Annotated in this window: 58 protein-coding genes (2 of these 58 cut by a window edge); 28 read left to right on the top strand and 30 right to left on the bottom strand. The window is 66.1% G+C overall.

The window, feature by feature from the left end:
- Positions 1-867, top strand: the 3' portion of a protein-coding gene (locus tag ACY9XZ_RS05665; RefSeq protein ID WP_463456089.1) for a hypothetical protein. It extends 57 nt beyond the left edge of the window; the window shows 867 of its 924 coding nt (coding positions 58-924); its start codon lies off the left edge, out of view; its stop codon occupies positions 865-867.
- Positions 868-911: 44 nt separating this feature from the next.
- Entirely contained in the window at positions 912-2,189 is a 1,278-nt protein-coding gene (locus ACY9XZ_RS05660) for an adenosylhomocysteinase (RefSeq protein WP_463456088.1), read from the top strand.
- 269 nt (positions 2,190-2,458) lie between these two features.
- Here ACY9XZ_RS05660 and ACY9XZ_RS05655 read toward each other — a convergent pair whose 3' ends face one another.
- On the bottom strand, positions 2,459-2,611 hold the full coding sequence (locus ACY9XZ_RS05655) for a hypothetical protein (RefSeq protein WP_463456087.1): 153 nt from the start codon (positions 2,609-2,611) through the stop codon (positions 2,459-2,461).
- A gap of 293 nt (positions 2,612-2,904) precedes the next feature.
- Between ACY9XZ_RS05655 and priL the strand changes: the two genes are divergently transcribed.
- On the top strand, positions 2,905-3,981 hold the full coding sequence (priL, locus tag ACY9XZ_RS05650; protein WP_463456086.1) for a DNA primase regulatory subunit PriL: 1,077 nt from the start codon (positions 2,905-2,907) through the stop codon (positions 3,979-3,981).
- Here priL and ACY9XZ_RS05645 read toward each other — a convergent pair.
- Positions 3,978-4,187: a DUF7472 family protein gene (locus ACY9XZ_RS05645; RefSeq protein ID WP_463456085.1), complete on the bottom strand. Its 210-nt coding sequence runs from the start codon at positions 4,185-4,187 to the stop codon at positions 3,978-3,980. The genes priL and ACY9XZ_RS05645 overlap by 4 nt on opposite strands.
- A gap of 129 nt (positions 4,188-4,316) precedes the next feature.
- Between ACY9XZ_RS05645 and ACY9XZ_RS05640 the strand changes: the two genes are divergently transcribed.
- On the top strand, positions 4,317-4,964 hold the full coding sequence (locus ACY9XZ_RS05640) for an SWIM zinc finger family protein (RefSeq protein WP_463456084.1): 648 nt from the start codon (positions 4,317-4,319) through the stop codon (positions 4,962-4,964).
- 18 nt (positions 4,965-4,982) lie between these two features.
- On the opposite strand, the gene hjc is transcribed toward ACY9XZ_RS05640, so the two are convergent.
- Positions 4,983-5,501 carry a Holliday junction resolvase Hjc gene (gene hjc, locus ACY9XZ_RS05635; protein WP_336358688.1) on the bottom strand — a complete coding sequence of 173 codons (519 nt, stop codon included), beginning with the start codon at positions 5,499-5,501 and terminating at the stop codon, positions 4,983-4,985.
- Positions 5,502-5,693: 192 nt separating this feature from the next.
- Between hjc and ACY9XZ_RS05630 the strand changes: the two genes are divergently transcribed.
- A complete protein-coding gene (locus ACY9XZ_RS05630; RefSeq protein WP_463456083.1) occupies positions 5,694-6,644 on the top strand; it encodes a DUF4382 domain-containing protein in 951 nt (316 codons plus the stop codon).
- An 8-nt stretch (positions 6,645-6,652) separates the two neighbouring features.
- Here the strand turns inward: ACY9XZ_RS05630 and ACY9XZ_RS05625 are convergent, their stop codons facing one another.
- From ACY9XZ_RS05625 to nirK, 4 genes are all read right to left on the bottom strand, one after another.
- Positions 6,653-7,264 carry a cell division protein CdpA domain-containing protein gene (locus ACY9XZ_RS05625; protein WP_463456082.1) on the bottom strand — a complete coding sequence of 204 codons (612 nt, stop codon included), beginning with the start codon at positions 7,262-7,264 and terminating at the stop codon, positions 6,653-6,655.
- Between the two features lie 36 nt (positions 7,265-7,300).
- A complete protein-coding gene (locus tag ACY9XZ_RS05620) occupies positions 7,301-8,197 on the bottom strand; it encodes an alpha/beta fold hydrolase (protein WP_463456081.1) in 897 nt (298 codons plus the stop codon).
- A 6-nt stretch (positions 8,198-8,203) separates the two neighbouring features.
- Complete coding sequence (locus ACY9XZ_RS05615; protein WP_312617364.1) at positions 8,204-8,947, bottom strand: DNA polymerase sliding clamp; 744 nt, start codon at positions 8,945-8,947, stop codon at positions 8,204-8,206.
- Between the two features lie 151 nt (positions 8,948-9,098).
- The gene (gene nirK, locus ACY9XZ_RS05610; RefSeq protein ID WP_463456080.1) at positions 9,099-10,184 is read right to left on the bottom strand and encodes a copper-containing nitrite reductase; all 1,086 of its coding nucleotides are present in this window, start codon (positions 10,182-10,184) and stop codon (positions 9,099-9,101) included.
- 314 nt (positions 10,185-10,498) lie between these two features.
- Between nirK and ACY9XZ_RS05605 the strand changes: the two genes are divergently transcribed.
- Positions 10,499-11,290 carry a 23S rRNA (uridine(2552)-2'-O)-methyltransferase gene (locus ACY9XZ_RS05605; protein ID WP_463456079.1) on the top strand — a complete coding sequence of 264 codons (792 nt, stop codon included), beginning with the start codon at positions 10,499-10,501 and terminating at the stop codon, positions 11,288-11,290.
- Positions 11,291-11,307: 17 nt separating this feature from the next.
- Here ACY9XZ_RS05605 and ACY9XZ_RS05600 read toward each other — a convergent pair whose 3' ends face one another.
- The 3 genes from ACY9XZ_RS05600 to ACY9XZ_RS05590 all read right to left on the bottom strand — a co-directional run bounded on the left by ACY9XZ_RS05600 (position 11,308) and on the right by ACY9XZ_RS05590 (position 14,599).
- A complete protein-coding gene (locus ACY9XZ_RS05600; RefSeq protein WP_463456078.1) occupies positions 11,308-12,006 on the bottom strand; it encodes a queuosine precursor transporter in 699 nt (232 codons plus the stop codon).
- Complete coding sequence (locus tag ACY9XZ_RS05595) at positions 11,996-12,172, bottom strand: ribbon-helix-helix domain-containing protein (protein ID WP_463456077.1); 177 nt, start codon at positions 12,170-12,172, stop codon at positions 11,996-11,998. The genes ACY9XZ_RS05600 and ACY9XZ_RS05595 overlap by 11 nt, the downstream gene beginning before the upstream one ends.
- Positions 12,173-12,409: 237 nt before the next feature.
- Complete coding sequence (locus tag ACY9XZ_RS05590; RefSeq protein WP_463456076.1) at positions 12,410-14,599, bottom strand: twin-arginine translocase subunit TatC; 2,190 nt, start codon at positions 14,597-14,599, stop codon at positions 12,410-12,412.
- Between the two features lie 104 nt (positions 14,600-14,703).
- Here ACY9XZ_RS05590 and tatC point away from each other — a divergent pair, with 104 nt between their 5' ends.
- Both tatC and ACY9XZ_RS05580 read left to right on the top strand, forming a co-directional pair.
- The gene (gene tatC, locus ACY9XZ_RS05585; protein WP_463456075.1) at positions 14,704-16,320 is read left to right on the top strand and encodes a twin-arginine translocase subunit TatC; all 1,617 of its coding nucleotides are present in this window, start codon (positions 14,704-14,706) and stop codon (positions 16,318-16,320) included.
- A 3-nt stretch (positions 16,321-16,323) separates the two neighbouring features.
- The gene (locus ACY9XZ_RS05580) at positions 16,324-16,953 is read left to right on the top strand and encodes a histidine phosphatase family protein (protein WP_463456074.1); all 630 of its coding nucleotides are present in this window, start codon (positions 16,324-16,326) and stop codon (positions 16,951-16,953) included.
- 4 nt (positions 16,954-16,957) lie between these two features.
- Here the strand turns inward: ACY9XZ_RS05580 and larE are convergent, their stop codons facing one another.
- Positions 16,958-17,839, bottom strand: a complete 882-nt coding sequence (gene larE, locus ACY9XZ_RS05575; protein WP_463456073.1) for an ATP-dependent sacrificial sulfur transferase LarE — start codon at positions 17,837-17,839, stop codon at positions 16,958-16,960.
- A gap of 140 nt (positions 17,840-17,979) precedes the next feature.
- On the opposite strand from larE, the gene ACY9XZ_RS05570 reads away from it, so the two are divergent.
- Positions 17,980-20,025: a helix-hairpin-helix domain-containing protein gene (locus ACY9XZ_RS05570; protein ID WP_463456072.1), complete on the top strand. Its 2,046-nt coding sequence runs from the start codon at positions 17,980-17,982 to the stop codon at positions 20,023-20,025.
- A gap of 85 nt (positions 20,026-20,110) precedes the next feature.
- Entirely contained in the window at positions 20,111-21,238 is a 1,128-nt protein-coding gene (locus ACY9XZ_RS05565; RefSeq protein ID WP_463456071.1) for an ORC1-type DNA replication protein, read from the top strand.
- Positions 21,239-21,286: 48 nt separating this feature from the next.
- Here ACY9XZ_RS05565 and ACY9XZ_RS05560 read toward each other — a convergent pair whose 3' ends face one another.
- The 3 genes from ACY9XZ_RS05560 to ACY9XZ_RS05550 form a co-directional block, all read right to left on the bottom strand.
- Positions 21,287-21,784 carry a hypothetical protein gene (locus tag ACY9XZ_RS05560; RefSeq protein WP_463456070.1) on the bottom strand — a complete coding sequence of 166 codons (498 nt, stop codon included), beginning with the start codon at positions 21,782-21,784 and terminating at the stop codon, positions 21,287-21,289.
- A 119-nt stretch (positions 21,785-21,903) separates the two neighbouring features.
- Positions 21,904-22,689, bottom strand: coding sequence for a DUF7089 family protein (locus tag ACY9XZ_RS05555; RefSeq protein WP_463456069.1), 786 nt, complete (start codon positions 22,687-22,689; stop codon positions 21,904-21,906).
- The gene (locus ACY9XZ_RS05550; RefSeq protein ID WP_008306998.1) at positions 22,690-22,785 is read right to left on the bottom strand and encodes a hypothetical protein; all 96 of its coding nucleotides are present in this window, start codon (positions 22,783-22,785) and stop codon (positions 22,690-22,692) included.
- Positions 22,786-22,856: 71 nt separating this feature from the next.
- On the opposite strand from ACY9XZ_RS05550, the gene ACY9XZ_RS05545 reads away from it, so the two are divergent.
- Positions 22,857-23,243, top strand: a complete 387-nt coding sequence (locus ACY9XZ_RS05545; RefSeq protein ID WP_463456068.1) for a RidA family protein — start codon at positions 22,857-22,859, stop codon at positions 23,241-23,243.
- Positions 23,244-23,268: 25 nt separating this feature from the next.
- On the opposite strand, the gene ACY9XZ_RS05540 is transcribed toward ACY9XZ_RS05545, so the two are convergent.
- Positions 23,269-24,738 (bottom strand): MATE family efflux transporter, encoded by a 1,470-nt coding sequence (locus tag ACY9XZ_RS05540; RefSeq protein WP_463456067.1) that lies wholly within the window; start codon positions 24,736-24,738, stop codon positions 23,269-23,271.
- Positions 24,739-24,821: 83 nt separating this feature from the next.
- Between ACY9XZ_RS05540 and ACY9XZ_RS05535 the strand changes: the two genes are divergently transcribed.
- A complete protein-coding gene (locus ACY9XZ_RS05535) occupies positions 24,822-25,244 on the top strand; it encodes a hotdog family protein (protein WP_463456066.1) in 423 nt (140 codons plus the stop codon).
- Here ACY9XZ_RS05535 and ACY9XZ_RS05530 read toward each other — a convergent pair.
- Positions 25,234-25,479, bottom strand: a complete 246-nt coding sequence (locus tag ACY9XZ_RS05530; RefSeq protein WP_463456065.1) for a ferredoxin — start codon at positions 25,477-25,479, stop codon at positions 25,234-25,236. The two genes, ACY9XZ_RS05535 and ACY9XZ_RS05530, sit on opposite strands and share 11 nt — an antisense overlap.
- Before the next feature lie 111 nt (positions 25,480-25,590).
- Between ACY9XZ_RS05530 and ACY9XZ_RS05525 the strand changes: the two genes are divergently transcribed.
- The 5 genes from ACY9XZ_RS05525 to ACY9XZ_RS05505 all read left to right on the top strand — a co-directional run bounded on the left by ACY9XZ_RS05525 (position 25,591) and on the right by ACY9XZ_RS05505 (position 31,068).
- The gene (locus ACY9XZ_RS05525; protein WP_463456064.1) at positions 25,591-27,996 is read left to right on the top strand and encodes an ATP-dependent DNA helicase; all 2,406 of its coding nucleotides are present in this window, start codon (positions 25,591-25,593) and stop codon (positions 27,994-27,996) included.
- A complete protein-coding gene (gene cgi121 / locus ACY9XZ_RS05520) occupies positions 27,996-28,523 on the top strand; it encodes a KEOPS complex subunit Cgi121 (protein ID WP_463456063.1) in 528 nt (175 codons plus the stop codon). The genes ACY9XZ_RS05525 and cgi121 overlap by 1 nt, the downstream gene beginning before the upstream one ends.
- 37 nt (positions 28,524-28,560) lie before the next feature.
- Positions 28,561-28,848: a hypothetical protein gene (locus tag ACY9XZ_RS05515; protein ID WP_463456062.1), complete on the top strand. Its 288-nt coding sequence runs from the start codon at positions 28,561-28,563 to the stop codon at positions 28,846-28,848.
- Complete coding sequence (locus tag ACY9XZ_RS05510) at positions 28,845-30,149, top strand: oxidoreductase (protein WP_463456061.1); 1,305 nt, start codon at positions 28,845-28,847, stop codon at positions 30,147-30,149. The genes ACY9XZ_RS05515 and ACY9XZ_RS05510 overlap by 4 nt, the downstream gene beginning before the upstream one ends.
- 76 nt (positions 30,150-30,225) lie before the next feature.
- Complete coding sequence (locus ACY9XZ_RS05505; protein WP_463456060.1) at positions 30,226-31,068, top strand: alpha/beta fold hydrolase; 843 nt, start codon at positions 30,226-30,228, stop codon at positions 31,066-31,068.
- On the opposite strand, the gene ACY9XZ_RS05500 is transcribed toward ACY9XZ_RS05505, so the two are convergent.
- Positions 31,069-31,614 (bottom strand): MaoC family dehydratase, encoded by a 546-nt coding sequence (locus ACY9XZ_RS05500; protein WP_424327582.1) that lies wholly within the window; start codon positions 31,612-31,614, stop codon positions 31,069-31,071.
- 300 nt (positions 31,615-31,914) lie between these two features.
- Between ACY9XZ_RS05500 and ACY9XZ_RS05495 the strand changes: the two genes are divergently transcribed.
- The 5 genes from ACY9XZ_RS05495 to ACY9XZ_RS05475 are packed head-to-tail and all read left to right on the top strand — an operon-like array spanning position 31,915 to position 35,288.
- A complete protein-coding gene (locus ACY9XZ_RS05495) occupies positions 31,915-32,211 on the top strand; it encodes an AbrB/MazE/SpoVT family DNA-binding domain-containing protein (protein WP_188975973.1) in 297 nt (98 codons plus the stop codon).
- Positions 32,212-32,218: 7 nt separating this feature from the next.
- Positions 32,219-32,776 (top strand): hypothetical protein, encoded by a 558-nt coding sequence (locus tag ACY9XZ_RS05490; RefSeq protein ID WP_463456059.1) that lies wholly within the window; start codon positions 32,219-32,221, stop codon positions 32,774-32,776.
- Between the two features lie 45 nt (positions 32,777-32,821).
- A complete protein-coding gene (locus ACY9XZ_RS05485; RefSeq protein ID WP_463456058.1) occupies positions 32,822-33,367 on the top strand; it encodes a poly(R)-hydroxyalkanoic acid synthase subunit PhaE in 546 nt (181 codons plus the stop codon).
- Between the two features lie 2 nt (positions 33,368-33,369).
- Positions 33,370-34,788 (top strand): poly(3-hydroxyalkanoate) polymerase subunit PhaC, encoded by a 1,419-nt coding sequence (gene phaC / locus ACY9XZ_RS05480; protein WP_463456057.1) that lies wholly within the window; start codon positions 33,370-33,372, stop codon positions 34,786-34,788.
- A gap of 38 nt (positions 34,789-34,826) precedes the next feature.
- Positions 34,827-35,288, top strand: coding sequence for a TIGR00725 family protein (locus ACY9XZ_RS05475; protein ID WP_463456056.1), 462 nt, complete (start codon positions 34,827-34,829; stop codon positions 35,286-35,288).
- Positions 35,289-35,296: 8 nt separating this feature from the next.
- Here ACY9XZ_RS05475 and ACY9XZ_RS05470 read toward each other — a convergent pair whose 3' ends face one another.
- The 4 genes from ACY9XZ_RS05470 to ACY9XZ_RS05455 all read right to left on the bottom strand — a co-directional run bounded on the left by ACY9XZ_RS05470 (position 35,297) and on the right by ACY9XZ_RS05455 (position 39,733).
- A complete protein-coding gene (locus tag ACY9XZ_RS05470; protein WP_463456055.1) occupies positions 35,297-35,521 on the bottom strand; it encodes a hypothetical protein in 225 nt (74 codons plus the stop codon).
- Between the two features lie 276 nt (positions 35,522-35,797).
- Positions 35,798-37,480, bottom strand: a complete 1,683-nt coding sequence (thsA, locus tag ACY9XZ_RS05465; protein ID WP_463456826.1) for a thermosome subunit alpha — start codon at positions 37,478-37,480, stop codon at positions 35,798-35,800.
- 146 nt (positions 37,481-37,626) lie between these two features.
- The gene (locus tag ACY9XZ_RS05460) at positions 37,627-38,622 is read right to left on the bottom strand and encodes an AAA family ATPase (RefSeq protein ID WP_463456825.1); all 996 of its coding nucleotides are present in this window, start codon (positions 38,620-38,622) and stop codon (positions 37,627-37,629) included.
- A gap of 136 nt (positions 38,623-38,758) precedes the next feature.
- A complete protein-coding gene (locus ACY9XZ_RS05455; RefSeq protein WP_463456054.1) occupies positions 38,759-39,733 on the bottom strand; it encodes a DUF5784 family protein in 975 nt (324 codons plus the stop codon).
- A 155-nt stretch (positions 39,734-39,888) separates the two neighbouring features.
- Between ACY9XZ_RS05455 and ACY9XZ_RS05450 the strand changes: the two genes are divergently transcribed.
- Positions 39,889-40,062, top strand: coding sequence for a DUF5786 family protein (locus ACY9XZ_RS05450; protein ID WP_004516474.1), 174 nt, complete (start codon positions 39,889-39,891; stop codon positions 40,060-40,062).
- Here ACY9XZ_RS05450 and ACY9XZ_RS05445 read toward each other — a convergent pair.
- From ACY9XZ_RS05445 to ACY9XZ_RS05435, 3 genes are read right to left on the bottom strand one after another with little or no spacing between them, the layout of a single operon-like run.
- Positions 40,049-40,783, bottom strand: coding sequence for a DUF7530 family protein (locus ACY9XZ_RS05445; RefSeq protein WP_463456053.1), 735 nt, complete (start codon positions 40,781-40,783; stop codon positions 40,049-40,051). The two genes, ACY9XZ_RS05450 and ACY9XZ_RS05445, sit on opposite strands and share 14 nt — an antisense overlap.
- A complete protein-coding gene (locus ACY9XZ_RS05440; RefSeq protein WP_463456052.1) occupies positions 40,780-41,718 on the bottom strand; it encodes an NAD(P)H-binding protein in 939 nt (312 codons plus the stop codon). The genes ACY9XZ_RS05445 and ACY9XZ_RS05440 overlap by 4 nt, the downstream gene beginning before the upstream one ends.
- Before the next feature lie 54 nt (positions 41,719-41,772).
- Entirely contained in the window at positions 41,773-42,759 is a 987-nt protein-coding gene (locus tag ACY9XZ_RS05435) for an NAD-dependent epimerase/dehydratase family protein (RefSeq protein ID WP_463456051.1), read from the bottom strand.
- A 110-nt stretch (positions 42,760-42,869) separates the two neighbouring features.
- Here ACY9XZ_RS05435 and ACY9XZ_RS05430 point away from each other — a divergent pair, with 110 nt between their 5' ends.
- Complete coding sequence (locus tag ACY9XZ_RS05430; protein ID WP_463456050.1) at positions 42,870-43,091, top strand: DUF7561 family protein; 222 nt, start codon at positions 42,870-42,872, stop codon at positions 43,089-43,091.
- A gap of 108 nt (positions 43,092-43,199) precedes the next feature.
- Here ACY9XZ_RS05430 and ACY9XZ_RS05425 read toward each other — a convergent pair whose 3' ends face one another.
- Positions 43,200-43,394: a cold-shock protein gene (locus ACY9XZ_RS05425; protein ID WP_004516469.1), complete on the bottom strand. Its 195-nt coding sequence runs from the start codon at positions 43,392-43,394 to the stop codon at positions 43,200-43,202.
- 163 nt (positions 43,395-43,557) lie between these two features.
- On the opposite strand from ACY9XZ_RS05425, the gene ACY9XZ_RS05420 reads away from it, so the two are divergent.
- Positions 43,558-45,285, top strand: a complete 1,728-nt coding sequence (locus ACY9XZ_RS05420) for a helicase C-terminal domain-containing protein (protein WP_463456049.1) — start codon at positions 43,558-43,560, stop codon at positions 45,283-45,285.
- 184 nt (positions 45,286-45,469) lie between these two features.
- On the opposite strand, the gene ACY9XZ_RS05415 is transcribed toward ACY9XZ_RS05420, so the two are convergent.
- From ACY9XZ_RS05415 to ACY9XZ_RS05405, 3 genes are all read right to left on the bottom strand, one after another.
- Positions 45,470-46,579 (bottom strand): class I SAM-dependent methyltransferase, encoded by a 1,110-nt coding sequence (locus tag ACY9XZ_RS05415; protein ID WP_463456048.1) that lies wholly within the window; start codon positions 46,577-46,579, stop codon positions 45,470-45,472.
- Entirely contained in the window at positions 46,572-47,717 is a 1,146-nt protein-coding gene (locus ACY9XZ_RS05410) for a 60S ribosomal export protein NMD3 (RefSeq protein WP_463456047.1), read from the bottom strand. The genes ACY9XZ_RS05415 and ACY9XZ_RS05410 overlap by 8 nt, the downstream gene beginning before the upstream one ends.
- A gap of 88 nt (positions 47,718-47,805) precedes the next feature.
- Positions 47,806-48,699, bottom strand: a complete 894-nt coding sequence (locus tag ACY9XZ_RS05405; RefSeq protein WP_463456046.1) for an NAD-dependent epimerase/dehydratase family protein — start codon at positions 48,697-48,699, stop codon at positions 47,806-47,808.
- 129 nt (positions 48,700-48,828) lie between these two features.
- On the opposite strand from ACY9XZ_RS05405, the gene htpX reads away from it, so the two are divergent.
- The 3 genes from htpX (at position 48,829) to radA (ending at position 52,142) form a co-directional block, all read left to right on the top strand.
- Positions 48,829-49,707 carry a zinc metalloprotease HtpX gene (gene htpX, locus ACY9XZ_RS05400; protein ID WP_463456045.1) on the top strand — a complete coding sequence of 293 codons (879 nt, stop codon included), beginning with the start codon at positions 48,829-48,831 and terminating at the stop codon, positions 49,705-49,707.
- Between the two features lie 454 nt (positions 49,708-50,161).
- The gene (gene pspAB / locus ACY9XZ_RS05395) at positions 50,162-50,779 is read left to right on the top strand and encodes a PspA-associated protein PspAB (RefSeq protein ID WP_463456044.1); all 618 of its coding nucleotides are present in this window, start codon (positions 50,162-50,164) and stop codon (positions 50,777-50,779) included.
- A 313-nt stretch (positions 50,780-51,092) separates the two neighbouring features.
- Positions 51,093-52,142, top strand: coding sequence for a DNA repair and recombination protein RadA (gene radA, locus ACY9XZ_RS05390; RefSeq protein ID WP_463456043.1), 1,050 nt, complete (start codon positions 51,093-51,095; stop codon positions 52,140-52,142).
- A 471-nt stretch (positions 52,143-52,613) separates the two neighbouring features.
- Here radA and ACY9XZ_RS05385 read toward each other — a convergent pair whose 3' ends face one another.
- Complete coding sequence (locus ACY9XZ_RS05385; RefSeq protein ID WP_463456042.1) at positions 52,614-53,666, bottom strand: aldo/keto reductase; 1,053 nt, start codon at positions 53,664-53,666, stop codon at positions 52,614-52,616.
- A 24-nt stretch (positions 53,667-53,690) separates the two neighbouring features.
- Positions 53,691-53,770: the end of a lysostaphin resistance A-like protein gene (locus tag ACY9XZ_RS05380; protein ID WP_463456041.1), read on the bottom strand. It continues 937 nt past the right edge of the window; only the last 80 of its 1,017 coding nucleotides appear in the window; its start codon lies off the right edge, out of view — the gene reads right to left on this strand; it ends in the stop codon at positions 53,691-53,693.

The following is a 53,770-nucleotide window of genomic DNA, read 5'->3' as shown; positions in this document are numbered from 1 at the left end:
GGTCCGGGACTGGCGGCCGCGGCGGACTCGGCCGGCAACACCGACGCGGGGAACACGCTCGCGGTCGGTGTCTCGCAGGCCGACGACGGCAGCGCGACGGTATCGGTCACACAGAACGAGACGGGCGTCGGGAACGCCTCTGTCGTCGTGGAGACGGCCGATAACGCTTCCTACGCCGGAACCGGGAACTACACGACCGACGACGACGGGACGGTCGGACTGCCCGCGCCTGAACAGAACGTCACTGTCGACGTGACCGCGATGGCCGACAATCATACTGCGACGACGACGGCCGATCTGACCGTCGCCTCGGAGAACCTCACCGAGTTCGACACCTTCGGACTCGAAGTGTCGGCCTACGTCAGCGACCTGCTGGGCGACGAGAACCGGACCGGCGGCATCGGCCCGGCCGTCGCCGGCTTCGTGACGGCGAACAACCCCGGCAACGCGCCCGACCACGCCGGCCCGCCCGCACACGTCACCGGTGAGAACGAGTCCGACAACGAGACCCACCCCAGCGAGCGACAGGGTCCGCCGGCGGACATCTTCGGTGACGAGAACGAGACGGACGACCGACGCGGGCCGCCCGAGGACCGCGGTCCGGACCGCGATGCTGATGAAAACGAAACGGATGACGACGGGAATGAAACGGACGAGAAGCGTCGCGGCCCGCCCGAAAACGCTGGGCCACCCGAGGACGGCGATGACGACGCGGAGAATGAAACCGAGTACGACGAGAACGAAACCGAGGATGTCGAAGGGGAAGACGACAGTGACGAGGACGACGATGACGGCGGCAACGGCAACAACGGCGGCAATGGCGGGCCGCCGGACGACGCTGGCCCGCCGGACGAGCGCGGTAACTGAACGGCTTCGGTAGCGTTTTAGGAACTCTCTTCCTCTGTCGTGACATGACGACGCCTATTTCCGAGCGACTTGACGATCTCGACGAGGCTCGCGATTCCGGCCGCCGTAAGATGGACTGGGCCGTCCAGCACATGCCCATCTGCGGCGCGCTCCGCGAGCAGTTCGAAGCCGACCAGCCCTTCGCCGGCGAGCGGATCGGCATGGCGATGCACGTCGAAGCCAAGACTGCTGTCCTGGCCGAGATTCTCGCCGCCGGCGGCGCGGAGGTCGCAATCACCGGCTGTAATCCCCTCTCGACCCACGACGACGTGAGCGCCGCACTCGACGCCGTCGACGGCGTCACCTCCTACGCCGAGCGCGGCGTCGACGACGAGGAGTACTACGCGGCTATCGAGGCCGTCATCGGCCACAAGCCGACGATCACCGTCGACGACGGGATGGACCTCGTCGCGGCCATTCACGAGGACTACCCGGAACTCATCGACACCATCGTCGGCGGCGCGGAGGAGACGACCACCGGCGTCCACCGCCTGCGCGCGATGGACGAGGACGGCGAACTCGACTACCCCGTGTTCGCGGTCAACGACACGCCGATGAAGCGCCTGTTCGACAACGTCCACGGCACCGGCGAGTCCTCGCTGGCCTCCATCGCGATGACGACGAACCTCTCGTGGGCCGGCAAGACCGTCGTCGTCGCCGGCTACGGTTATTGCGGCAAGGGTGTCGCGAAGAAGGCTGCCGGTCAGAACGCCGACGTGATCGTCACCGAGGTCGAACCCCGCCGCGCGCTCGAAGCGCACATGGAGGGCTACGACGTGCAGCCGATGGCCGAGGCCGCCGCCGAGGGCGACGTGTTCATCACGACCACCGGCAACCGCGACGTCATCGTCGAGGAGCACTTCGAACGGATGCAGGACGGCGTCCTGCTCGCCAACGCCGGCCACTTCGACGTGGAGGTCGACCTCGACGCGCTGTCAGACCTCGCCGCCGACACCTACGAGGCCCGCGACGGCGTCCGGACCTACGAGATGGCCGACGGTCGCCGCCTGAACGTGCTGGCCGAGGGTCGCCTGGTCAACCTCGCGACACCGATTGCGCTGGGCCATCCGGTCGAAGTGATGGACCAGAGCTTCGGCATCCAGGCCGTTGTCGTCCGGGAACTGGTCGAGCGCGGGGAGGAGTACGAGGCCGGCGTCCACGCCGTCCCGGATCGCCTGGATAAGGAAGTTGCGGAGATTAAACTGGAGGCTGAGGGCGTCGACTTCGATTCGCTGACCGATGCTCAGGCCGAGTATATGGATTCCTGGCAGCACGGGACGTAGGGCGATTTGAGGGAGCTTCGCGACCGAAAATCGCCAGGTAGCGAGCGGGGAGGAACGACCCGCGAGCAGAGCGGAGCGAAGACCGCCTTTCAGTCGAGCGGCAAAGCCGCGAAACGTAGGGCGGGGCGCGACCATAAGGAGCGGCCCGCCAGACGCGCAGCGGTGACCGAAGGGAACCGCGAGCAGTAGGAGATTCTGACACAGCAGAGCCGAAACTCCAGCAAAAAGTACCGCTCAGAACCAACAGCGAGCGAAAACCGACACGGAACTCACTCCCGCACGTTGACGAAGACCGTTGACTGAATCCAGGCGGAGGGGTTCTCGGGGTCGCCGATGTGGGCGACTGTATCTACGCCGACGTCGTACTCTTCGAACGTCGCTCTGATGCCCTCTTGTGAATCGGTGTCGTGCTCGTGTGTCATCGGTGTGCTCCGTGTCTCCTCTGGCAGTTACCTCGTCGGGGATGACCGCACTGGTCCGGTTTGTCGGCCGAACCGGGTACAGTCGCCGACCCGCGTGTCCTTACCACACTCTGTCAATAGAGAGTGGCGGCCATCCGTTTGTCTACTAGCTGTATTCACCCGCCGCCGGCTCGGCTCTATATGTATAGCCCGACGGATCAGTCACACCGGCTCACGGACCGGATGTCGGGTATCCGACACTGTCCGTCCCGGTGACGGCAATTTTATTCGCTCCCGTCCGAAAGGTGGTGGCAATGGAACCGCTCCACGCACGCTACCCCTTTCTGGCGCGGTCGCGGGAGGCTGTCGAAGCTGCGGCGGTGGACCTGGGCGAGATCGTCGCCACGGACGAGGCGGTCACGGCGCGCGCACTGGAGCGGGTCGAATCGGCAATCACGGACGGCACCGTCGGGGAGCCACACCGACGGACCCGCGTCGAACTGCTGTCGTACCCGGTTGCCCGCGTGCTGGTGTCGCTCGTCGACGTGCACATCTGTACCCGGAAGTACGCACAGGCGGAAGCCGAGGCGGCCTACGACCGCTTCACCGAGGAGTTCGCAACGACGACGGAGCTGAAATCGACCCAGCGGGAGACGCTCGACCGCGAGGAACTGCTCGCGGAGTTCGACCTCGGGAACGCTGTCAGGGACGCCGGCGACGGCTACCGCGTCGAGGTCGGGGCGTATCTCGACCTGGCCGCGGACCAGCGGGGCGATTCCTGGCGGCTGGTCAACCGGCCGCTGGCCGACGGCGAGGTCAGGGTCAGCGCCGAGGAACTGAACGTCCTGCTGAAACAGGCGATCCGCCACCGCGTCGCCGACGGTCTGCCCTTCGACGTCCCGGACGCCATCGCGGACGAACTGATCGAGGCGGTCGACCACCTGGAGGAAGTCCTCTCGGAACTGGAACTCACCCGCGAGATCGACACCGTCGTCCCCGAACTGTTCCCGCCCTGCATGAAGTCACTGCTCGACCGGGTGCAGAAGGGCGAGCATCTCGAACACCACTCCCGGTTCGCCATCGCGACCTTTCTCATCGGTATCGGGATGACGACGGACGAGATCGTCGACCTGTTCCAGGTCAACCCCGGCTTCGGCGAGGAGGCGACCCGCTATCAGGTCGACCACATCCGTGGGGAGACCAGCCCGACGGAGTACTCGACGCCGGCGTGTTCGACCATGCAGTCCTACGGCGACTGTGTCAACATGGACGACCTCTGTGAGACGATCTCACATCCGATGGGGTACTACGAGCAGAAACTGGACGACACCGACGAGGAAGAACTGGTCGACTGGCGCGAGGACGAGGCCGACGAGGAAGCCGACGCCTAGAACTGCTGGCGTTCGAGCCAGAGGCCGGCGGCGGTCATGAACACGACGAACAGTCCGATCGTGCCGACGAGCGCGTACCCGCCCGTTGCTGACAGGTGAGCCCCGTCCAGATACGTCTGTGAGACGGTAACAGCTGCACCGATGAACAGCACGACAGCTATTGCCGAGATGACTATTTGCAGGAGCGTCTCCCGCTCGATATCCATGCTCTGCGGTTTCACAGGGCCGGCAAAAAGGGTATCGAAGCGCCGGAGCGCGACGGCCGAGGCATTTACGCCCGTGTAGCACCTACGTTTCAACTGGACGCATTGGAAAATACAGCCGCGTCCGCACCTATGACGCTCATCGAGCCAGCAGCCGACCGGCAGCAGACCGCACTTGCACCGGACCTCCGTTCCCTCCCGGACCGGGCCGCCCGCGCCTGGACCGAGCGCATGGCCGTGCGCCCGCGAGCGGGCAGCACGTACGCCGTGACGACGGAAAGCGACAGCACGTACCTCGTCGACATCGCACAGCGATCCTGTTCCTGTCCCGACAACCGCATCCGCGGCGAGCGCTGCAAACACCTCCGGCGCGTCGCCATCGAAATCACTGCCAAACGGGTCGCGCCGCCCGGCAAGGAACGGGCGACCTGTGACGCCTGTGGCACCGTCACCTTCGTGGCCGCGGACGCACAGACGCCCCATCTCTGTGGGCACTGCCGGCTGGAGACCGGCGACATCGTGCGGGACCGCGAGACGGGCGACAGACTCGTCGTTACTCGCGTGGCCGACGACCGCGCTGACGAGTGGCCCATCGAGGCGACGGGCGGGACCGTTGCCGACTACGACACTAACGACGGCTATCCGCCCGACGACCTCGTCGTACTGGCGACGTATCTCTCGGACGCCGTCCGTGCGACCGAGCCGCGGGAGTACGCCTTTCCCCTTTCGCGGCTCCGCCGCATTGAGGACGCCGAACTCGTCAGCGGCCGGACCCAGTAATTACACGCGCTCGAACGCCTACTCCAGCATCGCCGCGGCTTCTTCCTTATCGAGGTCGCCGCGCTCGAAGGCCGACAGGACGTCCAGCACGCTCTGGTCCGGGCCGTCGTCGGCCACCTCCGCCAGCGTGACCTTCTCCGAGTGCCCGACGAACTCGTCGAAGTCAGTCCCGTCGGAGAGGGCCTTCTCCTTCTTGACGCGGTAGTTGCCGCCGTCGGTCGTGTGGAGATCTGCCGGGTGGAAGAAGTACCAGTCCTCGCGGTCGAACCGGACAGCGATCCGCGGTTTCGCGCCGAAGTTCCGGGCGAAGAAGAGTAGTGCCTCGACCTCCTCGCCGGTGAGATAGATCGGGTCGCCGGCGCTGGATTTCGCCTCGATAGCGTAGAACGTCTCGCCGTCGCCCGAGAGCACGTCCGGCAGTTCCCGCTCGGTCGCGCTGCCGCTCGCCGGCGCGCGCATCACCGCAAAGCCCGCCTCGTCGAGTGCGTTGACCAGTTCGCGCTCGCGGCGGTCGCCCTTCGCGTTCGAGTTTGCCATTATCAGGACGTGGAGCGACGGGGGTAAAACCGTTCAGATACGGCCAGACCGTTCATTCCGTTCAGAAGGCCGTACATCGACTTGACCTATCGCGGGGCATATACGCGTCACTACCATCCCCCACTACGGAATGATCTCGTACACAACCGCACAAATAGTTTCGACAGGGACACAACCGACGGAGCGGTGCCGATGAGACGACGACGGTTCATTGCGACGGGCGCTGGCGTCGGTGTCGGCCTCCTCGCCGGCTGTTCCGGATCCAACGATTCCGGTGGATCCGACGGGTCCAGCGGCGATGGGACCAGCACTGACGGCACCAGCGACGGCGACACCTCGATGGACGACGGCGGCGCTGTCGGGGCGTTCCGTCTCCTCATCAGCGACCAGCCCGCGGCTATCGGCGACTTCGACTCGCTCGACGTGTCGTTCTCGCGGGCTCGCATCTTCCGTGCCGGCGCGGACGGTGCCACAGCGACCGAGGGCGGCGACGAGACCGAGGGCACGGAGACGGCCACCGCTGACGCGACTGAGGCGGAGACGACTGAACCGGCCGATACCGAGACGGAGACGACTGAACCGGCCGATACCGAGACGGAGACGACTGAACCGACCGAGACGGAAACCACGGTCAATGAAGACGACGCGGAAGACGGCGACTTCGTCGTCCACGACCTTGACGGTGCGACCGTCGACCTCACCGAGGTCGTCGGCGACAAGGCCATCAGCGTCCTCGACGGCGAACTGGAGGCGGGCCAGTACAGCAAAATCGAACTGTACGCCGAATCGGTCGACGGGGTCGTCGACGGCGAGTCCGTCGACGTGAAGATCCCGAGCGGGAAGCTCCAGATCGTCAAGTCCTTCGAGGTCGTCGCCGGCGAATCGCTCGAGTTCGTCTTCGACATCAACGTCGTTAAGAAGGGCAACGGCGGCTACAACCTCCTGCCGGTCATCTCGAAAAGCGGGGTCGCCGGCAAGGACGTTGAGGTGGAGGAGGTCGGTGCGGAGGAGACAGATTCCGACGAGGATAGTGAGATTGCCGACGAGGAAACCGAAGTCCAGACGACGGAAATCGAGGCGACCGACCGCGACTCGATGACGGAATCCGACCAACGCGGTAACGAAACGACGGCTACCGAGTAACGCTCAGTTCACTTTTCGATCCGTGACTCAAGTTCCTGAATGACTTCGTCGGTCGTGCCGCCGTCGCCACGGACTGCCTGCGTGTAGCGCCTGTACTCCTGTGGGGACACCTGTACGGTCTTGGTTTCGCCCTTGTGTGAGATTTCAAGCTTGACGGTGCCGTGCGGGTTGTTGCGGCGGCGGAAGCTCGCCATCGCCGTGAACACGAACCAGAACGCCACGCAGGAGCCGATGAAGTACGCCATCGTCGTTTCGAACGCCAGCGTCTGCTCGCCGACCGTCCAGTTGTAGGGATAGGCCACCTGGAACAGTCCGATGCCGACCAGACAGAGGACCGCGCCGACGGCGACGCCGCCCTGCTCGCGGCGGCTTGAGGGCAACACGGCGACGACGCTCAGGAACATCGCGGGGATGCCCAACCCGCCAAGCGTCCCGCCGAGTTTCTCGGCGGCGTGGGGCGCTGTCGCGCCGACAACCACCGACAGTGGGGTCGTCACCAGAAGTATCGCCACGACCACCGCCAGCGCGCCGACGAACCCCAGGGTCGCACCGGCGACGACGCGGCGGGGGTCGCGCCCCTCCCAGCGCCGATTGCCGTACGCGTCCCCGAGGTTCTCCATACCGGCCCGTTGGCACCCGACCCACAAAACGATACGTCAGACGCGCGTGCGACGCTGTACGGCGGCCAGCGCGTCCTCGCCGGCGGTCGTCAGCGTGCCCAGGTGGTCGCTGTCGACGAGTTCGAGCGAGGCGTCCGGAAGCCGCCGAGCGAGAGCCTTGCCCGTCGATGGCGCGACGTTGCTGTCGCGCTGCCCCTGGAACACTGCGACCGGAACGGACACGTCTTCGAGGGCGAAGGGCCAGGGCTGTGAGAGGAGTCGCTGCTCGCGGATGATCGCGCTCGGGCCGCGTGCCATCGCAGTGAGCATGTCCGCACGGACGATCCGGGCCACTTCGTCGGCGGCCAGGGCGTCCGTTTCGGGCGTCTCCTCGGCGACGAACCCGATGGCGTAGGACGGGTCCCGGCGGACGGCGAACCACCGTTGCAGGCGGAACAGGCGACCGAGCGCCCACGGCGCGTGTCGGGACAGCGTCCCCACGAACTGCTGGACGCGCCCCGTCGCACCGACCGACGGCGGGCCGCTGCCGCCCAGCAGCGCGATGCGCTGTATCGCTGGCAGTCGGTGACAGGCCAGCGCGAACGGCCCGCCGCCGGAGAAGCCGATGGCTCCGGCTGTGTCGACATCGAGATGCGAGAGGAGGTGTGCGGCGTCGTCCGGCCAGTCTGCAAGCGTCACCGGGGCGTCCGCCGAGTTCCCGATGCCCGGCCGGTCCGGGGCGATGAGGGACACGCCGCGCTCGCGGGCCGGTGCGGCGAGTAGCCGTGCGATGTGGTGTGATCCCGGGGTGCCGTGGCAGAAAAGCACCGGATAGCCGTCGACGTCGCCGTACGCGGCGTAGGCCAACCGCCGGCCGTCGGGCAGCGAGAGCGTCTCAGTCTCGTAGTCGTCAGGCAGCCAGTCGGTGGCCGGAACCGGCGGCGCGGACCCCATCCGTCGCTATTCGCTCTGGATGCGCGGCGCGAGCATGTACGTGACCCGGCCCTGTCCCTCGGCGAAGCTAAAGTGCATTTTGACCGGGAACTCCTCGCCCAGTTCCATCTCGACCTCGGCGTCTTTGGGGATGGCCTTGTTCATGTTCTTCAGGTAATCCAGCGAGAACAGCGAGTGGGCGTCCCCGGGGGTCAGATCGATGAGGTCGTCGCGGGTGAGTTCGAGGTGGACGTCGTCCGTGTCGCCCTCGGCGTCGACGTAGAACAGCTCCTCTGTCGCGTCGACGCCCAGCGCGATGTGGTCGCTGACCATGTCCGCGGCGGTGACCGACCGGTCGATGTCCTTCCCCTCGATGACGATGTTCGCCGAGAGGTCCAGGTCCGGGAGGTCCGGTTCCTGGCGGATGGAGTCGGGGTCGATCAGCGCGAGCGTGTATTCGAGACCGTCGATAGAGATGTGGAGCTTCCGCGTCTCTTCGTCCAGATCGAGGTGGACGAGCTGGCCGGCGTCGGCCATACCGGCGATGTCTTCGAGGCGAGAGAGGTTGACGCCGATGAGTCCACCGTCAGTCTCGTAGGACTCGAACGCCGCCGCGTCGAGCCGCAGGTCGACCATTCCGACGTTTGCCGGGTCGACTGCCCGGATTTCCAGCCCGTCTTCTTCGAGGTGGATCTTGCACTCGTCCACCAGCACGCTCACAGAGTCGAGAGCCGCCTGGAGCGTATCTGCGCTCACGATGGCGTTGAACATCTTGAACCGAAGTATGCCCCCATCCATTAAAAAGTCCCTCATTGAAACCGCGTGCGCGCGAGCGACCGCGACGGGCGCGAGCGATTCCGGACACTGCGTAATCGAGCCCGAACGCGAAAACCAATACCAGCGCGTTACTTCGGCGAAGCTGTCAGACGTCCGGCTCGAACACGTCGGGGTTGGCGGCCCCTTCGCGGTTGATGACGGCCATCATGCCCTTGCGGGCGACCCGGGAGAGCGCGTGGTCGACCAGTTTGATCGGGCCGGGCACCTCGGCGTGGAGCGTCGCGATGGCACAGGACCCCGGCTTGACCGGCGTGGTCTGGACGTACTTGTTCGGCGGCCCGGCGATAGAGCCCTGCTGCCAGACCTCGTCCCAGACGGAGCCGATGGGGTGGAAGCTCGAATCGAGGTTCGGGCCGCCGGCCACGAAGTACACGCGGGCGGTGTCGCCGACCGACATGCTCGGTGCGCCGTACCGGTCCGGCGTGATGGCGTACTTCTCACCGTTCATCAGGACGTACGTCGGCTCTTCGGCCGCCATCGCCTCCATGTCGAAGTCGTGGTGGCCCTTCTCGCCGGCGTCGCCGGTGGTGTACAGCTCGTGCTGGCCGAAGTAGAACTCGTGGTCTACTTCGGGCAGCCCGTCTTTCGGCTCGACGAGTATCAGCCCGAACATCCCCGAGGAGATGTGCATGTCGAGGTTCGGGACGGCGCAGTGGTAGATGAACGCGCCGGGGTAGGTGGCCTTGAACCGGAACGTCTCGGTCTGGCCCGGCGTGACCATCGACGCCTCAGCACCGCCACCGGGACCGCGGACGGCGTGGAGGTCGATGTTGTGGGGCATCGAGTTTCCCTCCTCGTTCGTGATGGTGAGTTCGACGGTGTCGCCCCGGCGGACCCGGATCATCGGGCCGGGAATCTGGTCGCCGAAGGTCATGTAGGTGTAGGTGACGCCCGGCTCGATCTCAGCGACCTGCTCTTTGGTGGTCATCTCGACCGATACGGTCTTTGGCTCCGACCGGTCGATGGGGTCCGGGATCGCGGTCGGGTCCGCGGCGATACGGTCGACATCGGTCTGTTGTGCGGCGTTCATAGCTGGCTCCTGTGGGGTCGTCTCCGCTTCGGTCGATTGCCTGTTTGCGCCCGGTGCGCTGGCACAGCCCGCAAGCGCGGCCGTGCCGACGCCCAAGGCTTCTAACACCCGCCTCCGCGTCGCCGTCGGAATGGTTGACATTGGGAGGTCACTTCCTACAGATGGGCCTCAGCACGTGACAGGTATATACTAGACCGCAGAATCTCAGCGGCTGAGACGCGTTCTTGCTCGGTAAGAACGGGGCTGAACGTGTTCGGCGTGACGGTAATGCACGTAGTCACGCCCCCGATGCTTGCCCTGATTGTCCGTCGTGACTATCCACTGGTGACCGTCGTGCAGTGGCTTGCCCGAAAACCCCGAGTCGGCATCCATTTCAGCGCTGACCGCCTTCATGGTACTATGACTGCGATTTCGCCAGGTTTCGGCAGTGAAGACACACGCGGTGTGAGGTAACCATGTCGGGGAAAGACGACTACTACAACAGAGCGAAGCAGGAAGGGTACCGCGCGCGCTCGGCGTACAAACTCCAGCAACTGGACGACACGGCCGGCCTCCTCGGCGAGGGCCGGACCGTCGTCGACCTCGGGGCCGCCCCCGGCGGCTGGATGCAGGTCGCGGCAGAGCGAATCGGCGAGCGCGGGACGCTCGTCGGCGTCGACCGCCAGACCATCGACGAGCTGGAGGACCCCGAGCCGACCGTCGAGTACGTCCGCGGCGACATGACCGAGGACAGCACGAAAGACGAGATCCGCGAGATCGTCGGCGAGGGCGACGGCAGCGGCGGCCCCGTGGACGTGGTCATCTCCGACATGGCCCCGAACATGACCGGCCAGTACGACCTCGACCACGCCCGGTCGGTCCACCTGGTCCGGCAGGCCTTCGAGGTGGCGACGGACCTGCTCGACGCCGGCGGGGATTTCTGTGCGAAGGTGTTCGACGGCCAGGACCTCCAGGATCTCATCGCCGACATCGAACCGGAGTTCGAGTACGTTCGCGAGGTCCGCCCCGATGCCTCCCGTGATTCCTCCTCGGAGCTGTATCTGGTAGCCAAGCATCGCCTGACTGCACCGGTCCGCGAGGGCGACATCGTCGAGGTCACTATCGACGACATGGGCGAGGAGGGCGACGGCATCGCCAAGGTCGAGAACTTCACTGTGTTCGTTAGCGGCGTCGAAACGGGCGAAACAGTCGAGGTCCGCATCGACGACGTGAAGCCCCGGTATGCCTTCGCCGAACCGGTCGAGTAAACCGCTACGGTCCGTTTTCAGTCGGCCCGTGCCGGGGTCGGAGCGATGTCGTTCCGCCGAACGAAGCCGACGACGGCGTAGACAAAGGGCGTGTCGAGGACGGCGATAGCGAGCTTCAGCAGGTACTGGCCGACGATGAGCGCCAGCGCTTCGCCCGGCGGGACGCCCTGAAACAGGACGAAGCCGACGCCGACGAAGATGACCGTGTCGATGAGCTGGCTGGAGGCCGTCGATCCGATGTTACGGAGCCACAGCTTCTCGCCGTCCGTTCGGTCCCGCAGCCAGTGGAAGACGAACACGTCCCAGTTCTGGCTCACGACGTAGGCCGACAGGCTGGCGACGACGATGGCCGTGCTGGCCCCGAGCACGTTCCGGAAGGCCGCGAGGTCGACCGGCTGGGCCGCCTGTGGGAGTCCGGGCGCGAGAATCGTGCTCCAGACCAGCGCCAGCAGGACGAAGTTCATGGCGAAGCCGACGTTGACGACGACCGTCGCCGCCCGGCGGCCGTACAGTTCGGCGTAGCAGTCCGACGCGAAGAACGTCAGCGCGTACGCCAGCGCGGCACCGGGGAGCACGAGCGTCGACCCCGCAAGCGGGAGCGAGACCGGCAGCGAGAACGCGAGTAGCTTCGAGGCGGTGACCTGGGAGGTGACAAGCGCCGTTACGAACAGAGCGACGAGGCCGACCCGCACCGCTTCGGAGCGCTCACTGCTCATCGTCGAGTCGACCCTGGCGTTCGTCGATGTCATCGAGGATATCGAGCGTCTTCCGGACGGATGCACGGATAGCGTCGCTCCGGTTGACGAACTTCCCGTCTTCGCCGACGTGTTCGTCGAGGTCGTCCAGCAGTTCGGCCGGCATTTCGACGCTTATCTTGGGCATACGTGGCGAATATACTGAGCATAATCTTAGGCACTACGGTTCGACGCCCGTCCGGCTGTGCCTACACAGGATGTGTGATGTCCGCGAACTAGTCCCCGCTATTTGGTAGAGTAGAAGCTGGACTGTACGACGCGCGGCTATCGCAGCTACTGGCCGTTACGCCTGCGAGTGCCCGTTCGAGTCACCGGTGCGATAATCGTCGAATCGCCCCCGTGGAGTCGTGGCGACGATCAGCGTTCAGTCGGCCGGCTCGCCGCGGCGGTTCGTCGTCCGTCGGCCGCCGAGCGTGTACACCCAGAGGATGCCGAGGCCGAGCATGTACGCAAGCGCTGTCGGGATGCCGACGATGAACATCGTGAAGATGCCGCTGGGCGAGAGAATCGCCGAGAGGGCCACGATGGCGATGACGACCTCGCGCCAGCGCTCGTACATCAGACGGAACGGGACGATGCCGCCCTTGTGGAACAGGAACATCGTCACCGGGATCTCCGCGAGCAGGCCGATCCCGATGGTGAGGAAGAACACGAGCCAGCCGAAATTGCTCACCCGGTAGGCGATGACCATGTTCGAGTTCAACTGGTCGTAGGCGATCCAGGAGATTGTCATCGGGGCCACGTAGAGGAACCCGAGCAGGCTCCCGCCGATGAGCGCGCCGAACAGCGTCATCCCCCAGACGCCTAGGATGTTGCGGTTACCGATGACGAGACCGCGCTCGCGCATCGCCGGCCACGCAAAGTACAGCACCACGGGGATGACCGAGACGGCCCCGAGTATCGTCGAGAACTTGACGATGAACACCAGGTGTTCGACGGGGTGGAGCGTGACGATGCTCACGTCGGCGGCCATCTCCGGCGGGAGCCGGCTGACGAACGTCCGCTGTATCGACCCGATCCCGCCCTGGTAGAGGAACAGGAACGCGGCGGCCAGCACTGCGCCGAAGATGCCCAGAATCACGAACGCCCGGGAGGCCAGCGCGCTGAGGATGAACTGGATGTCGTAGTAGTAGCCGCCGATCTCGTCCTCGGTGGTCTCGTCCTCGGTGAAGGCGTCGACCATGCCGGCGGTCGTCGAAGTGAACACGCCACTCTCCTCCGCATCAGCTTCGGCGGTCCCGTCCGCGCCGTCGCCGGCCTCACCCTCCCCGTCCTCGTGGACCATGTCCCAGCGGTTGAGGACGGCCTGGGCTTTCTCCTTGTCGTCGTCGGCGAGCGCGCGGTCGGCGTGGGCCAGCGCCTCGTGTTCGGCCATCTCCTCGAACACTTCCGGCGGGGCGACTTCGACGGCGGAGGCGTTGAGTTCGCCGATATCGATGGCCGACGGGTCGCCGACCTGGCCGGGACCGGCCTTCTCCGAGAGCGCGGTCAGGACGTGGTAGTAGAGGACGACGACAGCGCCGATGACACCGAACACGGCGGCGATACCGATTGCCGTGCTCTCGACGGGGAGCCCGAACAGCGCCGGCGGCTGGATGTCACCGGTGAGCCGGTCGGAGGGGAACACCTCGGCGAAGCGCTGGATGTACTGGAACGCCGGCGTCGCCAGGAAGTAGTACACCACGCCGCCGCCCAGCACCGCGCCGCCGAGGATCGTGTTCCAGTGCCTGCGGGCGACGGCGCTGGTACTGACGAGGTCACCGGAGCGACGGACCAGCATCGCGAGTTTCGCCAGCGCGAGGCTGATGCCGTAGAGGCCACACAGCGGTGCGGCCCACATGATCTGGGTGAAGGGGTCCGGCGGCGAGAACAGCGCGCCGAAGCCGAAGATCCCCATCACCGCGTAGCGCCACTTGTCCCGGAACGTCTCGTAGGGGACGATCTCGGTGTAGGAAAGCACCGTCATCACGAGCGGCAACTGGGCGGCGAGCCCGAAGGAGACGGCAAGCAGGAAGACGAACTGGAACCACTTGACGATGGAGTACTGCGGCGTGAAGCCGGCTTTGAACGCGTCGCCGGCGAGGAAGTCGAACATCAGCGGGAAGAACAGCTCGTAGGCGTAGGCGACGCCGCCGAAAAACAGGCTCAGGCTTATCGTAACGAACAGCGCGCCTTTCCAGGTCGGGATGTGCTCGGCCGGCCACCAGCCGCGCTGGCGGAGGCCGTCGCGGCCGAAGTAGATCAGCAGCGGCAACGCCATCAGAATCCCGATGACCGCGCCGATTTTCACCTGCAGGAGGATGACGTCGAAGGGCGTGACCGCGACGATACTGGTGGCCTCCTGGGTAGTGAGGTCCATCTGGGAGTACAGCAGGTCCTGCCGTAGCGTATCCCAGACGCCGTACTGCAGCGCCATGATCGTCCCGATCATCCCGATGACGAAGACGATGAACACCTTCTGGAGGTGCACCTGCGCCGAGCGGAGCATCGCGCCGAGCGTGGCGCGCCCGCTCTGAACCGTCTGGACGGTGTCCTCGTCGATAGCACTCGCCATCTTCTCTGTGCCTAGCCCAGTGGGCGTTATCAATTTATTCATCCCGGTGACGGCCACTGCTCGAAAAGAAAGTTTACAACACCCACCGTCTAAGCCCGGGACAGATGGAGGACGGTGACGCGGACGACGAGCGTCGCAGGCCCGAAGAGCCGCCACTGCCGTCCGACGACGAGTCCGAGGAGTCGTCGATCCCCACCGACCCCGTGGCCGAGGCCGATGCCACCCGGGAGACGGACGAGGTGACAGGCCCGGGTCCCGCGCCGGCCGGCGGTGACGAGGACACTGTCGGCTCTCACGCTGCGCCGACCGAATCCGAGTCCAACGCCGGGCTGTTCGACCGGGACGCGTCGGATATCGCCGCCGCTGTCCCGGCGGACGTCCCGACCGACTGGGGCAAGTCGACGCCGTCACCGGCTGGTGGCAGTGCCACGCCGACGCACGGCGGCGGGAACGCACCGAGCTACGACCCGGACGCCGACATCGTCGACGAGGGCGCACCCGACGACGAGGAGATGCCCCTGGCCGACCACGTCGAGGAGATGGCCATGCGGCTGTTCGTCGTCGTCGGCGTGATGGCCGTCGTGGCCGTCATCGCCTTGCCGTACTCCGACGAACTCATCAACTTCCTCTGGTACTCCTTCCTCGATGGCCCCGCAGAGGCCTGCGGACAGGTCGCGACGGATGTCGAAGGCAGCGTCGTCGAAGGCGCGGACTGTCCGAACGTGTACAACCCGCTCGCGCTCATCCTGGCGCGTCTCAAGGTGTCCTCGCTAGTCGGCTTTATCGCTGCCTTACCGGTGTTCGTCTACCAGACGTACCTGTTCATGCGGCCGGGACTGTACCCCCGCGAGCGGCGCTACTACCTCGCCGCGGTGCCGACGAGCCTCGTGCTGGCGGCCGTCGGCGTCGGCTTCGCGTACTTCGCCGTGCTGCGGGCGATGTTCGACTACTTCATCACCTACTCCGACCGCGCGGCCGACCTGGCCTTCGGCCTGAGCGAGACGTTCAACCTCATCATCCTGATGCTCGGGCTGTTCGCGCTCATCTTCCAGATCCCGCTGTTCGTGATGCTCGCGGTGATGATGGGCGTCACCACTCGAAAGTGGCTCCAGGACCGGCGGCTGTACTTCTGGGGCGGGTTCGCCGCCGTGGCGTTCCTGTTCAGCCCGGACCCGACCGGGATGGCCCCGCTGATGGTCGCCGTGACGATGATCGGCCTGTTCGAGGGCACCCTGCTGCTCCTCCGGTGGACCGGCAGCACGTCGCCGGTCCCGACGGCCGACGACCTCGCTGCTCGCCGGCCCGCCGCGTGGCTGGTCTTCGGTATCGCCGGCTACGTCCTCAGCCCCGCCCCGGTGCCGACGGGCTACTACGAGCAACTGCCAGCCACCGTCACCGAGACGCTGGCTGCGGTCGGCCTCGGCAACGCCACGCCGATGCTCGTCGGCGGCGGGATGATCGTCCTGTTCGAGGCGCTGGCATACGCGAACAAGAACTACTACGGCTCGGTCAAACTCTGGCGTGGGTTCCGGGCCGCCCGTCTGCCGGTGTGGGCCGTCGCCATCGTCGTCGGCTATCTCGGCAGCCCGGACCCGACGCTGTTCCGCCTCGTGAACCAGTTCAGTCTCCCGCGAAACGCCGCCATCGCCGTCGCCGCCGGCCTCATCCTCCTGTATGAGGGGACTATCGCCGTCGCGCGCTGGCGCAGCAAGGAGGCGTAACGGATGGGGACGCTGCTCGTCGCCCGGCACGGCGAGACGACGTGGAACCGCGACGGACGCATCCAGGGATGGGCCCCGAGCCGGCTGACCGACCAGGGACAGACGCAGGCCAGGGCGTTCGGCGCGTGGCTCGACGACCGCTACGACGTGGACCGCGTCTTCGCCTCTGACCTCCGTCGGACTCGCGAGACGGCCGCTGCGGCCGCTGACGGCTACGACGGCCTCCCCGACCCCGAATTCGACACCGACTGGCGCGAGCGCGGCTTCGGGGTCGTGCAGGGTCTGTACGCCGAGGAACTGTTTGCGGAGTTCCCCGACCACGACCGGGACGCGAGCGTCATCTCGCTCGATGCAGCCCCCGAGGGTGGCGAAGGAATACCCACCTTCCGCGGGCGGGTCGAGTCGGCCTGGGACCGGGCGATCACGACCACCGAGGCCGGCGAGACGACGCTGGTGGTCACCCACGGCGGCGTCATCAAGGTCTTGCTGGCGAAACTCACGGACAGAGACCCGAACGCGGCGCTGGCCGAGCACTCACAGGACAATTGCGCCGTCAACGAGATCCGGCTCGACGGCGGCGACCCGGAACTGGTCGGCGAAGAACTGACCGGCTGGCGCAGTCTGCTGGACTGAGCCCTCAGTCGACGGAGGGATAGTCGGCGTCGAAGACGTTGCTGACCACGTCTTCAGTCTCCTCTTCGGCTGGTTCCTCCGTCTCGGGGCTCACACTCCCCGTCTCGTAGCCGTGGAGGTCGAGCGTCACGTGGTCGAAGCCACAGTCCTCGATGTGGTCGCGGGCGGTCCGGACGAAGTCGGGGTCGAGCGCCGTTTCGAGTTCTTCCTCCCCGACCTCGATGCGGGCGAGGCCGTCGTGGTCGCGCACGCGGAACTGCTCGAAGCCCCACGTCCGCAGGAGGCGCTCGGCCTTCTCGACGCGGGAGAGGCGCTCCTCGGTGACTTCGAGCCCGGTCGGGATGCGCGAGGAGAGGCAGGCCATCGAGGGCTTGTCGGCCACGGAGAGGTCGTACTCGCGGGCGATCTCCCGAACCTCCGACTTCTCGATGTCGTGTTCCAGCAGCGGCGAGTAGGCGTCCAGCTCCTCGACGGCGCGCAGCCCGGGACGATGGCCCTCGCCAACGTCGGAGGCGTTCGTGCCGTCACACACCACGTCGATGTCGAGTTCACGGGCGCGGTCGTACATCGCGCCCAGCCGCATCGACCGGCAGTGGTAACAGCGCATGTCGTCGTTCTGGATGAATTCATCACTACTGAGTTCGGAGAACTCCACGATTTCGTGGCGGATGCCGATCTCCTCGGCGACGCGGGTGGCGTCCTCCAGTTCGGCGGCGGGGAGCGTCTCGGACTTGGCGGTACAGGCGATGGCGTCGTCGCCGAGGGCGTCGTGGGCAAGGGCGGCGACGACACTCGAATCCACACCACCGGAGAAGGCGATGAGCACGCCGTCGCGCGATTCGAGGTCTTCGCGGGCGGCCGCTAGCTTCTCCGAAACAGCAGACATGGAACTCCCTTCTCGGTGGAGCGCAAAAACGCCTTCGCGTTCGGTGTTCGGCTGGCCGGGCTGACGGCGGTGTCACATCGCACCGCTGGAGCAGGCGCTGGCGACGGGTTTTTTCTCGCTGGCGTCGAATGAGCGGGCAGATGGAGCTCGAATCGGTTCCGGGCGTCGGGGCGAAGACAGCCGCGGCGCTCCGGGAACTGGACGACCCGGAGGCGGCACTCCGGGACGGCGACGTGGCGTCACTCGCCCGCGCACCGGGCATCAGCGAGGGGCGGGCCGCCCGCATCGCTCGCGGCGCGATCCGGGCCGAACACGACGACCCCGGCGGGTTCGCCGCGACGAAACGCGCCAGAGAGATCCACGAGGACGCGCTGGCCCTGCTGACCGACCGGACGGTGACCGACTACGCCGCGAAACGATTGGAAACGATCTACCCGAGCGGCGTCCGCAGCCGCATCGAGGAAGTCCGGGCGTTCGCCGAGTCGGCGATGGAGCGAGAACCCGAGGCGGCGGTTCTCGACGCGCTGTCGGCCGTCGAACCGCTTTCCGAGCCCGGCGACGTGCGGGTCCGGGACCGGTGTCTGGCGACCCGCGATGCCGAGCGCTACGCCGACGCGCAGGCCGCGATTCCGGAGGTCAGCGTCGAGGTCGTCGACGACGCCCGCCAGCTGGCCGAACTCGCCCGGTCGTACTCGACGGTCGTCGCGCTGGACGAGGCCTTCGCCGGTGTCGACATCGAGGGCGACGTGCGCGTGGAACCGAACGCGCTCGAAGAGCCCGAATCCGTCGTGCCCGAACGCGTACTCACCTTCTTCGCCCGCAACCGCGACCGGATACGGGCCGCCGCCGAGGTCCACCGCGTCGCCGACCTCGACGCGCCGTGTGACCTGGAGACGCTGCTGTCGGCGCTCGACCAGCTAGACGAGGACGGGAGCGTCACCGGCGACGAGGAACTCGACCGCCTCACCACCGCCGTCGACGACCTCGACGCAGCGGTGTCGACGGCCGAGAGCGTCGCGAACGACCACCTCCGTGAGGCCATCGAGGAGCAGGACGTGACCATCGAAGGGACGGACCTGCTGTCGCTGGTCGAGCGCGGCGCGGGCGTGGACTCGCTGCTCCAGCGGGAACTGGCTGACGAGTACGCCGCCGCCGTCGAGAAGGCCCGGGACCACCTCGTCGACGCGCTGGCGCTCCGGGACATGGAGGCGACGGCGCGCCGGGCGTTCCCCGACGAGCCGGCCTACCCGGTCGAACACAGCGAGGACGTCGTCGCCCGCCTCCGCGAGGAACTCACCGCCGCACGCGACCGACGCGCCACCCGCCGGAAGCGGGACCTGGCCGACGACCTCGCCGAGATGCGTGACGACGCCGCAGCGCTGGTCGACGCCGCGCTCGAACTCGACGTGGAGTTGGCGATTGCCCGCTTCGCCGACGACTTCGACTGTGCAATGCCGGAACTGACTGAATCCGAGGGCGTCGCCATCGAGGGCGGGCGCTCGCCGCTGCTCGACGTGCCTTTCGACGATGTCGAACCGGTCGACTACGCCGTCGAGGGCGTCACAGTCCTCTCTGGGGTCAACAGCGGCGGGAAGACCTCGACGCTTGACCTGGTGGCGCTGGTGACGACGCTTGCCCACATGGGCCTGCCAGTCCCGGCCGAGTCGGCCCGCGTCGGACGGATTTCCGAACTCCACTACCACGCAAAGACTCAGGGCACGCTGGACGCCGGCGCGTTCGAGGCCACGCTACGGGAGTTCGGGGACCTCGTTGCGGATGTCGATCATCGCAACCCGGACCCAGACGACGGTGCCGCTACCGACGGGCCAGCGGCCGGGACCGACGACCGACCGGTGATGGTGCTTGTCGACGAACTCGAATCGATCACCGAGCCCGGTGCGAGCGCGAAGATCATGGCCGGCATCCTCGAAGCGCTGGGCGAGCGCCAGGCCACGGCCATCTTCGTCTCCCACCTCGCGCGCGACATCCGCGCGGCCGCCGAGACCGACATCAGCATCGACGGCATCGAGGCAAAGGGGCTGGAGGACGGCGAACTGCGCGTCGAGCGCTCGCCGGTGAAGGGGAAACTCGCCCGCTCGACGCCGGAGCTCATCGTCGAGAAGCTCGCCGACGACGGGACCGACGACGACGGCTTCTACAGCGACCTGCTCGGGAAGTTCGAGTAGTGATCGACCCCAGACGTCGTGTATCTGTCACTGATTGTGAAACTGTGGCAAATGGTTAAGTGCGCCGCGAAGCTCGGTGAAAGTGATGAGCGACGACCCCGAGGACCGGATGCTCGGCTGGGACGAGTCCGTCTTTCGGGACGAACACGTCTTCGAGATCGACTGGCTCCCGGAGACGTTCAAACACCGGGACACCCAGATGGAGACGCTGAAGTACGCGCTCCGGCCGGCCGTTCGGGGGTCGCGCCCGCTCAACGTCATCGCCCGCGGGCCGCCCGGAACGGGGAAGACAACGGCCGTCCAGATTCTGTTCGATGAACTCACCGCCCAGACAGACGTGAAAACCGTCCGGGTGAACTGCCAGATGGACTCGACGCGCTATGCCGTCTTCTCCCGTCTCTTCGCCGAGATATTCGACTACGAGCCGCCGTCCTCGGGCATCTCCTTCAAGAAGCTGTTCTCACAGATCACCGACAAGCTGGTCGAGGAAGACGAGGTGCTCGTCGTCGCCCTGGACGACGTGAACTACCTGTTCTACGAGAGCGAGGCCAGCGACACGCTGTACTCGCTGTTGCGCGCCCACGAAGCCCACTCGGGCGCGAAAATCGGCGTCATCTGCGTCTCCTCGGACCTCGAACTGAACGTCATCGACGCGCTCGATACGCGTGTCCAGTCCGTGTTCCGCCCGGAGGAGGTGTACTTCAACCCCTACGGACAGGCCGAAATCGCGGACATCCTGGGCGAGCGCGCCGACCGGGGGTTCAACGAGGGTGTCGTCGGCCCCACAGTGTTAGACCGCGTCGCCGAACTGACCGAGGAACAGGGCGGGGACCTCCGGGTCGGCATCGACCTCCTGCGCCGGGCCGGAATGAACGCCGAGATGCGCGCCTCCCGCTCCGTCGAGACGCAGGACGTCGAGGCGGCCTACGACAAGTCCAAATACGTCCATCTCTCCCGCCGATTGCGGGAGCTGTCGGACTCGGAAACCGCGCTCGTGGAGGTCATCGCCGCCCACGACGGCCAGCAGGCCGGCGATATCTACGACGCTTTCTCCGAGCAGACGGACTTGGGCTACACCCGCTACTCCGAGATCATCAACAAGCTCGACCAGCTCGACATCATCGACGCCGACTACACCAACGTCGGGGGTCGCGGTCGGTCGCGGGAGCTGACGCTCAACTACGACGCCGACGCGGTGCTGGAGCGGCTGTAATACGATGTATTCTGGCGCAAACGCAGAGAACCGTAGGGCCGAACGGTCTCAGGCGCGACCGTTCAGCGGACAGACGAAGAAGTCCGGCGGGCCGAAGCCGGGCCGACCGAGACTCGTCTCGATGTAGTCGGCGTCGAGGACGGCCGTGTCGTTCGTGACCGGTGCGTCCTCGTTGAACGCCTCGATGTCCGTCACCTCGGCGCTGAAGTGGGTCCACTGGCCACCGTTCCAGTCACGGTCACCGGGGGCCGATTCAGAGACGAACGGGGACAGCTGGCCCGCGTTCGCGTCTTCGTTGGCCGTAATCGGGCCATTGCCGTCGTGGAGGAAGTATATCCTGTCCTCGGGGTCCGGTCGCTCGTCGAGGACGTGCACGACGTTCGTGCGCCACAACACGTCGTCGGCGTAGACGCGACCGAACTGTTTGCCGTTGTCGTTGCCTGCACCGGCGGCCGCGGTGCCGGTGGTACCCACGCCGACCGCGGCCATCGTGAGGGCCCCGGTCGCGCGGAGGAGTCGTCGTCGGGTCGGAGTGGGCTCGTCCATGTGATCTCGGGAGGGTGACCTCCCGACCGGGACGACGTGAGGCGGGTAAAAGGCCGTTTTTCGAAGTCTCGACTGAGTTCGTTCCGGGTTCGAACCGACTCTCTTCCAATTTCGGCCTCTCAGTCCATCTTCTCGAAGGTCGTCTCGGCCCACTGGACGGCGTAGTCGGCCCCGTACTCCAGATAGGCGTCGGTGTCCAGGGCCGCAAACGGCGCGGGCAGATCGAGCCCATGTTTGACGCCGCTACAGGCCAGCTCCGCGGCCGCGGGGAACTCCGTCTGGCCCTGTGCGATCTCGCTCGGGAGGTCTTCGAGGCGGGGCTGTAGCCGCTCGCCGGCGTCGTCCCACGCCGCGTACAGGTCGGGGTAGTCGCCGGCCCAGTCGGCGAATTCCGCCCGGGTCTGGAGCCCGAGATACGCCGTGTAAAGGGCTGCTGCGAGCTGGTACCGGGCGTTGGCGTCGAGGTGGTCCTCCGTGGCGGCCACGAACGCCGGGTACTGCTCGGCGAAGAAGCCAAGAAAATGCTCGGGCTCGTCGAGGCTGACCTCGACCAGCGCCTCGGCGACGAGAAACGAGACGAAGTCGTCCGGCGAGGTTTCCAGTCGTGGCTTGACGAACACGCAGGGGGGTTCGGTCTGGCGAGTCCAGGCGACGCCACCGTCGCCCGGCATCCCGATGGTGAGGTCGTTGCCGATGTACTCCTGTAGCACTTCCGGGGCCGTCGTCGGGAGCCACGCGCCGTCGTAGGAAATCTGGTCGAGGCTGTCCGTCACCAGCAGTAGCTCTTCCGCGACAGCGGGATCTAAGGTCTCGAAGTCGCGGTCGCAGTTCAGTACGAGCGTCTCCGGGGCGTAGGCCTCACGTACTGCCGGCAGTTCGCCGGTCAGTGAACGCTCGGTGAACATCTACGCCGAGAACAGGACGAGGTTGATGACGATGCCGATCGACAGCAGTGCTGACACGCCAATGGTTCCGAGGACAATTTTCGTGGCCTTGCTCATGCCAATGGGTATCTCGGGCCGGACATTAAAACTTGAGAAACGATTTTCGGGGTCCGCAGCGTCCACCGGGTATGCGACGCGAACGCACTTCGACGGGCACCGACTGGGAACAACAGGTCGGTTACTCGCGGGCGCTACGCGCAGGTGACACCGTCCGCGTCGCCGGCACCATCGCCACCGACGACGACGGCGAGGTCGTCGCGCCGGGTGACCCGTACGAACAGACGAAACACGCCTTCGGTATCGTCGCGGACGCGCTGTCAGCCCTCGATGCGTCCATCGAGGACGTGGTCCAGACCCGGATGTACGTCACCGATATCGACGACCAGGAACGGGTCGGCGAGGCCCACAGCGAGTTTTTCGATGACGTTCGCCCCGTGGCAACGATGGTGGAAGTGAGCGGGCTAGCCACATCTGAGGCCGTCGTCGAGGTTGAAGCCGTCGCGCAGGTCGAGTGACCAACGGCTGTACGGTCTACGCGGCTTAGTCGTCGGCCGCGCCCACGCCTGACCGCCTGGCCACCGCCCGCCATCCGCCTGACCAGAACCGGCCGGCGTTGACCGCGGCCTTCAGGTAGAAGTCACCGACGAGCGCGGCGAAGATAGCCGGCAGCCCGAGTCCGAGTCCCGGCGAGACGGCGATGCCGAGAACCGGAATTGTCACGACGAACGACGTCGGGAGGGCGAGGGCGGCCACCGGGAGCCGGTAGCAGTAGCCGCCGAGGATGGTGCCGTACAGCGGCCAGCGGGTGTCGCCAGCGCCCCGCAGACTGCCCCGCATCGTCCGGGAGATAGAGAAGCCGGCGACGAGCAGGCCGAACACGCGGACGAACGCCGCCGCCAGGTCGGGGTAGGCGGTCCCGAACAGGGCGACGATTGGGCGGGCGAACACCACGAGCAGGAGCGCCACGAACAGCTGGACGGCAAGAGCGACCCGGAGCGTCTGCCAGCCGTAGGCGGTCGCTTCCCGTTCGTCGCCGGCCCCGAGCGACTGCCCGACCAGCGTCGACGCGGCGGTCGCATAGCCCCACGCCGGCATCAGCGCGAGTAGCATCACCCGGCGGCCGATGGCGTAGGCCGCGAGCGTCGGCGTCCCCAGGACGCCGAGGATGAACAGGAACGGGAAGCGGGCGAACGTCTGGAGCAGCCGCATCCCGGTCAGCGGGAGCGCCACGCGGACGATTTCCCGCAGGAGATCGGCGCTGAACTGCGGGCCGCCGGGCCGGAGCGTGACGACGTAGCGCCCGGACAGCAGCAGTGCGAGGAAGATTACCGCCGCGAGCGTGTTGGCGATGGCTGTGCCCCACGCCGCACCGGCGATGCCGAGGTCGGGGAACGGGCCGACCCCGAAGATGAGGACGGCGTTGAGCGCGACGTTCGTCGGCAGCGTGAGCAGGCGGACGTACATCGGCGTTCGGGTGTCTGCGCTGCCGGCCAGCGCGCGAGCGGCGACCATGCTCCAGAACCGCGGGGCCAGCGAGAGCATCACGATAGCCAGATACGTCGCGCCGAAGCGGATGGTCGCCGCGTCGTCGGTGAGCACGCCCACCAGCAGCTCGGGATAGCGCCAGCACAGCGCCGACAGCGGGAGGGAGATGAGCAACGCGAGCCACAGCGACTGCTTGACGGCGAGGTTCGCCCGCTCGGGCTGGTCGGCCCCCTGCAGCCGCGAGACGACGCTGATCGTCCCGGAGGACACCGCCAGCGAGAGCCCGAACCCGACGAAGTAGTACTGGAAGCCGAGTTCGAGGCCGGCGATGGCCGCGTCCCCGAGCGCCAAGCCAACCATCAGGAAGTCGGCGAGACGCAGCAGGATGCGGAGGCCACCGGTGACCATCACCGGCGCGGCGAGGTCGGTCGCGGCCGTTGCCTTCTCGCGGTCGACGAGGCCTGCGCTGGCCAGCATCGCCGGGACCGCAGTCAGCAGGCGGCGGAGGGGCCCACCATTCGCCATCGCCCTGGTCTCGGGAGGCCAGCCCCCTGTGGGTTTCGGGACGCGGCCGGGGGTTTTTCCCGGAGAGCGCCGACAGCCAGCACATGCCTCCCGTCGAAGTCGGCGAGACGTTCACCGAGACGCGGACGTTCCGGCCCGAAGATGTCGACCAGTTCGCCGCCCTCTCCGGGGACGACCAGGCCCGCCATACTGAGCCTGATGGGGACGGGCGGCGGATGGTCCAGGGATTGCTCACCGCGTCACTGCTGACCAGCATCGGCGGCGACCTGGAAGTCCTGGCCTCGCGGATGGACCTGCAGTTCCAGCGCCCGGTGTACACCGGCGAACGGCTGGTCTGTACGATGGAAGTGGCGAGCGTCGACCCGCGTACGGATGGCGGCGTAAATCTGGTCGGTGACGTGACCGTCCGGCGGGTCAATCGGGGCGATGCGGCAGCTGAGACTCCCCCAGACGCCGCTGGAACTGTCGTGCTCGAAGCGACTGTCGAGGGAACAATCAGGGAATGAGTTGCTCGCCGTCGTCGTCGTAGATGGTGATGGCGTCGACCGGACAGGACCGGGCCGCGAGCTTCGCGTCCAGTTCGGCGTCGTCGGGCACGTCCCGGACGAACACGTCTTCCTCGCGTTCCTCGCTGTCCGCCAGTACCGCTTTGCCAGCGTCTTCGTCGCGCTCGAAGGCGTCCCACTCGGCGACACACTGGAACATGCCGATACAGGTGTCGTAGTCGTACTCGACTCGCATACCACGTCTTGGCCGCTCGCGGGCAAAGGCGTTCCCCTCGGCGCGTGGCCCGCGTGGCGAGGCGGTTGCAGTGCGACAGTTTAAATCGGGACAGGACCCAAGCGGGGTGTAATGGACGTTGCGGACCTGCCGGGCGTGCCCGAGTGGCTCCCGGACCACCTGCGCGACGACGGCATCGAGGAGCTGTACCCGCCCCAGGCCGAGGCTGTCGAGGCCGGCGTCACCGAAGGGGAGAACCTGGTCGCGTCGATCCCGACGGCGAGCGGGAAGACGCTCATCGCCGAGCTAGCGATGCTCTCATCGGTCGCTCGCGGCGGGAAGGCGTTGTACATCGTCCCGTTGCGGGCGCTGGCAAGCGAGAAGCAGGCCGACTTCGAGGAGTTCGAACAGTACGGCCTCGACATCGGCGTCTCGACGGGCAACTACGAATCCGAGGGCGGGTGGCTCGCCGACAAGGACATCGTCGTCGCTACCAGCGAGAAAGTGGACTCGCTCGTGCGCAACGACGCCCCCTGGATCGAGGACCTCACCTGCGTCGTCACCGACGAGGTCCACCTCGTCGACGACGGCGAGCGGGGGCCGACGCTTGAGGTGACGCTGGCGAAGCTCCGTCGGCTCAACCCCGACCTGCAGACCGTCGCGCTGTCGGCGACCATCGGCAACGCCGAGGCGCTGGCGACGTGGCTCGACGCGGGCCTCGTCGACTCCGACTGGCGGCCCATCGACCTCCAGAAGGGGGTTCACTACGGGCAGGCGCTACACCTCGAAGACGGGAGCCAGCAGCGGCTCTCGGTGCAGAACAACGAGAAACAGACGGCGGCTATCGTCCGCGATACGCTGGAAGACGACGGGTCGACGCTGGTGTTCGTCAACTCCCGACGCAACGCCGAGGCGGCGGCGGGCCGGCTGGCCAACACTGTCCGCCCACACCTCACCGACGAGGAGCGGACCCAACTGGCCGACATCGCCGAGGAGATCCGCGACGTGAGCGACACGGAGACGAGCGACGACCTGGCCGATGCTGTCGCCGACGGGGCGGCGTTTCACCACGCCGGCCTCTCGCGCGGCCATCGGGAACTCGTCGAGGACGCCTTCCGGGACCGGCTGGTGAAAGTCGTCTGTGCGACACCGACGCTCGCGGCCGGCGTCAACACGCCCTCCCGGCGCGTCGTCGTCCGCGACTGGCGACGCTACGACGGCTCGGCCGGCGGGATGGCCCCGCTGTCGGTGCTGGAAGTGCATCAGATGATGGGGCGGGCCGGCCGTCCGGGGCTCGACCCGTACGGCGAGGCAGTACTCATCGCGTCCAGTCACGACGAAGTGGACGAGCTGTTCGAGCGCTACGTCTGGGCCGACCCGGAGCCGGTCCGGTCGAAACTCGCCGCCGAACCGGCCCTGCGGACCCATATCCTCGCGACCGTCGCCTCCGGCTTCGCCCGCTCTCGAGACGGATTGCTGGAGTTCCTGGAACAGACGCTGTACGCCAGCCAGACCGACGACAGCGGCCAACTCGAACGGGTGGTCGACGACGTGCTCACCTACCTCCAGCGCAACGACTTCCTCGAAATCGAGGCCGGGGAACTGGATGCCACCTCTCTGGGCCACACCGTCTCGCGGCTCTACCTGGACCCGATGAGCGCCGCCGAAATCGTCGACGGCCTCCGGGACTGGGAGCGGGGCGCAAGTGACAGCACCTCCGCGAGCGGATCGCCGGCCGACGCGCCCGCGGACCCGCCGGCGGACAGCGGTTTTACTACTGCGAGCGAACTGGCTGCGGACGCTGACGGGGCCGATGGAGACGAGGACGCCGATCCGGACGACATCTCCGCGCTGGGCCTGTACCACCTCGTCTCGCGCACGCCGGACATGTACCAGCTGTATCTCCGTTCGGGCGACCGCGAGGAGTACGAGATGGAACTGTTCGAGCGCGAGGACGAACTGCTCGGCCCCACGCCGTCGGAGTTCGAGGAGGGCCGCTTCGAGGACTGGCTCTCGGCGCTGAAGACCGCCCGCCTGCTCGAAGATTGGGCCACGGAAGTCGACGAGGCGACCATCACGGACCGCTACGGCGTCGGCCCGGGCGACATCCGCGGGAAGGTCGAGACGGCCCAGTGGCTGCTCGGGGCCGCCGAATCGCTGGCAAGCGAAGTCGACTTAGACGCCGCACGGGCCATCAGCGAGGCTCGCATCCGTGTCGAACACGGCGTCCGCGAGGAACTGGTCGATTTGGCCGGCGTCCGCGGTGTCGGCCGCAAGCGCGCCCGGCGGCTGTTCCAGGCCGGCATCACCGACCGCGCACAGCTCCGGGACGCCGATAAGTCGGTCGTCCTGGCGGCGCTCCGTGGCCGTCGGAAGACGGCGGAGAACGTGCTGGAGAACGCCGGCCACCGCGACCCGTCGATGGAGGGCGTCGAGCCCGCACCCGATGTCTCCGTCGACCTCGATGACGGTTCCGGAATGGACCGGGAGAAGGAAGCGACGGCAAGCGACGACCAGTCGAGTCTGGGTGATTTCTGATGCGGGTTGTCGAGGGCACTGCAGATATCGACGACGTGGGCGCGTTCGTGGAGACGCTCGGCGCTATCGGCGACCGCCACGGCGTCACGGTCCAGGCCTTCGATGCCCGCTACGTCGTCGACCAGGCCCATCTGGAACTGGCCGTCGAACTCGCGGCTCGGGCCCACGACCGGGACGACGCCATTGCCGAGGATTTCGGCGTCGAGATACTGCTGTACGCGGCCGGCCGCCGCCAGATCAACCGCGCGTTGACGATGGGCGTCAGCGAGGGGGACTGCCCCGTGGTCGCCGTCGTCACGGGCCCTGAAACCCACAATTCCCACGTGAGAAACGGGGATGGAGACGGCATTGAAGCGGCCGCGAACGACGCTCGTGAGCGGCTTACGGCTACGTCCACGCTGGGCGAGTACGACGAAGACCGCGTCCGGGCGTTCTTTGATGTGACGGACACCGAACTCGCCGCGACGGCCGGTGGGCTTTCCGACGCTGTCCGGGAGCGCGTCGCGCTGTTGCCGGTCGAGAAGTAGCGATAGAATTTTGACGACTTCTGTGTTACTACTACACATGGACCCACAGCGGACGGCACGGCAGCGGGCCAGCGAGCGCGCCCGCCGGGTCGAGGCGACGGTCGACCGCACCACCGGCGGGGCCGCGTACCCGGTCCGCGTGGAGGAACTGGCAGACGAGTACGGCAGCGCCGACCCGCCCGCCGCGGACCTCTCGGCCGCAATCGAGCACGGTACCGACGGCGAGTTCGACTCGCCGACCGAGGTCCGGGCGGCCATTCGGCAGGTGACACCGCAGAACCGCACCCGCAACGAGGCGACGTTCGACGAGCGCGAGCAGTCGTGACCGACCTGGAGACGCCGCTGCAGATCGGCGGCGTCGAGGTCCTGAACCGGCTGTACCGCGCACCGGTACTGGAGTGTGCCGGCAACGGCGAGGGCGCCGTCGACACGCTTATCGACGAACTCGAACCGACGGCAGCCTCCGGTGTCGGCCTCCTCTTTCAGGGGGCGAGTATCGTCACCGACCGCGGCGGCTGTGCCGCGCCGAACATGACGCGGGTCCACGACCCGGCCTTCGTCGAGCGACTCGAACGGCTCACCGGTGCGATTCACGACCACGGGGGGCGGGTCTTCCTGCAACTAGCTCACGGCGGCCTCCGAAGCATGGCGACGTGGCACGCCGAGTATCGCCGACAGCATCCGAACCAGCGCCAGCTCGCCGTCAGCCGCCCGCCCTGGCAGCTCCGCGCGCTTGACCGGGCCGGACTGATTTCGCTGCAACCCGACGTGCTTTCGACGAGCGAGGTGTGGAAACTGACCGAGCAGTTCGGGCGGTGTGCCGGCTACGCCGTCGACGCGGGCTACGACGGGATTCACCTCTCGGCGGCCAACATGAGCCTGATACAGCAGTTCCTCTCGCCGTTTTACAACCGCCGTGACGACGAATTCGCCGACGGCGTCCGGTTCCTCGAAGCGGTCCACGACGCCGTCCGGGCACACGCCGGGGACGTACCGCTGGTCACGAAAGTCCCGGCTGAGACCGCTACACCGAATTTCGTTCGACGGCACCTCTCCCGGGCGGATGGTATCGCAATCGCCGAGCGAGCGGCGGCCATCGGCTACGACGGCCTGGTTCCGGTCGAGGTGTCGCCGTTCTGGGACATGAGCATCGTCCGCGGCGCGTTCCCGGATCGAGCCTGGGACGCGAGCGACCTGCAGGACGACTACGCGGCGGTCTTCGGCGGCCGGCTGCGAGCGCGTACCGTCCGATTACTCAACAGACTGCAGGCCCGCCGGTTCGGCCGCGACCCGGGCTGGAACGCCGACTTCTGTCGGGCGGTCCGCGAGCGCGTGGACGTCCCGGTCCTGCTGGAGGGCGGACTCCGGACGCGTGCCGACTGCGACCGGTATCTCGGCGCGGCCGGGGCCGCTCCCGCCGCCGACGCAGTCGGGCTGGCCCGCCCGTTCTACGCCGAACCGCGGCTCGGCGCGCGCCTGCTTGAGGGCGCGGACGCGCTGTGTGAGAGCTGTAACAACTGCACCGTGCCGCAGGTCACCGGCGAACCGGGCCGGTGTCGGACGCCGGCTATCGTCCGCGAGCAGGCCCGACTCCGGCGCGAGGGTGCGTACGAGCGCTCCGAGTGAGCGGCCCCGGTAACTGATGCCGCGACAACTGAGCGGATACAAAGGCTCATACGCTTTCAGTCCCGAACGAACGCCGATGACTACAGGGATTACGTCCGAACGCGTCGACCTGTCCGTCGACGGCGAGGACGTTGACATTCACTACCGGACCGGCGGCGAGGGGCCGCCGTTGGTGTTTCTCCACGGCATCGGGCTGGACGCCGCGACCGTCTCGTGGCGACACGCACTCCCCGCACTCGCGTCAGAGCGAACGGTGTATGCGCTCGATCTACCGGGTCACGGCGACAGCGACAAGCCCGACCGGGCATACACGACCGACTACTACCTGGAGACCGTGGCCGAGTTCATCGACGCGCTCGGCATCGAGGAACCCGCGCTGGCTGGCCTTTCGATGGGCGGCGCAATCGCGCTCGGCCACACGCTCGACGGGGGCCCCGTCGAACGCCTGGTGTTAGTCGATAGCTACGGGCTGGGAGCCGACGCCTACTGGCGGACAGCGGCCAGTAGCGTCTTGCAGACGCCGATACTCGGCAACATGCTCTGGCAGGGCGTGGGGTCGTCTCAAACGGCAATCCGGAACAGTCTCCGGAGTATGGGTCCCGGCGAGCCGCCACAGCAACTGGTCGAGGATCTCGACAGCGCCGTGGACCGACAGACCGTCCGGGCGATGCGGCGCTGGCAGCGCAGCGAGTTCCGGTGGTGTGGGTTCCGGACCGACTACTCCGACCGGTTAGACGAGATCGACGTGCCGACGATGTTGATCCACGGGGCCGCCGATCCGCTGCTTCCCCGTCGGTGGTCCGAACAGGCGGCTGGGACAGTCACTGATAGCACGCTGAAAATTTTCGACGACTGCGGACACTGTCCGCCGCGGGAACACCCCGACCGCTTCAACCGGGCCCTTCGAGCGTTCTGCTGATTATTCCGGCAGGTCGTCGATGAGGACGACCGCTTCACCGTCGATGACGACCTCGTCGTCAGCGAGGACGCGCGTGGTCAGCCGGTACTGTTCGTCGCCGAGGTCCTCGACGATCTCACACTCGGCGGTGAGACGGTCGCCGATGCGGACCGGGTTGTGGAACTCCAGGTCCTGTGAGAGATAGATCGTCAGCCCCGGCAGGCGCGCGAGCGCCGCGCTGATGAGGCTGCCGACGAGCGTCCCGTGGGCGATACGGCCGCGGAAACGGGTCTGCTCGGCGAACTCGTCGTCGAGGTGGAGCGGGTTCGTGTCGCCGCTCGCGGCGGCGAACTGGCGAACGTCGTTCTCCGAGATCGTCTTCGTGAAATCGACGTGGTCCCCGACGCCGAGGCGACCCGGGTGGTCTTCGGAGATCGAGACGTGCCATTCCGGGAGATCTTCGTCCGGTTCGATACGATCCGCTGGCGTTACGCCGTTTTCGTCCTCCTGCTGGACGCCGAACGCAGCGAACGCTGCCCGGTTAGCTGCGACGACGCTGTTGAACATATGTGACGATGTCTCAGTCCATGTGTCTAACAGCGGGTTTCGGGGCGATTCAGAACTCATCTGTTCTGGTAGTTTATTGGTCGGAGTATTAAACCTTGGTGTTGGTTTCGCCTCAGCTGGCGATAAACACCGTCTAACGGGCGTCAGACGCGCATTTGGGTTCTCAGTTATCGGTGCTGCAGGGCGCAACACTCCCCTCGCCGCCGCTTAGCCGCTAATACCATTCTCTACCATTCAATGGTACTCAGTGGTTTTTAGCGGAAGTTTTATATTGTTGAGGAGTGTACATGTAGTTGACCGATGGCCGACGAGGATGATGGCCTGATGTGGCCTCCGATGTTCAAGGGGATGCAACAGGCGAGCGAGAACGCGATGGAACAGCAACAGCAGCTGATGAAACAGATGTTTGCCAACGGTGGCATGCCGAGTTTCGATATGAATCAGCTCGGTGCCATGAGCCAGATGGCGACGTTCAAGACCCGCGTGCAAAGCGGGGGTCGAATCAGCATCCCCGATGCGGAGCGCGAGGCGCTTGGCATCGACGAAGGCGATATCGTTCAAGCCGTCGTCCTCCCGGTCACTAACAACAGCGAGTAATCCAACAATGGTAGACTACACAACCCCCGTCACGACAGCGTTCGAGATGCAGCGTACCACGATCGAGCAGAGCCAGAAGGCGCTCGAACAGAGCGTTTCCTTCCAGAAGAACGTCAACAACGCGGTCATCGACAGCCTCGACACGCAGGAGTCGGCTCAGCGCCGCGGCGTCGAGCTCCAGCAGACCGCCTTCCACAGCTACCTCGACGCGATGGCGTCGGCGATGCCCGGCATGACCGAGACTGTCGAGCAGATCCGCGAAACCGTCGACGAGCAGTTCGACTTCCTGCTCGAGAACCACGCCGAAATCTTCGACAACATGGAAGCGGAGCTCGAAGAGGGCGCCGACACCTACGACGAGATGACCGACGAGTACGTCAGTGCCGTCAACGAGCAGGTCGACATGCTCGTCGAGGCCCACGAGGAACTCGAAGACCAGTCCGTCGAAGCCGCCGAGCAGTTCGGCGAGCAGCTCGAAGAAGTGCAAGAGCAGGTCGAAGAGATTCAGGAGCAGGTCGAGGAAGTGCAGGCCGAAGCCGCCGACGCAGTCGACGTCGAAGCGTAAGTACGACAGTCGGTTTTTTTGTGCGCCCGCCGCCGAGGTACTATTATGAGTAACACAAACGACATCCAGGACGAATGGACGGAGATGGTTGAGGAGATGAACAACGCGGTCGCTGACTCGATGGAGCAGAACATGAAGGCCCAGGCGGCCTTCGTGGAGTCGTGGGCCGACGCTGTCGAGGATACGATCCCGGAGCAAGAGGACCTTGCCGACGGGATGGACGGCTACAATCGCGCCTACGAGGAGTGGATCGACGCCGCCGAGCAGATGGTCGAACGCTCGACCGACGCCGCACAGGGCGAGGACGTCGACCCCGCAGAGTTCCGCGATATCTGGCTGCAGTCCGCCAACGAGGCGTTCAAGCACGTCATGGGTACCTCGGCCTTTGCGGCTGCCAACGGCCAGCTCGTCGAGTCGATGATGGAGATGCAACAGGAGGCCGACGACCTGAGCCAGGACACGCTGGAACAGCTCGGCTTCCCGACGCGCAACGACGTCGACGAGATCGCGGAGCGACTCATCGAGCTGGAGCGCCGCCAGCACGCAGTCGAACAGAAGCTTGACCGCGTCCTCGAACACCTGGAAGAGTAACCATGTCCAGCAACCCGTTCAATCCGTTCGAAGCCGCGCTCAACTGGCAGCGCAAGACCCTGGAGAACATGACTGACGCCGCCGAGACCAGTCAGATCGCCGACGAGCGACTCGAACTGATGGAGTCCGTCGAAGTCGGTCAGACGCCAAGCAACGTCGTGTACGAGGAGAACAAGCTCGAACTCCTCCACTACGACGCCGAGGCCGCTGGCATCGAGGTCGCCGAGGAGGACAAAGAAGCCGTACCGATCCTCATCGTCTACGCGCTGATCAACCGGCCGTACATCCTCGACCTGCAGGAGGAGCGGTCGGTCGTCCGACGCCTGCTGGAGGCGGGCCACGACGTGTACCTCATCGACTGGAACGAGCCGTCGCGGCTCGACCAGCACCTCACCCTCGACGACTACGTCAACCGCTACATGGACAACTGCGTCGACGTGGTCCGCGAGCGCTCCGGCCAGGACGCCATCAACATCCTCGGCTACTGCATGGGGGGCACGATGTCGGTAATGTACACCGCCCTCCACAAGGAGAAAGTCAACACCCTGGGGCTGATGGCCGCCGGGCTGTGCTTCGACCACACGGGCGGCGTCCTCGAAGAGTGGGGCTCCGACGAGTACTACTCCCCGCGTGACGTCGTCGACACGTTCGGCAACGTCCCCGCGGACATGCTCGACATCGGCTTCGCGCTGATGGACCCCGTCGAGAACTACGTCACGAAGTACATCCGCTTCGCGGAGAACATGGAGAACGAGGGCTTTGTCGAGAACTTCGGTCGGATGGAGAAATGGCTCGGCGACGGTATCGACGTGGCCGGCGAGGCATACGTCCAGTTCCTCGAAGACGTGTACCAGGACAACAAACTCTACAAGAACGAACTGGAGCTCAACGGCAAGCACGTCGACCTGGACAACATCGACATGCCCGTCCTCCAGCTCATGGGCGAGTACGACCACCTCATCCCGCCGGAGGCCTCCAAGCCGTTCAACGATGTCATCGCCAGCGACGACACGCGAACCATCGAGTTCTCGACGGGCCACATCGGCCTCTCCGTCTCGTCGTCGACCCACGCCGACCTCTGGCCCGAGGTCGCCGAGTGGTACTCCGAGCGCAGCACGGGGAGCGAGGAAGTCGATATCGAGGTCGAGTCGCCGGCGAACGCATCGGACGACGAAACCGACCAGTCGGCGCTCGACGAAATCGACGTCGACGCGACCGGTGACACCGACGGCGATGCCGAGGCCGACGACAGTCCTGCCGACGTCGCTACCGTCTCCGGCATCGGCCCGACCTACGCCGACCGGCTGCACGACGCCGGTATCGAAACCGTTGCCGACCTTGCCGAGTACGACGCGGCCGAACTGGCCGACATCGCCGAAACCAGCGAGTCCCGCGCACAGGACTGGCTCGACCAGCTGTAACCTGAGACGTTTTTCCGTTTTCCGCTGCACGATCAGCCATGCGCGTCTCGGTCATCGGCGGCTCGACAGTTACCGACGAACAGTACCGACAGGCACGTGCGGTCGGGAAACTGCTCGGTGAGCAGGGCCACGATGTCGTCTGTGGCGGTCTCACCGGCGTGATGGAGGCAGTCTGCCGGGGCGCACACGAGGCCGGCGGTCACACTGTCGGTATCTTGCCGGGCGAACACACCGCAGCAGCCAACGACTACGTCCAGACAGCTATTGCGACGGGCATGGGCAACGCCCGGAACGTTCTCGTCGTGCTGAACGGTGCGGCCGTCATCGCCGTCGACGGCGGGACCGGGACGCTCTCGGAACTCGGCCACGCGCTCGACATGGACCGGCCAGTGGCCGGCCTCGGAACGCACCGCCTCGACAGCGTGGCCGGCGGCGACGCCATCGAACACGTCGAGACGCCGGCCGAGGCCGTCGAGTACGTCGAGTCAGCCGTGCAGTAACTCTCGTTTCAGTCGAGTATCCGTTTCAGCACCGCTGCAAAACCAAGGAACGCGACGCCGAGCAGCCGGACCCGCCGTCGTGACTCTGTCGTCGGTGCGAACTCCACCGCCAGCACCCAGCGGTAGCCCAACCGCGCCACCGACAGTAATAGCCCCGGAACGAGTAGGTGGAGCACGCCCGCCAGCGCCGTTCCGGTCCACAGCAGCCGCCGTTCGGTCCCTGTCAAGTCCATACCGACGCAAGGTGCTGTGTCGGCTTGACCGTGGCGTCCGCGTGCGGAATGCGCAGCTGTGAGAACCGAAACAGCGTCGTCACTCACGCAGATTGAAGACAGAAAATGTAGAACCGCAGCGATTCTTCGCGAGGTCGACAGGCGAGGCAGGCATCCGCGGCCGAAGACCGCGGTTCTCGGAATCGCCGCATCGCGGCGATTCCGCCTTTTTCGCCCACGTTTTTGCGCGGGGGTTGAGGGCGCGAAGCGCCCGAGGCCCCTGCGCAAAAAGGTGGCTTACATCATGCCGCCCATACCGCCGCCCATGCCGCCCATGCCGCCGCCCATGCCGCCGGGCGCGCCGCCTGGGCCGCCGGGTCCGCCTTCGTCCTCGTCGTCGTCGCCCTGGCCACCCTTGAGGTCGCCAGCAGCGATGACGTCGTCGATGCGGAGGATCATGACGGCTGCTTCGGTTGCGCTTTCGACGGCCTGGGTCTTGACACGGAGCGGCTCGACGACGCCGTCCTCTTCCATGTCGACGACCTCACCGGTGTACGCGTCAAGCCCGGACGTGACTGCGCCACCGTCGTGCTTGCTGCGGAGGTCGACCAGCGAGTCGATCGGGTCGAGACCGGCGTTCTCGGCGAGGGTGCGCGGGATGACGTCGATGGCGTCGGCGAAGGCCTCGACGGCGAGCTGCTCGCGCCCACCGACGGAGTCGGCGTGGTCTCGGAGACCGAGGGCGAGCTGCGTTTCGGGGGCACCGCCGCCGGGCAGGACCTTGCCGTCCTCCAGCGTGGCGGCGACGACGCCGAGCGAGTCCTCGATGGCGCGCTCGACTTCGTCGACGACGTGTTCGGTGCCGCCGCGGAGGATCATCGTGACAGCGCGGGCGTCCTCGACGTCCTCGACGAAGATGCGCTCGTCGCCGGCGATGTCCTTCTGGGCGACGGAGCCGGCGAAGCCGAGGTCGTCGGCCTCAATGTCGTCGATGTTCGAGATGATGCGCGCGCCGGTCGAGCGCGAGAGGGCCTCGATGTCGGACTTCTTGGCGCGGCGCACGGCCAGGATGCCTTCCTGGGCGAGGTAGTGCTGGGCCATGTCGTCGATGCCCTTCTGGCAGAAGACGACGTCAGCGCCGGCTTCGACGAGCTTGTCGACCATCTCCTTGAGCTGTTCCTCTTCCTGGTCGAGGAACTGCTGGAGCTGGTCGGGGTCCGTGACGTTGACTTCGGTGTCGAGTTCGGTCTCCGGAACTTCGATGGCCGTGTCAAGCAGCGCGACGTCGGCGTCCTCGACGGCGAACGGCATGTTGTCGTGGACGCGTTCCTTGTCGACGATGACGCCCTCGACGAGCTCGGACTCGTCGGTTGCGCCGCCGACGACGGTTTCGAGCTGGATGTTGTCGGTGTCGACGCTGCCGTCGTCGTCGACGACGGACTGTGCGGCCCGGACGACGAGTTCGGCGAGGATGTCCTTGGAGGACTCCGCGCCCTTGCCGGTCATCGCGGTCGCGGCGACCTTTTCGAGGGTATCCGTGTCGTCGGCGTCGACGTCGATGGCGTTGTCTTCGAGGATCTCTTTGGCTTTCTCGGCGGCCTGGCGGTACCCCTGGGCCAGGATGCTGGCGTGGATGTCCTGGTCGAGGAGTTCCTCGGCCTTCGAGAGGAGTTCGCCGGCCATGACGACCGCCGTCGTGGTGCCGTCGCCCACTTCGTCTTCCTGGGTCTGGGCGACCTCGACGATCATGTTGGCGGCGGGGTGCTCGATGTCCATCTCGTCGAGGATGGTGACGCCGTCGTTCGTGACGACGACGGACCCGGAGTTGTCGACGAGCATCTTGTCCATGCCCTTCGGACCCAGTGTCGTCCGAACGGCCTCGGCGACGGCCGTCCCGGCCGTGATGTTCATCGACTGCGCGTCCTTTCCGGATGTCCGCTGGGACTCCTCGGAAAGTACAATCATGGGCTGGTTGCCCATCTGCTGTTGAGCCATAGTCAAACGATGATTGAATGTGATTCTATATAAAAGCTGTGGTGCCGGCCGCCCTATCGCCCTACTGCACGCCACACGCGACGGTGTGATACCGTATCACGTGGGTGGTTTATATACCTATGCAGGGCCGCTCAGCGGCCCATTCCGAACCGACGGTGGCGCAGTTCGGGGGTGATCTGGATGCGGGAGACGTCCTGGCCGGTCCGGTACCAGACGAACGCTGCCCTGGTGAACAGTTCGCGACACTCGATGCGGACCTCCCGGGGGTTGCCCTCCGTCCGCTCGTGGATATCCTCGATCGCGGCCCGGGTGAACAGGTCCGGGGCCTGCCCTTCGTAGGGTTCGTCCCGGAAGTAGGCAAGCGAGCGGGCGGCGTACTCGGCCACATCATCCGGTGAAAAGGGGTCGATGCCCTCGTAGTAGCGCAGCCGGGAATCGAGCGTCCCGCGGATCTCGGCGACGCGGCGTTTCCCTTCCGGTGTCCCAGTGAGAAAGAGTCGGACGCCGGCGTCGCCGGCCACCTGCAGCGGCGACAGCAGGTCCGCCTCAAGCACCTCGATCTCGTCGACGACCAGCAGCAGTGTTTTGCCATCGTCGCGCACGCGACGGACGATCTCGTGGACGGCGTCTTTCGCTTCCGCGGTCGCCCACGGAATCCCGTCCCGGACCTGCGAGTAGTTGCGCTGGTCGATGGAGTAGCCCGCCGCGTAGGCGGCGGTCAGCACCGTCTGGTACAGCTTTCGTGGGGTCGTCTCCCGCGGATTGTCCAGATGCGTGATGACGAACCCTTCGTGTTTCGAGAGGTCCCGCAGGACGATCTCGCGGAAGGCCGTCTTTCCGGTGCCGTAGGGACTCACTAACCCGATGTGCTGGTCCTGCAGGAGCCAGGACGTGACCTGGTTCAGCATCTCGGTGTCGTGGCGGACGTACAGCGGCTCGGGCATGTGGTCCAGGCCGGCTTCCTCGGTGAACGGGAGGTCCGTCACGGTGTCGGACGTGCCGCCCAGCGCCTCGCCGAACGCCAGTAGCCGCCCTTCGACCTCCTGCAACTGGTCCAGTAACACGCCGGCGGTGGCGCTCTCGGCGCGGTCTTCCTCCTCGGACCGGAGCGATTCGAGTCGGTCCATTACCTCCGAGACCGACTGCCCCGCGCCGCTGGCACCTGATTGCTCTGTATCGTCCACCACGGCTATCTCTCTCAGCCTTGCCGGTCCGGCGCGTTATATGTTACGCCCCGAATTTCGGGGAAGATAACGCGACCGATTAAAACGGGAGCGGGAACGGAACTGAGCCGTAGGCGTACCCTTCCATGCTGCCGTCCGGGCGGGCGCGGAACACGATGGTCGGCGAGTAGCCCACGTCCGGCTGTTCGCCGTAGACCCGCTTCCAGTCGTCGTCCGGGAAGGAACTGCAGTCGACGACGAGGACGGCACCGGGGTGGGCCGCCAGTTGGTCGCGCGTCTTGGCATCGCCGGAGGCCTTGACCGCAGCGACGGCGGTGTCCACCTGCCGTCGGGACGGCGGCCGCGGGCGGGTGACCTCGACGAGCGTGTCCTCGACCCGGAAGTCGACGGAGTGGCCCGAGTCCAGTTCGACCTCGGGTCTGATGTCGTTGCCCGCGTCGACGAGCAGTTTGGCGACGTTGAACTCACCCATCGTCGCCCGCATCCGCGAGAGGTCAAACCCCTCGCTGGTCCCGAGCTTGCTCGCCATCGTGTAGCGGTAGTCGTCGAGTTCGCCGGTCGCGAGGAAGTCGTCATAGAACGCCAGTCCGTCCGCCCGGTCGGCGTCCGGGAAGCCGCCGGCGTGATCCCGGAAGAACGTTCGGGTCGACTCCCGACCGTCCTTCGAGAGGAACACGGGCAGGAAGAAGCGAGCCAGCGTCTCGTATTCGGTGAGCCACGAGTCTTCCACCTCTAGCTGGGCGAACAGTTCGCGTTGGACCCACTCGCTGATGTCGTCGGGGACTTCGTCGAACGTGTACTTCTCCGTCCGCCAGAGCGTCTCCGGGGTCTCTGTGTTCCCGACCCAGTACGCTCGCTGGCCGTTCCAGCAAAACAGCGCGAGGTCGCCGTTATCCATCTCCAGTCGGCGCGCGGCCCACCCCTCCGGCGGGGCGAACCACGGACCGCTCATCGTCGCTCCGAAAGTGTTCTGCAGCGGTGTCAGCAGGTCCGTCCGGACCCGCTTCTCGCTCCATCGCTCGTTCGACTGTCGCAGACGTAAGGGACCAGCCACAGGTCTGCGTAGACGGTCAGTGGTCTTGGGCGTTCCGCCCCGTCGAGACTCCGCTGTTCGGACCGCTCGCGCGCTTCCGTTAATCGTGTGGGACGGTTTCGGGGACCACCGTTACATTGATAGTTACTAACTGCCAAGCTTCACTGTGGTAACCTATGTCGATGGGAGCGTACGACGACGACGAACACGAACGCCGTGAGCGCAAGAACAGCGAGGTCGACCTGTCGGAAGACGACGACCGGAGCACGTACCACGGGAGTGTCGACTACGACGGTGACGAGTCGACAGAGGAACTGCTCGACCAGTTCAAGCAGATCAACTCTGACTGACACTGGCCGTTCTCGACCGGTAGCGCAACAGCCCGACAGAGACGGCCGTCACGGCTGTGACGGCAATCACGTGGCCGACCAGCGCCGCGAGTAACACCGGCTGGTCGAGCACAAACGGAACGAGCACGAGCTGAAGGACGCCAAAGCCCCATATCTCCAGATCGGCCCGGATGAACACCCGCGCCGTCTCGGGGTCGAACCGGTAGCGCGCAGACCGCCACAGACCTGTGACGCTGGCCCACCAGCCCGTACCGATGCGGTAGCTCACGTCCCAGAGGATGAGCAGCGTCAGGTACACGACCAGCACCGGCGGTTCTGATCCGAACAGCTGGTCCAGCAGCGGCATCGAACTGACCTGCGGGTCGAAGACGAACAGGTGGGTGAGCAACGCCACGTACGCGAGGACGGACAGCACGACCTCGACGTTAGAGGCGAACAACAGCGCGCGGTAGGTCGGCGGCACGTCGATCCGGCGGATGAGCGTGCTGATACGGAGCATCTCCGCGCTCCCGATAGTGGCGACGAACACGACGACTGTCCCGGCGATTGCGGCGCTCCAGACCCCGTAGTACCACGACAGGGCGACGATGGCGACCTCGAAGATGAGGAGCTGAATCGCCATCGCTGCCCACGTCGGCAGCCGAATCCCCGGCAACGCGCCGATGATGCTCTCGTACACCCACGTTTCGCCGTACTCGGGATGGGCGCTGTCGCCGCTCATCCCCCCGCACCACCCGCGGTCGCGGCCGCCTGGGCCGCCTCGTAACTCTGTGGCTCGCTGAGCGCCAGCCTGACCGCGTCCGCGAACGGCGTCAGGCCCACGGCGAACTGCTCCCGGGCCGCCTCGGTGTCGGCGACGACCGGCGTCTTCAGCCCGTGGATGAGCGGCCGGGCGACGCCCGACGGTACGTCGGTCAGCAGGCCGACCCAGTACGCCGATAGTTTCGGTGTCAACACCGGTATCGGCACGATTTTCGGCGCGCCGGTGCCCATGATTCGCCCGGTCCGCTGCAGTATCTCCGCGTAGGTCAGCACCTCCGGACCGCCGATTTCGTAGGTCTCGCCGGCCGTCTCTGGGGCGTCGAGCGCGCCGATCAGGTACGCGATGACGTCGTCGATAGCGATAGGGTGGCAGTCGGTCCGGACCCAGCGCGGCGTCACCAGCACCGGCAGCCGCGTCGCCAGTTCGCGTATCATCCGGAAGCTCGCCGAGCCCGCCCCGATGACGATGGCGGCCCGGAACGTCGTCAGGTCGTACTCCCCGTCCCTGAGAATGAACTCGACCTCCCGGCGCGACCGGAGGTGCTCGGACAGCGTCTCGTCTTCCTCGCCGAGGCCGCCGAGGTAGACGACCCGGTCGACGCCGGCCTCGTCGGCCGCCCGGCGGAAGTTCCGCGCCGCGCGCCGGTCCCGCTCGGCGTAGTCGTCGCCCGCGCGCATCGAATGGACGAGGTAGTACGCGACGTCGATGTCTGTGAGGGCGGTGTCGAAGCTCCCGGCGTCGAGCAGGTCCCCCGCCGTAACGTCGATGCCGTCGGGTGGGTCGTACTCGCTCGGGTCCCGAACGAGGGATCGGACGCTGTGGCCGGCCGCGAGCAGCGCCGGGACGAGATGGCTCCCGACGAACCCCGTCGCGCCGGTCACGAGCACGTGCATACCCTCTCTGCAGGACGGGACGGGGTTAAAACCGTGGCTTGTTCGTGTCGTCGGTCAGGACTGTCGAACGAGCGGCTCGTACCAGTCGCGGTTGTCGCGGTACCAGTCGATGAACTTCGAAACGCCCTCCCGGATGGTGTGGTCGGGGTCGTAGCCCAGCAGTTCCTCGGCGCGCTCGGTCGCGGCGTGGGTGTGTTCGGCGTCGGCGTCGTGGCGCTCTTCGTAAACGAGGTCGAGATCAGGGTCGATCTGGTCGCGGATCTCCGTCGCGAGCGTCTTGATCTCGATGTTGTCCGTCGAACCGATATTTACCGCCATGCCGTCGGCGGCGTCCTCGTGCAGCAGCGTCATGTTCGCGTCGACGACGTCCTCGATGTAGGTGAAATCACGCGTCTGCGTGCCGTCGCCGTAGATGACCGGCGGCTCGCCGTTGTGACACCGGGAGACGAAATTCGAGATGGCCATGTTCGGGCGCATCCGCGGGCCGTAGACGGTGAAATAGCGCAGCGCAACGGCGGGGAGGTCGTACACTTCGCTGTAGGCACAGGCGTAGCGCTCGGCGGCGAGCTTCGACGCGCCGTAGGGCGAGACGGGCGTCGTGGGGTGTTGCTCGTCGTAGGGCAAGTATTGGGGCACGCCGTAGACTGAGGAGGAGGAGGCCATCACGAACCGCTCGATGCCCTCGTCGCGGCAGGCATCCAGCAGATTCAGCGTCCCGTCGACGTTGACCTCGTCGTACTTGCGGGGGTTCTTGACGCTCGGTCGGACGCCGGCCTGGGCGGCCTGGTGGTAGACGTAGTCGGCGTCGGCGACGAGCTCGGTCACCAGCTCCGCGTCGCGGACGTCGCCCTCGATGAACTCGTAGCTCCCGTCGCTGTTCCGGGCGGCCTCCCGCCCCGCTTCGGCGTTGTGTCGCTTGATATCCAGATCGTAGAACGGGTCGCGGTTGTCCAACACGACCACGTCGTGGCTGTCGGCGGCGAACCGCTGTGCCAGGTGGCCGCCGATGAACCCGGCACCCCCTGTGACCAGTATTTGCATTATCTGGACGGTGCCCATCGGACGACAAAAGTATGTCGAGAGTTAACTGCGCTGAACTGTTCGAAGGGGCCAGCTACCTTGAAGTGTATACAGCGCATAAAAACCGGGTGATGGCCTCCAGAGCCTGCGACGGGTGCGATACGAACGTTTCGATAGCTGGCGGCATCGCCAACATCTGGTCGCAGGAGTCCAGACCGACCGAGGGCATCGTCCTCGAACTTGGCGACGACACGGAGCATTTCCTCTGTTATGACTGCATCGACCGGTTGCCCGACGACCGGGACGTGACTGCGGCGGACGTGGACGCACTCTCCGGACGGACTGACGACTGATCGTCGTTCCTTGCCTGCGTTACCCAGAACCGGACGCTGTTGCTTTTCGAGTAGTCTGATAAAACAAAGTGTCAGATGTGGTCGCCCGAAGGCGACCGGAAATCTGCCTTAGTTGCGGACGACGTTCGTCGCGCGGGGGCCTTTGTCGGCCTGTTCGATGTCGAATTCGATCTCCTCGCCTTCTTCGAGGTCAGGGCCGCCAACGTCTTCCATGTGGAAGAAAACGTCATCGTCCGCGTCCTCAGTCGAGATGAAACCGTAACCGCCTGTGTCGTTGAAGAAATCAACCTTACCGTTTGCCATTGCAAATATACGTACAGGGGGTATATGTATAAGAGTTCCGAGAGTATCAGTACCATGACCACGTGTGTGTGCACACGACCCACGCCGGTCAAACCGGACAGCAAGTCCGGCGTTCACCCGACGACAGGAAAGGTTTAGGCCGCCTCGTCCGTTGCCTTCTCGCGTGTACCCCGCGCGGATTACCGACGAGTTCCCGGCCCCGTCCTACCGGGGCAATCAGAAGCAGGCCCTGGCTGACATCCGTGCGGCCTTCGAGAGCGGCAAGGACGTGGTTCTCGTTCGCGCGCCGACCGGCAGCGGCAAATCGCTACTCGCTCGGGCCATCGCCGGCTGTGCCCGAACCGCCGGCGAGGCCGCCGCCGAGCAGGTCATCGACGCCTACTACACCACGCCGCAGGTCTCCCAACTCGACGACGTGGCCGAGGACGCCTTACTGGAGGATCTCTGTGTCATCCGCGGGAAGAACAACTACGACTGTATCCTCCCCGGCGAAACGGACACGCCGGTGAACCAGGCCCCGTGCGTGCGCGAACGGAAGTTCGACTGTCAGGTCAAACACCGCTGTCCGTACTTCTCGGACCGCGCTATCGCCTCGAACCGGCGCATCGCCGCGATGACGCTGGCGTATTTCATGCAGACCGCCGGCAGCGACGTGTTCGGGAAACGCGACGTGGTCGTCATCGACGAGGCCCACGGTCTCGGCGAGTGGGCGGAGATGTACGCGACCATCGACCTCTCGCCACAGACGATTCCGATGTGGAACGATATCGACGTGCCCGACATCGACGGGCTGGACGACGCCGTCGCGTTCACCGAACGCGTCGAACACCTCGCCGAGCGCCGCGTGAAGGAACTGCGACAGAAGGCGGAGTTGACCGGTGAGGAAGTTGCTGAACGGGACTCGCTGAACACGCTCCGACAGGACCTCGGGTGGTTCCGCGAGGACTACACCGACACCGAGAGCGCGACCACCTGGGTCGTCGACCAGGCCGACGGCGACCACGCGCCGGTGACGATCAAGCCGATGAACCCCGAACGCTACCTCAAACACACCGTCTGGGACCGGGGCAACCGCTTCGCCCTGCTGTCGGCGACCATCCTCAACAAGGAGGCGTTCTGTGCGAACGTCGGTCTGGATCCCAGTAACGTCGCGCTCGTCGAGGTCGGCCACACCTTCCCCGTCGAGAACCGGCCGCTGTACGACGTGGCCCAGGGGAAGATGACCTACGAGCACCGCGACGACACGCTGCCGGACATCGCCCGAACCATCGTCCGTATCATGGCCCGGCACACGGACGAGAAGGGGCTGGTCCACTGCCACTCGTATGCGATCCAGGACCAACTGAAGGAACTCCTCGACGATTTCGGCGTCGGCGCACGCGTCCGCACCCACGACAAGGAGGGCCGCGACGGGGCGCTGGCCGCCTGGAAGCGCAGCGACAACCCCGATGTCTTTCTCTCGGTGAAGATGGAGGAGGCACTCGATTTAGAGGGTGATCTCTGTCGCTGGCAGGTGCTGTGCAAGGCGCCCTACCCAAACACCCGCGATTCCCGCGTCGCCCGACGGCTCGAAGACGACCAGTGGGGCTGGTACTACCGAACGGCGCTGCGGACGGTCATCCAGGCCTGTGGCCGCGTCGTCCGCGCGCCCGACGACTACGGCGCGACGTACCTCGCGGACACGTCGTTGCTTGACCTGTTTGAGCGCGCCGAACACGACATGCCCGACTGGTTTCGCGCGCAGGTCGACCGCCTCTCAGCGCCCGACCTGCCGCGGTTCGCGCCGGACCAGGCGCTTGCGGGACTGAGTTCGGGGACGAAACGCCGGCACGACCGCTCGCGCTCGCGGTCCGGGGACGGAAACCACCCGCTTTCGGACGTGTGGGACTAGAAGAAGGCGAAGGCTAATCCGTACACTACCGACGACCCGACCATCAGGCCGACCAGTATGATGGCGATAATCTGTTGTCTATCCATGCTGTGCTCTTGACTACTCGCCTAATTAGGCGTTACGACCGTCTGTTCGGGGTCTGTCGTTCGTCCGCTCCGGCCCGGACTGTTCGAGTAAACACGCCCTACTGCACCCGAGCGTCGACGACGACGTGGGCGACTCCTTCGCTGTACTCCTTGACGCGTCGGGTGTCCAGCACCTCGACCGCTCGGTCGGCCTCAGAAGCGGCCGCCTCCAGTCGCTCGATGGGACGGTCGAACACCAGCGCGTCCGGCGTCGCCTCGTGCATGTGCAGGACACCGCCGGGCGCGAGTGCCTCAAGCGCGCTGTCGAGGTATTCGTGCGCTTCATAGTACCCCATCACGATACGGTCGGCCCGCCCCTCCTCGGCAAAGCCCGGGACCACGTCCCGGCAGTCCGCCCGATAGGGATGAACTCGCTCGTCTACGTCGTTTAGCACGACGTTCTCGACGAGAAATCGGAACGCTGTGGGGTTGCGCTCGACGGCAGTGACGTGTGCACCGGCGCGAGCCATCGGGAGGGTGAAGTAGCCGATGCCGGCGAACATATCCAGTACACGCTCGCCGTCCTCGCTCGCGGCTTCACCGCTCGCCCGTCTCGAGGGCCGGGTCCCCCGCCCCTCGCTGACGATATCGCCCATCCGTGCCCGCTCGGCCTTGTTCCCGGGCGAGAACATCACTTCCGCCAGGTCCATCGCGTAGCGCGTACCGTGTTCAGTGTGGACCGTCTCGGTGTCGCCGTCGCCGGCGATGACCTCGACGCTGGGTTCGCGGTGGTCGCCGGAGACGCCGTGGCGGGCCAGCACCGTCTCGGCCTCGCCGTGGAGGGCAAGCAGCGCCTCGCCGACCTCCGCTGGCCGGGGGCTGTCGCCGATGTCGACAAGCACGACGGAGCCGAGGACGGCCCACGAGCCGGGTGCCCGTTCGATCTCCTCGGCGGTCCAGCCCCGCTCCCGGAGGTGGTCATCGAGCGTTCGGAGACGGCGCTCGCCGACCTGCCGGACGATCTCCCGAAACTGCGTCTCCTGTGGCGGGGCGGTCACCGGGACGGCGACGCTGTCCTCGGTCCACTCTGTGACGCTTCTGGTGTCGTCGTAGAGCCCCTCGGCCCGCAGGGATTCGATGGCCGCCTGCGAACGGAGTTTGTCCACGACGGCGGCCAGCCGCTGGTCGTCCGCCTCGCTCGGCTCACGGCTGGCACCGTCCTCACTCATCGGTATCCGTGCCGTCTCCCTCGGACGGAAGCACGTGCAACCCCGCGTGGCTCTTCAACACTGGCACCTCGTCGGCGTCGGTGTCGAGGTAGTCCGGCCGCGGGACGGTCTTGCTCTCGAAGGTTTCGGGATCGAGCACCTGCACGGCGTTGTCGTCCTCGACGGCGACGAGCGTGGTCGTCTGGGCGTCCTCGCGGAACCCCAGCCGGCGAGCATCGGGCGTCTCACCCTCCTCGAAGCTGGCCTCGTAGTCCTCGCCGGTCGCCAGGCGAACCCCTTTGAGGTTCCCCTGGACCGAGCGGACCAGCACCGGCCCGTCGCCGTCCTCCGGGTCGATGACCTCGCTCTGCTGGTACCGGGGCAGTCGGACGGCGTAGGTCATTCGGTACAGTTCCTGGCCGTCCTCGTCCTCGGAGATGAGACGCCGCGAGTCGGAGTAGGAGCCACCCAACTGGGCGGTGATGCGCTTGGCGATGCCAAGCCCCATCTGGTTCGTCGAGATCTTCATGTCCAGCCCGTCGTCGACGGTCTTGGTCTCGGTGATGAAGGCGTTGCGGTCGCCGGTCTCCTCGCGGGCGGCGATGTACTCCTCTGCGATCTCTTCGGCCCGCTCGCGCTCCTCGTCGGTCGGGTCGCGGCCGTCGGCCCGCACCTGGACGATGCTGGCGAAGGACCCACCGGCGATCTTCCCGCAGCGCTTGCACGTCTGCCGGGAGATGCGGACGGGGACGGTCACCTCCTCGGTGACCGGTGTCCCTCGGATAACGCCGGAGAACTCCGCGTGCATCCGGATGTTGTTCTTGTCGAGTTGCTCGGGGGCGACCTGCCAGGCGACCGACTGGGCGTCGACGTGGACCCCGAGCGCCTCGCTGACCTGCTCGACGGCGATGTCGGTGTAGTCCTCCGCGCCGATGTCGACCCAGCGGTTCCCCTTGTGGACCGCGCCACACCGCGAACAGACCCGGACCTGGATGGTGTCGGGGGCGTCCACCAGGTCGAATTCCTCGAAGTAGCAGGCGTCACAGAGGACGTGCTCGGAGTTGCGTTGACCGCCGGCCCCCGCAAGCTCCGGGCGCTCGTCAGTGCCCTCCGGTATCTCGTCGCCGCAGCGTGGACAGAACTCTCCCGACCGGCTCATTACCGGTCCTACTGTACTGAACTGTTTAAGCCGTGTGTTCCACCACCGCACCGGGCCTGCCGGTAGGCCCGGCACTGCTCCCACACGCTCACTCGCCGGTGAGCGTCGGCGCTGGGACGTGGGCGTCGGCGGCCTCGCGCCAGGTGTACTGGGGTTCCCAGTCCAACAGCCCCCGCGCTTTCGCCGTCGAGAGCGCCGACTGGTCACCGTCCAGCTCACACTCCGCGGGGAGTTCGCCCCACTGCTCCTCTACGAGGGCAGCCGTCGGCCGGCCGACGTAGTTCTCGGCGGCGACGACGTTGAACGCCTCGTGACCGCCGAGGTCGGCATCCAGCGCGGCCCCGACTGCTGTCGCCACATCGCGCACGTCGACGTAGGACCAGCAGTTGCCGGTGCCGCCGGCGAGGTCGCCCGTGGCCACGTCCCGGCAGTTGTACTCGCCGGGGTACTGAATCCACGACGGCCGTATCGAGGCCACGTCGACGCCGTCGCGCCGGACGACCATCTTCGCCACCTCTTCGCCGGCGACCTTCGACGTGCCGTAGGGGTCCTCCGGTGCCGTCGGGTGGGCCTCGTCTATCGGGAGATAGGCCGGCAGCGGCGTCTCCTCGGCGAAGGCCAGGCCGTAGGCGCTCTCGGAGGACGCCCAGACGACGTCTGCACCGGTGCGACCTGCAGCGTCGATGACGTTGTACGTCGCCGAAACGTTGGTGTCGAACACCCGCGTACCCGCGTGGCGCTCCGGCGCTGGCAGCGCAGCCCAGTGGACGACTGCATCGGGTTCGACCTCGCTGAAAAGGTCCCGGACCTCCACCCCCTCAGTCACGTCGACGGCTTTGAAATCGATGTGCTCCCGCGTCGGGATCTCCCAGCCCGGGTGGTCGAGGTCCACGCAGACGACGTGATACTCGCCAGCGAGGTGGTCGCAGATCCAGCGCCCGGAGCGCCCGCGTCCGCCAGTGACGACGACTGTGTCGGTCATGCGTCCGGTTGTCGCTCCGGGAGTAAATGCGTGTGGCTCATCGGCTCGTCCGCCGTCCCTCGCTGCTCTGCTGTGTGTCGCTTTCCCACGATAGCGAGGTTTTAGAGTGTCGGCCGTCTATCAGTGGGTATGGAGTGGCAAACAGACTGGGGGCTCCGCGGCCGCATGGCCCTGACGATGTTCCTGCTGTTCGCGCTGTACATCGTCTTCCTCGGAGCGCTCACGCTGTATTTCAGCAACCTCGCGCTCATCGTGGTCGTCATGGGACTGTTCCTGGGCGCGCAGTTCTTCTTCAGCGACAAGCTCGCCCTGTACTCGATGGGGGCTCGAACGGTCGAGCCGGAGGAGTACCCCGAACTTCACCGGACCGTCGACCGCCTGGCCCAGCAGGCCGACCTCCCGAAGCCGAAGGTCGCTGTCGCCGACTCGCGGGTGCCCAACGCTTTCGCCACCGGCCGGTCGAAGAGCAGTTCGGCGGTCTGCGTGACGACGGGCATCATGAACACGCTGGATCAGGAGGAACTGGAGGGCGTCATCGCCCACGAACTGGCCCACATCAAGAACCGCGACGTGATGGTGATGACCATCGCGTCCTTTCTCTCGACCATCGCCTTCCTCATCGTCCGCTGGGGCTGGCTGTTCAGCGGCGGCCGCGAACGCGGCGGCCAGCAGGTCCCCGTCATCGTCGCTATCCTCATCTCGCTGGTCGTCTGGATCGTCTCGTTCCTCCTGATCCGGACGCTCAGCCGCTACCGCGAGTACGCCGCCGACCGCGGCGGCGCGATGATCACCGGCAAGCCCGCCGCCCTTGCGAACGCGCTGATGAAAATCGACGGTCGGATGGACAAAGTTCCCAAAGAGGACATGCGCGACCAGGCGGAGATGAACGCCTTCTTCATCATCCCCATCAAGGTCGGCTGGATCGGCCGTCTGGCCAGCACGCATCCCTCGACCGAGAAGCGCATCGACCGCCTGCAGGACCTCGAACGCGAACTCGAAGGTCGCTAGCCTCGGTCGGTTTTCTGACTGGCGTCACTGGAGTTGTGCTCATCTCGCAGTAACTACTGTACAGAGCCAGAAAGCCCCGAGACGCTGGGCTCTTGCGACTCGTTGCGCTCCTCACTACGTTGCGGTGCTTACGTCGTGGTCCGAGAGAGCAGAGCTCTCTCGTCATCCCGAAAATCGAAGATTTTCGGACGATCTCGTACGCCCAGCGTCTCGCCCCTTTCAGTCCACCCGATTCGGCTGCTCAATCAGCTACAGGGTGGGATCGAAAGGGGCGGCCGGCTGACCTCGGGAGACTCGCTGCGCCCTTCGCTCACTTCGCTCGCTCCAGTGCTTGCGTCGTCTGCCGTCGTTCGGCCGGTCGAGGATTTCCGGCTGTTGAACGTCTCAATCACACAATCCGATTCACCAACTGAGACACAAACCACCTTGGTCTCCGGCCCGTAGTGACTCGCATATGGGATTGCTCGACGGACTCAAGAGCGTTCTCGGGGTGAAAGCCGAGGCCGACGCGACGCGCGACGCCGACCCCGACGACCTGTTCGGGATGAGTACCGCCTACATCACGATGGAGGCCGATCTGGGGTACGAGTCGACCGGCGAGGCGGCGCTGTGTTTCGCCGACGTCGACAGCACGGATTTCCAAGACGCCGTCGACGAGGTCGAATCCATCCTCGACGCCGGGATGGTCGAGACGGGCACGCGGGCGACCTTCGAGACCGACGACCACGGCTACCAGTGGGTCGTGCTCCACGACAATGACTTCGAGGATCTGCTCACGTCGATCCACTTCGCCGCGGACACGCTCGTCGAGCGCCGGTACGGGTCGCGCCTGCTCGCGGCGCTGTTCGCGTTCGAGAACGCGCGCGACAACCAAACCGTCTACTGGGTGTACTCCTTCCGCCGGGGTGCGTACTACCCGTTCGCACCGGACCCCCACGACAGCCACGAGCGCAACACCTCAGCGGAGTTCAAACTGGACAGCAACCTCAGCGACGAGATCACCGTCGAGGGCGACAAGGAGTACTGGTACCCGCTGTGGCCGGACCGCCCCGGCTACCACCCCTGGGAGTAAGCGACCCTACCTTACTTCGCTCGGGGGCAATACTCCGCTCGCTCCTTGCGGGTGAGGCCTCCGTCTTGCATCAGATGAGTCGGTGACGGGGTCGTCCCGCTCCCCGGGACGGTGCTGTTCGGGCTGTCTCTCGCTGGACTGGGTGCGATAGTCTACACTCCGCCAGTTCCCGGTACACCCGCGACCCGACGACTCGCCCCTTCCCATCTAAAACTCCCGATTCCGTCTCGAACTACACCGCTGCCGTCCCACACTTTCACTTTCACTCTGGTGTTAACGAGGCTTTATACCCCCGGACGCACAAGGCACGTCCATGTCCGCAAGTGAGGACCTCGAAGAGCTGCCGGGTGTCGGTCCGGCGACAGCAGAGAAACTCGAAGACAACGGCTACGACTCCTATCAGGGGATTGCGGTCGCCTCCCCCGGGGAACTGTCGAACACGGCCGACATCGGCGAGTCGTCGGCGGCCGACATCATCCAGGCTGCCCGCGAAGCGGCCGACATCGGCGGCTTCGAAACCGGATCGACGGTGCTCGAACGCCGCGAGCAGATCGGGAAGCTCTCCTGGGGCGTCGACGAGGTCGACGACCTGCTGGGCGGCGGCGTCGAGACCCAGTCCATCACCGAGGTGTACGGCGAGTTCGGGGCCGGCAAGTCCCAGGTAACCCACCAGCTCGCGGTCAACGTCCAGCTCCCGGCCGAACACGGCGGGCTGGAAGGCAGCGCCATCTTCGTCGACTCCGAGGACACGTTCCGACCCGAGCGGATCGAACAGATGGTCAAGGGCCTCGACGACGAGGTACTGGCAGACACGCTGGTCCTCCACGGGATCGTCGAGGAAGCAGACGACGCGGACCCGACCGACGAGGCCCAGCTCGATGACCTCGTCGCCTCCGTGCTGGAGAAGATCCACGTCGCGAAGGCGTTCAACTCCAACCACCAGATCCTCCTGGCCGAGAAGGCACAGGAGATCGCCAGCGAGAGCCAGGACGAGGAGTTCCCCGTCCGCCTGCTCGCCGTCGACTCGCTGACCGCGCATTTCCGCGCCGAGTACGTCGGCCGTGGCGAACTCGCCGACCGCCAGCAGAAGCTCAACAAGCACCTCCACGACCTGATGCGGGTCGGCGACCTCAACAACACCGCCGTCGTCGTCACGAACCAGGTCGCGTCCAACCCCGACTCCTTCTTCGGCGACCCGACTCAGCCCATCGGTGGCAACATCCTCGGCCACACCTCCACGTTCCGGATGTACCTCCGCAAGTCCAAGGGGAACAAGCGCATCGTCAAACTCGTCGACGCGCCGAACCTCCCGGACGGCGAGGGCGTCATGCGCGTCGAAGAGGACGGCCTGCTGAACGAGTAACCCGGGCGGCACCGACGCGACGGCTGTAGACTATTTTTCTGGCGACTCCTGGCACCGACAACAGTTTTCGCCCGGACTGGCATGTGGGCTGCTCCCGCGCCCCGAACCCCTCCGTTTCATGTCGAACCGGCTCCCGTCTTGCGTCTTGCGGCCGTCAGACGCACCGTGGTGAATGTGAAACTTCACCACCCTAACCGCCCGACGGCGATACATCTCCTATCGAAACGAAGGGGTAACCTCCGAGAACCGACAGACGGCTGTCTGATTGCCGACGCTCCTCAGGGGTAAGCTATCGACTGGAGGTGTCAGTGTCCAACTGCCGTGTTCGGACGGTACGAAAATCGGTGGACAGCGAGAAAATCAGTCGCCCGCCTGATCTGCCGTGGCCTGTGCGTCGGCGCTCCGACGCCTCGCCGTCAGTCCCCGGCATTCGACGGCCGACCGCTGTCTCGGGCGGACACCCTCGACCGGTCAGTCGCCCGCCGATTTCATCCCGGTCTCTTCGAGGTCTGCACCGCCGACCGACGAGCGCAGGGCGTCCATCCCGTCGTCGCGGTCGATGCCGAAGTTGTCCCGGTACAGTTCCTGCACCCGGTCGTACTCCTCGTCGCTGAGCGGCGGCGTGTCGGGCGCACCGGCCCACTCGTCGATGTCGGCGTTCGTCCGGAACGTCGGCGTGACCGACGCCACCTCGTCGTTGTAGAGGAGCCACTGGATGGCGGCCTGCCCCAGCGTCCGCTCGCCGTCGCGTTCGAGGAAGCGGATTTCCTCGACTTTCTCCCAGCCGGTTTCGTACCACTCGCTCGGCCGGTGGGAGCGGTGGTCGCCCTTGCCGAGTTCCGTCTCCGGCGTCACCTGCTCGTTCAGCAGCCCAGAGGAGTGGGGGACGCGAGCCAGAATCGACGTATCGGCGTTCTGCTCGCGGATGGTGTCGATGAAGTGCTGGCCAGGAGTCTGCTCGAAGAGATTGAAGACGGTCTGGAGCGCGTCGAACTCGTTTGCGACCGCGGCGTCGCCCTCGGCGAGCCAGCCGATAGAGGGGCCGAGCGCCCAGCCGATGGCCTCGACTTTGCCTTCCTCGCGGAGTTCGTCCAGCGCCTCCAGCACGTCCTCGTCGACCTCGTCGACGTTGGCGTTGTGGAGCATCAGGAGTTCGACGTGGTCCATGCCGAGGCGGTCGAGCGAGCGGTCGACGGCGGTGTGGACCCACTCGGGCGTGACCTTCTTCGGGAGTTCACCGTGGCCGGCCTGGGGGTTGTTGTAGAAGTCGTAGCCGATCTTCGTCGAGACGGTGACCTCCTCGCGGTGTTCGGCCAGCGCCTCGCCGATGATCTCCTCACTGTCGCCGTGGCCGTACACGTCGCCGGTGTCGAAAAACGTCACGTCCTCCGCGAGCGCGTGCTGGACCATGTCGATAGCGTCCTCGCGGGTGCGGTCGCCCCACCAGTCAGTGCCGACGACCCAGGCACCGAACCCGACTTCCGATACCTCGACGCCGGAGTTTCCGAGTGTCGCGTATTCCATACCCGACGTAGCGGCGCTGTCCACTTAGCCGTCTTGGTTTGCGGTATCGGACCGCGTCCGGATCCGGAGCTGCGGAGTCGCAATGCTCGCCAGCAGTTCGACCG

It is taken from the genome of Haloarcula sp. HT12 (assembly GCF_055271655.1).
This window is presented reverse-complemented; position numbering and strand designations above follow the sequence as displayed.

Excerpts from the sequence above, each read along its gene's own strand:
- ACY9XZ_RS05505 (WP_463456060.1), top strand. The coding sequence starts at position 30,226 with ATGACTACAGGGATTACGTCCGAACGCGTCGACCTGTCCGTCGACGGC.
- ACY9XZ_RS05410 (WP_463456047.1), bottom strand. The coding sequence starts at position 47,717 with ATGAGCCGGTCGGGAGAGTTCTGTCCACGCTGCGGCGACGAGATACCG.
- ACY9XZ_RS05405 (WP_463456046.1), bottom strand. The coding sequence starts at position 48,699 with ATGACCGACACAGTCGTCGTCACTGGCGGACGCGGGCGCTCCGGGCGC.
- ACY9XZ_RS05645 (WP_463456085.1), bottom strand. The coding sequence starts at position 4,187 with ATGGATATCGAGCGGGAGACGCTCCTGCAAATAGTCATCTCGGCAATA.
- ACY9XZ_RS05385 (WP_463456042.1), bottom strand. The coding sequence starts at position 53,666 with ATGGAATACGCGACACTCGGAAACTCCGGCGTCGAGGTATCGGAAGTC.
- ACY9XZ_RS05500 (WP_424327582.1), bottom strand. The coding sequence starts at position 31,614 with ATGTTCAACAGCGTCGTCGCAGCTAACCGGGCAGCGTTCGCTGCGTTC.
- ACY9XZ_RS05475 (WP_463456056.1), top strand. The coding sequence starts at position 34,827 with ATGCGCGTCTCGGTCATCGGCGGCTCGACAGTTACCGACGAACAGTAC.
- pspAB (WP_463456044.1), top strand. The coding sequence starts at position 50,162 with ATGGGATTGCTCGACGGACTCAAGAGCGTTCTCGGGGTGAAAGCCGAG.
- ACY9XZ_RS05595 (WP_463456077.1), bottom strand. The coding sequence starts at position 12,172 with ATGCCCAAGATAAGCGTCGAAATGCCGGCCGAACTGCTGGACGACCTC.
- ACY9XZ_RS05540 (WP_463456067.1), bottom strand. The coding sequence starts at position 24,738 with ATGGCGAATGGTGGGCCCCTCCGCCGCCTGCTGACTGCGGTCCCGGCG.
- ACY9XZ_RS05490 (WP_463456059.1), top strand. The coding sequence starts at position 32,219 with ATGGTAGACTACACAACCCCCGTCACGACAGCGTTCGAGATGCAGCGT.
- ACY9XZ_RS05660 (WP_463456088.1), top strand. The coding sequence starts at position 912 with ATGACGACGCCTATTTCCGAGCGACTTGACGATCTCGACGAGGCTCGC.
- tatC (WP_463456075.1), top strand. The coding sequence starts at position 14,704 with ATGGAGGACGGTGACGCGGACGACGAGCGTCGCAGGCCCGAAGAGCCG.
- ACY9XZ_RS05555 (WP_463456069.1), bottom strand. The coding sequence starts at position 22,689 with ATGTTCACCGAGCGTTCACTGACCGGCGAACTGCCGGCAGTACGTGAG.
- larE (WP_463456073.1), bottom strand. The coding sequence starts at position 17,839 with ATGTCTGCTGTTTCGGAGAAGCTAGCGGCCGCCCGCGAAGACCTCGAA.
- ACY9XZ_RS05590 (WP_463456076.1), bottom strand. The coding sequence starts at position 14,599 with ATGGCGAGTGCTATCGACGAGGACACCGTCCAGACGGTTCAGAGCGGG.
- ACY9XZ_RS05605 (WP_463456079.1), top strand. The coding sequence starts at position 10,499 with ATGTCGGGGAAAGACGACTACTACAACAGAGCGAAGCAGGAAGGGTAC.
- ACY9XZ_RS05485 (WP_463456058.1), top strand. The coding sequence starts at position 32,822 with ATGAGTAACACAAACGACATCCAGGACGAATGGACGGAGATGGTTGAG.
- nirK (WP_463456080.1), bottom strand. The coding sequence starts at position 10,184 with ATGTCAACCATTCCGACGGCGACGCGGAGGCGGGTGTTAGAAGCCTTG.
- ACY9XZ_RS05530 (WP_463456065.1), bottom strand. The coding sequence starts at position 25,479 with ATGCGAGTCGAGTACGACTACGACACCTGTATCGGCATGTTCCAGTGT.
- thsA (WP_463456826.1), bottom strand. The coding sequence starts at position 37,480 with ATGGGCAACCAGCCCATGATTGTACTTTCCGAGGAGTCCCAGCGGACA.
- ACY9XZ_RS05565 (WP_463456071.1), top strand. The coding sequence starts at position 20,111 with ATGAGCGACGACCCCGAGGACCGGATGCTCGGCTGGGACGAGTCCGTC.
- ACY9XZ_RS05620 (WP_463456081.1), bottom strand. The coding sequence starts at position 8,197 with ATGGGGTCCGCGCCGCCGGTTCCGGCCACCGACTGGCTGCCTGACGAC.
- ACY9XZ_RS05495 (WP_188975973.1), top strand. The coding sequence starts at position 31,915 with ATGGCCGACGAGGATGATGGCCTGATGTGGCCTCCGATGTTCAAGGGG.
- radA (WP_463456043.1), top strand. The coding sequence starts at position 51,093 with ATGTCCGCAAGTGAGGACCTCGAAGAGCTGCCGGGTGTCGGTCCGGCG.
- ACY9XZ_RS05470 (WP_463456055.1), bottom strand. The coding sequence starts at position 35,521 with ATGGACTTGACAGGGACCGAACGGCGGCTGCTGTGGACCGGAACGGCG.
- ACY9XZ_RS05435 (WP_463456051.1), bottom strand. The coding sequence starts at position 42,759 with ATGCAAATACTGGTCACAGGGGGTGCCGGGTTCATCGGCGGCCACCTG.
- cgi121 (WP_463456063.1), top strand. The coding sequence starts at position 27,996 with ATGCGGGTTGTCGAGGGCACTGCAGATATCGACGACGTGGGCGCGTTC.
- ACY9XZ_RS05600 (WP_463456078.1), bottom strand. The coding sequence starts at position 12,006 with ATGAGCAGTGAGCGCTCCGAAGCGGTGCGGGTCGGCCTCGTCGCTCTG.
- phaC (WP_463456057.1), top strand. The coding sequence starts at position 33,370 with ATGTCCAGCAACCCGTTCAATCCGTTCGAAGCCGCGCTCAACTGGCAG.
- ACY9XZ_RS05425 (WP_004516469.1), bottom strand. The coding sequence starts at position 43,394 with ATGGCAAACGGTAAGGTTGATTTCTTCAACGACACAGGCGGTTACGGT.
- ACY9XZ_RS05430 (WP_463456050.1), top strand. The coding sequence starts at position 42,870 with ATGGCCTCCAGAGCCTGCGACGGGTGCGATACGAACGTTTCGATAGCT.
- ACY9XZ_RS05570 (WP_463456072.1), top strand. The coding sequence starts at position 17,980 with ATGGAGCTCGAATCGGTTCCGGGCGTCGGGGCGAAGACAGCCGCGGCG.
- ACY9XZ_RS05655 (WP_463456087.1), bottom strand. The coding sequence starts at position 2,611 with ATGACACACGAGCACGACACCGATTCACAAGAGGGCATCAGAGCGACG.
- ACY9XZ_RS05545 (WP_463456068.1), top strand. The coding sequence starts at position 22,857 with ATGCGACGCGAACGCACTTCGACGGGCACCGACTGGGAACAACAGGTC.
- ACY9XZ_RS05450 (WP_004516474.1), top strand. The coding sequence starts at position 39,889 with ATGTCGATGGGAGCGTACGACGACGACGAACACGAACGCCGTGAGCGC.
- ACY9XZ_RS05550 (WP_008306998.1), bottom strand. The coding sequence starts at position 22,785 with ATGAGCAAGGCCACGAAAATTGTCCTCGGAACCATTGGCGTGTCAGCA.
- ACY9XZ_RS05525 (WP_463456064.1), top strand. The coding sequence starts at position 25,591 with ATGGACGTTGCGGACCTGCCGGGCGTGCCCGAGTGGCTCCCGGACCAC.
- ACY9XZ_RS05580 (WP_463456074.1), top strand. The coding sequence starts at position 16,324 with ATGGGGACGCTGCTCGTCGCCCGGCACGGCGAGACGACGTGGAACCGC.
- ACY9XZ_RS05640 (WP_463456084.1), top strand. The coding sequence starts at position 4,317 with ATGACGCTCATCGAGCCAGCAGCCGACCGGCAGCAGACCGCACTTGCA.
- ACY9XZ_RS05460 (WP_463456825.1), bottom strand. The coding sequence starts at position 38,622 with ATGGACCGACTCGAATCGCTCCGGTCCGAGGAGGAAGACCGCGCCGAG.
- ACY9XZ_RS05445 (WP_463456053.1), bottom strand. The coding sequence starts at position 40,783 with ATGAGCGGCGACAGCGCCCATCCCGAGTACGGCGAAACGTGGGTGTAC.
- ACY9XZ_RS05625 (WP_463456082.1), bottom strand. The coding sequence starts at position 7,264 with ATGGAGAACCTCGGGGACGCGTACGGCAATCGGCGCTGGGAGGGGCGC.
- ACY9XZ_RS05630 (WP_463456083.1), top strand. The coding sequence starts at position 5,694 with ATGAGACGACGACGGTTCATTGCGACGGGCGCTGGCGTCGGTGTCGGC.
- ACY9XZ_RS05515 (WP_463456062.1), top strand. The coding sequence starts at position 28,561 with ATGGACCCACAGCGGACGGCACGGCAGCGGGCCAGCGAGCGCGCCCGC.
- hjc (WP_336358688.1), bottom strand. The coding sequence starts at position 5,501 with ATGGCAAACTCGAACGCGAAGGGCGACCGCCGCGAGCGCGAACTGGTC.
- ACY9XZ_RS05440 (WP_463456052.1), bottom strand. The coding sequence starts at position 41,718 with ATGCACGTGCTCGTGACCGGCGCGACGGGGTTCGTCGGGAGCCATCTC.
- ACY9XZ_RS05415 (WP_463456048.1), bottom strand. The coding sequence starts at position 46,579 with ATGAGTGAGGACGGTGCCAGCCGTGAGCCGAGCGAGGCGGACGACCAG.
- priL (WP_463456086.1), top strand. The coding sequence starts at position 2,905 with ATGGAACCGCTCCACGCACGCTACCCCTTTCTGGCGCGGTCGCGGGAG.
- htpX (WP_463456045.1), top strand. The coding sequence starts at position 48,829 with ATGGAGTGGCAAACAGACTGGGGGCTCCGCGGCCGCATGGCCCTGACG.
- ACY9XZ_RS05560 (WP_463456070.1), bottom strand. The coding sequence starts at position 21,784 with ATGGACGAGCCCACTCCGACCCGACGACGACTCCTCCGCGCGACCGGG.
- ACY9XZ_RS05535 (WP_463456066.1), top strand. The coding sequence starts at position 24,822 with ATGCCTCCCGTCGAAGTCGGCGAGACGTTCACCGAGACGCGGACGTTC.
- ACY9XZ_RS05615 (WP_312617364.1), bottom strand. The coding sequence starts at position 8,947 with ATGTTCAACGCCATCGTGAGCGCAGATACGCTCCAGGCGGCTCTCGAC.